The sequence below is a fragment of the Novosphingobium percolationis genome (genome assembly GCF_020179425.1).
Lineage (GTDB): Bacteria > Pseudomonadota > Alphaproteobacteria > Sphingomonadales > Sphingomonadaceae > Novosphingobium > Novosphingobium percolationis.
The window spans coordinates 163,944-219,867 of the sequence record NZ_JAILYM010000004.1 but is presented as its reverse complement, the minus strand read 5'-3'; the positions used below and the strand labels follow the sequence as shown (position 1 = coordinate 219,867).

The 55,924-nt window shown below is 67.1% G+C and carries 53 protein-coding genes and 1 tRNA gene (2 of these 54 only partly in view); 21 read left to right on the top strand and 33 right to left on the bottom strand.

Annotated elements, in window-relative coordinates; genetic code table 11:
* From K3A84_RS12385 to K3A84_RS12345, 9 genes are all read right to left on the bottom strand, one after another.
* Positions 1-490, bottom strand: partial view of a hypothetical protein gene (locus K3A84_RS12385; RefSeq protein WP_225009660.1) — the 5' portion only. 338 nt of this gene lie to the left of the window's left edge; only the first 490 of its 828 coding nucleotides appear in the window; the start codon lies at positions 488-490; the stop codon falls past the left edge of the window.
* A gap of 45 nt (positions 491-535) precedes the next feature.
* The gene (gene arsH / locus K3A84_RS12380; RefSeq protein WP_225009659.1) at positions 536-1,288 is read right to left on the bottom strand and encodes an arsenical resistance protein ArsH; all 753 of its coding nucleotides are present in this window, start codon (positions 1,286-1,288) and stop codon (positions 536-538) included.
* Complete coding sequence (gene arsC, locus K3A84_RS12375) at positions 1,285-1,722, bottom strand: arsenate reductase (glutaredoxin) (protein WP_225009658.1); 438 nt, start codon at positions 1,720-1,722, stop codon at positions 1,285-1,287. Before arsC ends, arsH begins: the two co-directional genes overlap by 4 nt.
* Entirely contained in the window at positions 1,703-2,383 is a 681-nt protein-coding gene (locus tag K3A84_RS12370) for an aquaporin (protein ID WP_225009657.1), read from the bottom strand. The genes arsC and K3A84_RS12370 overlap by 20 nt, the downstream gene beginning before the upstream one ends.
* On the bottom strand, positions 2,380-2,871 hold the full coding sequence (locus tag K3A84_RS12365) for an arsenate reductase ArsC (protein ID WP_225009656.1): 492 nt from the start codon (positions 2,869-2,871) through the stop codon (positions 2,380-2,382). Before K3A84_RS12365 ends, K3A84_RS12370 begins: the two co-directional genes overlap by 4 nt.
* 27 nt (positions 2,872-2,898) lie before the next feature.
* A complete protein-coding gene (locus K3A84_RS12360) occupies positions 2,899-3,258 on the bottom strand; it encodes an ArsR/SmtB family transcription factor (RefSeq protein ID WP_225009655.1) in 360 nt (119 codons plus the stop codon).
* 62 nt (positions 3,259-3,320) lie between these two features.
* Complete coding sequence (gene chrA / locus K3A84_RS12355) at positions 3,321-4,634, bottom strand: chromate efflux transporter (RefSeq protein WP_225009654.1); 1,314 nt, start codon at positions 4,632-4,634, stop codon at positions 3,321-3,323.
* 196 nt (positions 4,635-4,830) lie between these two features.
* Positions 4,831-6,078 (bottom strand): calcium-binding protein, encoded by a 1,248-nt coding sequence (locus K3A84_RS12350; RefSeq protein WP_225009653.1) that lies wholly within the window; start codon positions 6,076-6,078, stop codon positions 4,831-4,833.
* Between the two features lie 146 nt (positions 6,079-6,224).
* Entirely contained in the window at positions 6,225-6,506 is a 282-nt protein-coding gene (locus K3A84_RS12345; RefSeq protein ID WP_225009652.1) for a hypothetical protein, read from the bottom strand.
* Positions 6,507-6,751: 245 nt separating this feature from the next.
* Here K3A84_RS12345 and K3A84_RS12340 point away from each other — a divergent pair, with 245 nt between their 5' ends.
* Complete coding sequence (locus K3A84_RS12340) at positions 6,752-7,633, top strand: LOG family protein (protein ID WP_225009651.1); 882 nt, start codon at positions 6,752-6,754, stop codon at positions 7,631-7,633.
* Between the two features lie 12 nt (positions 7,634-7,645).
* Here K3A84_RS12340 and K3A84_RS12335 read toward each other — a convergent pair whose 3' ends face one another.
* The 4 genes from K3A84_RS12335 to glmM form a co-directional block, all read right to left on the bottom strand.
* Complete coding sequence (locus K3A84_RS12335) at positions 7,646-7,963, bottom strand: hypothetical protein (RefSeq protein WP_225009650.1); 318 nt, start codon at positions 7,961-7,963, stop codon at positions 7,646-7,648.
* 168 nt (positions 7,964-8,131) lie between these two features.
* The gene (thiD, locus tag K3A84_RS12330) at positions 8,132-8,878 is read right to left on the bottom strand and encodes a bifunctional hydroxymethylpyrimidine kinase/phosphomethylpyrimidine kinase (RefSeq protein WP_225009649.1); all 747 of its coding nucleotides are present in this window, start codon (positions 8,876-8,878) and stop codon (positions 8,132-8,134) included.
* Positions 8,875-9,105 carry a DUF1272 domain-containing protein gene (locus K3A84_RS12325; RefSeq protein WP_225009648.1) on the bottom strand — a complete coding sequence of 77 codons (231 nt, stop codon included), beginning with the start codon at positions 9,103-9,105 and terminating at the stop codon, positions 8,875-8,877. Before K3A84_RS12325 ends, thiD begins: the two co-directional genes overlap by 4 nt.
* 64 nt (positions 9,106-9,169) lie before the next feature.
* Positions 9,170-10,510 (bottom strand): phosphoglucosamine mutase, encoded by a 1,341-nt coding sequence (glmM, locus tag K3A84_RS12320; protein WP_225009647.1) that lies wholly within the window; start codon positions 10,508-10,510, stop codon positions 9,170-9,172.
* Between the two features lie 114 nt (positions 10,511-10,624).
* Here glmM and K3A84_RS12315 point away from each other — a divergent pair, with 114 nt between their 5' ends.
* Together K3A84_RS12315 and K3A84_RS12310 are read left to right on the top strand one after the other, a co-directional pair.
* Positions 10,625-11,926: a dicarboxylate/amino acid:cation symporter gene (locus tag K3A84_RS12315; protein ID WP_225009646.1), complete on the top strand. Its 1,302-nt coding sequence runs from the start codon at positions 10,625-10,627 to the stop codon at positions 11,924-11,926.
* 158 nt (positions 11,927-12,084) lie between these two features.
* The gene (locus K3A84_RS12310; RefSeq protein WP_225009645.1) at positions 12,085-12,699 is read left to right on the top strand and encodes a superoxide dismutase; all 615 of its coding nucleotides are present in this window, start codon (positions 12,085-12,087) and stop codon (positions 12,697-12,699) included.
* 6 nt (positions 12,700-12,705) lie between these two features.
* Here the strand turns inward: K3A84_RS12310 and K3A84_RS12305 are convergent, their stop codons facing one another.
* The 3 genes from K3A84_RS12305 to K3A84_RS12295 all read right to left on the bottom strand — a co-directional run bounded on the left by K3A84_RS12305 (position 12,706) and on the right by K3A84_RS12295 (position 14,799).
* Positions 12,706-13,875, bottom strand: a complete 1,170-nt coding sequence (locus K3A84_RS12305; RefSeq protein ID WP_225009644.1) for an AI-2E family transporter — start codon at positions 13,873-13,875, stop codon at positions 12,706-12,708.
* Positions 13,876-13,997: 122 nt separating this feature from the next.
* Complete coding sequence (locus K3A84_RS12300) at positions 13,998-14,645, bottom strand: sigma-70 family RNA polymerase sigma factor (RefSeq protein WP_225009643.1); 648 nt, start codon at positions 14,643-14,645, stop codon at positions 13,998-14,000.
* Positions 14,638-14,799: a NepR family anti-sigma factor gene (locus K3A84_RS12295; RefSeq protein WP_225009642.1), complete on the bottom strand. Its 162-nt coding sequence runs from the start codon at positions 14,797-14,799 to the stop codon at positions 14,638-14,640. Before K3A84_RS12295 ends, K3A84_RS12300 begins: the two co-directional genes overlap by 8 nt.
* Before the next feature lie 303 nt (positions 14,800-15,102).
* Between K3A84_RS12295 and K3A84_RS12290 the strand changes: the two genes are divergently transcribed.
* On the top strand, positions 15,103-16,764 hold the full coding sequence (locus tag K3A84_RS12290) for a CHASE domain-containing protein (RefSeq protein ID WP_225009641.1): 1,662 nt from the start codon (positions 15,103-15,105) through the stop codon (positions 16,762-16,764).
* Between the two features lie 73 nt (positions 16,765-16,837).
* Here the strand turns inward: K3A84_RS12290 and K3A84_RS12285 are convergent, their stop codons facing one another.
* The gene (locus K3A84_RS12285) at positions 16,838-17,638 is read right to left on the bottom strand and encodes a response regulator (RefSeq protein ID WP_225009640.1); all 801 of its coding nucleotides are present in this window, start codon (positions 17,636-17,638) and stop codon (positions 16,838-16,840) included.
* A 93-nt stretch (positions 17,639-17,731) separates the two neighbouring features.
* Positions 17,732-18,121: a response regulator gene (locus tag K3A84_RS12280; RefSeq protein WP_225009639.1), complete on the bottom strand. Its 390-nt coding sequence runs from the start codon at positions 18,119-18,121 to the stop codon at positions 17,732-17,734.
* Between the two features lie 147 nt (positions 18,122-18,268).
* On the opposite strand from K3A84_RS12280, the gene K3A84_RS12275 reads away from it, so the two are divergent.
* A complete protein-coding gene (locus tag K3A84_RS12275; protein WP_225009638.1) occupies positions 18,269-19,060 on the top strand; it encodes a Crp/Fnr family transcriptional regulator in 792 nt (263 codons plus the stop codon).
* Positions 19,061-19,297: 237 nt separating this feature from the next.
* On the opposite strand, the gene K3A84_RS12270 is transcribed toward K3A84_RS12275, so the two are convergent.
* Together K3A84_RS12270 and K3A84_RS12265 are read right to left on the bottom strand one after the other, a co-directional pair.
* Positions 19,298-19,732, bottom strand: a complete 435-nt coding sequence (locus tag K3A84_RS12270) for a response regulator (RefSeq protein ID WP_225009637.1) — start codon at positions 19,730-19,732, stop codon at positions 19,298-19,300.
* 94 nt (positions 19,733-19,826) lie between these two features.
* Positions 19,827-20,984, bottom strand: a complete 1,158-nt coding sequence (locus K3A84_RS12265; protein WP_225009636.1) for an N-acetyltransferase — start codon at positions 20,982-20,984, stop codon at positions 19,827-19,829.
* Between the two features lie 159 nt (positions 20,985-21,143).
* On the opposite strand from K3A84_RS12265, the gene K3A84_RS12260 reads away from it, so the two are divergent.
* Entirely contained in the window at positions 21,144-22,238 is a 1,095-nt protein-coding gene (locus tag K3A84_RS12260) for a fatty acid desaturase family protein (protein WP_225009635.1), read from the top strand.
* A 27-nt stretch (positions 22,239-22,265) separates the two neighbouring features.
* Here K3A84_RS12260 and lptG read toward each other — a convergent pair whose 3' ends face one another.
* Together lptG and lptF are read right to left on the bottom strand one after the other, a co-directional pair.
* Entirely contained in the window at positions 22,266-23,366 is a 1,101-nt protein-coding gene (gene lptG / locus K3A84_RS12255) for an LPS export ABC transporter permease LptG (protein ID WP_225009634.1), read from the bottom strand.
* Positions 23,356-24,597 (bottom strand): LPS export ABC transporter permease LptF, encoded by a 1,242-nt coding sequence (lptF, locus tag K3A84_RS12250; RefSeq protein WP_225009633.1) that lies wholly within the window; start codon positions 24,595-24,597, stop codon positions 23,356-23,358. The genes lptG and lptF overlap by 11 nt, the downstream gene beginning before the upstream one ends.
* Before the next feature lie 256 nt (positions 24,598-24,853).
* Here lptF and K3A84_RS12245 point away from each other — a divergent pair, with 256 nt between their 5' ends.
* Positions 24,854-25,321, top strand: a complete 468-nt coding sequence (locus K3A84_RS12245; RefSeq protein WP_225009632.1) for a hypothetical protein — start codon at positions 24,854-24,856, stop codon at positions 25,319-25,321.
* Positions 25,322-25,346: 25 nt separating this feature from the next.
* Here K3A84_RS12245 and clpS read toward each other — a convergent pair whose 3' ends face one another.
* From clpS to K3A84_RS12230, 3 genes are all read right to left on the bottom strand, one after another.
* Positions 25,347-25,754 (bottom strand): ATP-dependent Clp protease adapter ClpS, encoded by a 408-nt coding sequence (gene clpS, locus K3A84_RS12240; protein ID WP_225009631.1) that lies wholly within the window; start codon positions 25,752-25,754, stop codon positions 25,347-25,349.
* Positions 25,755-25,912: 158 nt separating this feature from the next.
* On the bottom strand, positions 25,913-26,842 hold the full coding sequence (phaP, locus tag K3A84_RS12235; protein WP_225009630.1) for a phasin family protein: 930 nt from the start codon (positions 26,840-26,842) through the stop codon (positions 25,913-25,915).
* 171 nt (positions 26,843-27,013) lie between these two features.
* A complete protein-coding gene (locus K3A84_RS12230) occupies positions 27,014-28,888 on the bottom strand; it encodes a PHA/PHB synthase family protein (protein WP_225009629.1) in 1,875 nt (624 codons plus the stop codon).
* A gap of 144 nt (positions 28,889-29,032) precedes the next feature.
* Here K3A84_RS12230 and K3A84_RS12225 point away from each other — a divergent pair, with 144 nt between their 5' ends.
* The 4 genes from K3A84_RS12225 to K3A84_RS12210 all read left to right on the top strand — a co-directional run bounded on the left by K3A84_RS12225 (position 29,033) and on the right by K3A84_RS12210 (position 32,744).
* Positions 29,033-30,232 carry an LL-diaminopimelate aminotransferase gene (locus tag K3A84_RS12225; RefSeq protein WP_225009628.1) on the top strand — a complete coding sequence of 400 codons (1,200 nt, stop codon included), beginning with the start codon at positions 29,033-29,035 and terminating at the stop codon, positions 30,230-30,232.
* 118 nt (positions 30,233-30,350) lie between these two features.
* Positions 30,351-31,151, top strand: a complete 801-nt coding sequence (locus K3A84_RS12220; protein WP_225009627.1) for a crotonase/enoyl-CoA hydratase family protein — start codon at positions 30,351-30,353, stop codon at positions 31,149-31,151.
* 51 nt (positions 31,152-31,202) lie between these two features.
* The gene (locus tag K3A84_RS12215; protein ID WP_225009626.1) at positions 31,203-32,588 is read left to right on the top strand and encodes an RNB domain-containing ribonuclease; all 1,386 of its coding nucleotides are present in this window, start codon (positions 31,203-31,205) and stop codon (positions 32,586-32,588) included.
* Positions 32,589-32,670: 82 nt separating this feature from the next.
* A tRNA-Cys gene (locus K3A84_RS12210) sits at positions 32,671-32,744 on the top strand.
* A gap of 21 nt (positions 32,745-32,765) precedes the next feature.
* Here K3A84_RS12210 and K3A84_RS12205 read toward each other — a convergent pair.
* A complete protein-coding gene (locus K3A84_RS12205) occupies positions 32,766-34,286 on the bottom strand; it encodes an FAD-dependent oxidoreductase (protein WP_225009625.1) in 1,521 nt (506 codons plus the stop codon).
* Positions 34,287-34,298: 12 nt separating this feature from the next.
* Positions 34,299-35,261 carry an alpha/beta fold hydrolase gene (locus tag K3A84_RS12200; protein WP_225009624.1) on the bottom strand — a complete coding sequence of 321 codons (963 nt, stop codon included), beginning with the start codon at positions 35,259-35,261 and terminating at the stop codon, positions 34,299-34,301.
* A gap of 269 nt (positions 35,262-35,530) precedes the next feature.
* Here K3A84_RS12200 and K3A84_RS12195 point away from each other — a divergent pair, with 269 nt between their 5' ends.
* Positions 35,531-37,180 (top strand): choline dehydrogenase, encoded by a 1,650-nt coding sequence (locus K3A84_RS12195; RefSeq protein WP_225009623.1) that lies wholly within the window; start codon positions 35,531-35,533, stop codon positions 37,178-37,180.
* A gap of 15 nt (positions 37,181-37,195) precedes the next feature.
* On the opposite strand, the gene K3A84_RS12190 is transcribed toward K3A84_RS12195, so the two are convergent.
* Together K3A84_RS12190 and K3A84_RS12185 are read right to left on the bottom strand one after the other, a co-directional pair.
* Entirely contained in the window at positions 37,196-38,263 is a 1,068-nt protein-coding gene (locus K3A84_RS12190; protein WP_225009622.1) for a LacI family DNA-binding transcriptional regulator, read from the bottom strand.
* Positions 38,264-38,388: 125 nt separating this feature from the next.
* Positions 38,389-39,909: a GtrA family protein gene (locus K3A84_RS12185; protein ID WP_225009621.1), complete on the bottom strand. Its 1,521-nt coding sequence runs from the start codon at positions 39,907-39,909 to the stop codon at positions 38,389-38,391.
* Positions 39,910-40,071: 162 nt separating this feature from the next.
* Between K3A84_RS12185 and K3A84_RS12180 the strand changes: the two genes are divergently transcribed.
* The 3 genes from K3A84_RS12180 to K3A84_RS12170 are packed head-to-tail and all read left to right on the top strand — an operon-like array spanning position 40,072 to position 45,858.
* The gene (locus K3A84_RS12180) at positions 40,072-43,170 is read left to right on the top strand and encodes a response regulator (RefSeq protein ID WP_225009620.1); all 3,099 of its coding nucleotides are present in this window, start codon (positions 40,072-40,074) and stop codon (positions 43,168-43,170) included.
* Positions 43,167-44,048, top strand: a complete 882-nt coding sequence (locus tag K3A84_RS12175) for a CheR family methyltransferase (protein WP_225009619.1) — start codon at positions 43,167-43,169, stop codon at positions 44,046-44,048. Before K3A84_RS12180 ends, K3A84_RS12175 begins: the two co-directional genes overlap by 4 nt.
* Positions 44,035-45,858, top strand: coding sequence for a response regulator (locus K3A84_RS12170; protein WP_225009618.1), 1,824 nt, complete (start codon positions 44,035-44,037; stop codon positions 45,856-45,858). The genes K3A84_RS12175 and K3A84_RS12170 overlap by 14 nt, the downstream gene beginning before the upstream one ends.
* 72 nt (positions 45,859-45,930) lie before the next feature.
* Here the strand turns inward: K3A84_RS12170 and K3A84_RS12165 are convergent, their stop codons facing one another.
* Positions 45,931-47,217: a nucleotide sugar dehydrogenase gene (locus tag K3A84_RS12165; RefSeq protein ID WP_225009617.1), complete on the bottom strand. Its 1,287-nt coding sequence runs from the start codon at positions 47,215-47,217 to the stop codon at positions 45,931-45,933.
* 197 nt (positions 47,218-47,414) lie between these two features.
* On the opposite strand from K3A84_RS12165, the gene bioB reads away from it, so the two are divergent.
* The 4 genes from bioB to K3A84_RS12145 are packed head-to-tail and all read left to right on the top strand — an operon-like array spanning position 47,415 to position 51,557.
* The gene (gene bioB, locus K3A84_RS12160; protein ID WP_404823149.1) at positions 47,415-48,500 is read left to right on the top strand and encodes a biotin synthase BioB; all 1,086 of its coding nucleotides are present in this window, start codon (positions 47,415-47,417) and stop codon (positions 48,498-48,500) included.
* Positions 48,497-49,660, top strand: coding sequence for an 8-amino-7-oxononanoate synthase (locus tag K3A84_RS12155; protein WP_404823148.1), 1,164 nt, complete (start codon positions 48,497-48,499; stop codon positions 49,658-49,660). Before bioB ends, K3A84_RS12155 begins: the two co-directional genes overlap by 4 nt.
* Complete coding sequence (bioD, locus tag K3A84_RS12150) at positions 49,657-50,277, top strand: dethiobiotin synthase (protein ID WP_225009615.1); 621 nt, start codon at positions 49,657-49,659, stop codon at positions 50,275-50,277. The genes K3A84_RS12155 and bioD overlap by 4 nt, the downstream gene beginning before the upstream one ends.
* Positions 50,277-51,557 carry an adenosylmethionine--8-amino-7-oxononanoate transaminase gene (locus K3A84_RS12145; RefSeq protein WP_225009614.1) on the top strand — a complete coding sequence of 427 codons (1,281 nt, stop codon included), beginning with the start codon at positions 50,277-50,279 and terminating at the stop codon, positions 51,555-51,557. The genes bioD and K3A84_RS12145 overlap by 1 nt, the downstream gene beginning before the upstream one ends.
* Here K3A84_RS12145 and K3A84_RS12140 read toward each other — a convergent pair.
* Positions 51,499-52,236, bottom strand: a complete 738-nt coding sequence (locus tag K3A84_RS12140) for a peptidylprolyl isomerase (protein ID WP_225009613.1) — start codon at positions 52,234-52,236, stop codon at positions 51,499-51,501. The genes K3A84_RS12145 and K3A84_RS12140 overlap by 59 nt on opposite strands.
* Positions 52,237-52,353: 117 nt before the next feature.
* On the opposite strand from K3A84_RS12140, the gene K3A84_RS12135 reads away from it, so the two are divergent.
* Both K3A84_RS12135 and K3A84_RS12130 read left to right on the top strand, forming a co-directional pair.
* Positions 52,354-54,258, top strand: a complete 1,905-nt coding sequence (locus K3A84_RS12135; RefSeq protein WP_225009612.1) for a HAMP domain-containing methyl-accepting chemotaxis protein — start codon at positions 52,354-52,356, stop codon at positions 54,256-54,258.
* Positions 54,259-54,413: 155 nt separating this feature from the next.
* Positions 54,414-54,776 (top strand): energy transducer TonB, encoded by a 363-nt coding sequence (locus K3A84_RS12130; protein WP_225009611.1) that lies wholly within the window; start codon positions 54,414-54,416, stop codon positions 54,774-54,776.
* 72 nt (positions 54,777-54,848) lie between these two features.
* Here K3A84_RS12130 and K3A84_RS12125 read toward each other — a convergent pair whose 3' ends face one another.
* Both K3A84_RS12125 and K3A84_RS12120 read right to left on the bottom strand, forming a co-directional pair.
* Positions 54,849-55,889, bottom strand: a complete 1,041-nt coding sequence (locus K3A84_RS12125; RefSeq protein WP_225009610.1) for an alcohol dehydrogenase family protein — start codon at positions 55,887-55,889, stop codon at positions 54,849-54,851.
* 13 nt (positions 55,890-55,902) lie between these two features.
* Positions 55,903-55,924, bottom strand: partial view of an acyl-CoA synthetase gene (locus K3A84_RS12120; protein ID WP_225009609.1) — the final stretch only. It continues 1,526 nt past the right edge of the window; only the last 22 of its 1,548 coding nucleotides appear in the window; its start codon lies off the right edge, out of view; the stop codon is at positions 55,903-55,905.

Below are 55,924 nucleotides of genomic sequence, written 5' to 3'. Positions count from 1 at the left end.
CGGCCCCCGCATGTTCGCGCGTGATGACGATCGGGTCGAGCGGCGCGCGCTCCAGCGAAAGTGCCCAGCCGTGCAGCCGCGCGGCGACGCCGGTGCCGGGCGCCAGGCCCATTGCGCCGCCCAGGCACTGCGTGTCGAACAGGCGTACCGCCACGCCGGCGATGGTGCCGCCATAGACGCGCAAGGCTTCGGAACCGGGATCGGTGAAGACCGTGTCGATCGCCACGAGGTGGCGCGTGCCCGACAGCGCAAAGGGCCACGCGCAGAGGAACTCGTTCGCGGCGCTGTCACGTCCGGGGGCGATGTACGATACGATGCCCCGGTCGCTGTCCGGGTTGCCGTCGCCCGGCCAGGCGATCAGCCAGCCATCGTCCTCGGTGCGGCGGACGACATGGCCCTGCTGCACGAAGGTGGGCAGCAGGGCTTCGAAGTGGTTGCCGCACAGCGGGAACAGCGCGGAGCCATAGGCGAAATCGGGCGAATCGGTCATGCGGCCTTGTCGGGCATCAGCACGACAGTTTCGGTCGCGAGGCCGTCAGGCCGACCCAAGGATCTCCGCCGCCGCATGAACCGGGCGGTCCTGATCGACCCGTTCGGAGTAGCGGTCCACCAGCTGGTCTGCGTGGGGGCGCATCAGCACGGTGAAGCGCACCAGTTCTTCCACTACGTCGACGATGCGGTCGTAATAGCTCGACGGCTTCATGCGGCCGGCTTCGTCGAACTCCTCGTAAGCCTTGGCGACGCTCGACTGGTTGGGGATGGTGAACATCCGCATCCAGCGCCCCAGCACGCGCAAGGAATTGACCGAGTTGAACGATTGCGACCCGGCGCTGACCTGCATCACCGCCAGCGTGCGGCCCTGCGTGGGGCGCAGGCCCTTGTAGGCCAGCGGCAGGTGATCGATCTGCGTCTTCATGATGCCGGTGATCTGGCCGTGGCGTTCGGGGCTGCACCAGACCTGGCCTTCGGACCAGAGCGAGTGTTCGCGCAATTCGTGGACGGCGGGATGATCATCGCCCGCGAACTGATCGGGCAGGGGCAGGTCGAAGGGATCGAAGATGCGCGTCTCGCAGCCGAAGTGCTGGAGCAGGCGCGCGGCCTCTTCCACCGCGAGCCGCGAGTAGGAGCGTTCGCGCAAGGAACCGTAGAGCAGCAGGATGCGCGGGGGCGGATCGAGCGGGCCAAGCCCGATCGCGGGGCTGGCGTGGACATAGGCGGGCTTGAGCGCGGGCAGGTGGGCAGGGTCTGCCAGCGGGCGCAGACGGGCGTGCTGGACGGTATCAGTCATGCCACGCGGTTTCCGGCGGCGTCGATCACCTGTTCGCCGTCTTCCTTGGCGAAGGCCGCGCGCTGGGCGGCGGGGAGAAGGTCGAGCACTTCCTCGGACGGGCGGCACAGCTTCACCCCCAGCGGCGAGACCACCAGCGGGCGGTTGATCAGGATCGGGTGCGCCATCATCGCGTCGATCAGCGCGGCATCGCTGAGGGATTCATCGCCAAGGCCAAGCTCGCCATAAGGCGTGCCCTTTTCGCGCAGCAGGGCGCGTGGGGGTATCCCGGCGCGCGCGATCAGGCTTTCTAGCAGTGCGCGGGAAGGCGGGGTCTTGAGGTATTCGACCACGTGCGGTTCGATCCCGGCGTTGCGGATCATGGCCAGCGCATTGCGCGAGGTGCCGCATTCGGGGTTGTGATAGATCACGATATCAGGCGTCACGGACGGCATCCTTGGCAAGATCGGCTTCGGGGAACAGCAGGTGCGCGGTGCCGAGCGCGAGCAGCGCGCCGACGAGCTGGCAGGCGATGAAGGCGGGCGCATCGACAGGCGCGATCCCGGCAAAGGTGTTCGACAGGCTGCGCGCCAGCGTGATCGCGGGGTTGGCGAAGCTGGTCGAGGAGGTGAACCAGTAGGCCGAGGTGATGTAGAGCGCGACCGCCGTCGGCACCGCCTGCGGGCGATGGCGCAGTGTACCGAGGATCGTCAGCAGCAGCCCGAAGGTCGCCACGACCTCGCCCGTCCACTGGCCGGGGCCGGTGCGGACCTTGGTTGAAAGCTCCAGCACGTCCAGCCCGAACATGGCGTGCGCGGTCCACACGCCCAGAATGCCGCCCGCCACTTGCGCGATGACGTGGCCGAGCGCCTGCCGGGAATCGAGCACGCCGAGCAGGCGGAACACGAGCGTCACCGCCGGATTGAAGTGCGCGCCCGAAATGGGGCCGAGCATGGTGATCAGGACATAGAGCATCGCCCCGGTGGCGATGGTGTTGCCTAGCAGGGCAACCGCGACGTTGCCGCCTGCGAGGCTGTCGCCCATCACGCCCGAACCGATCACCGTGGCGAACAGCAGGAAGCTGCCGACCGCTTCGGCGGCGATCGCGCGCCTCATGCCGCGCCCTCCATCTGGCCGATCTGGCTCAGCGCATCGAGCAGCCGGGCCTTGTCCATCGTTTCGAACGGCAGGGTCAGCAGCGCGCGCACGCGGGCTTCGAGCGCGGTCCAGGTCGCCTCGAACGCGGCGTCGACCTCGGCCTCGCTGCCTTCGACGTCGGCGGGATCGGGCAGGCCCCAGTGCGCCTTGACCGGCGCGCCCATGAACACCGGGCAGGCCTCGCCCGCCGCGTTGCCGCAAACGGTGATGGCCACGTCGATGCGCGGAGCCTCTGGGGTGGTGAACTCGTTCCAGCTCTTGGAGCGGAAGACGGACGTGTCGATGCCGCGCCGCGCCAGCAGCCGCAGCGCGCCGGGATGGGGCACGCCCTTGGGCTTGCTGCCCGCGCTGAACGCGGTGACGCGGCCCTGCCCCAGATGGTTGAGAATGGCCTCGCCCAGAATGGAGCGCGCCGAATTGCCGGTGCACAGGATCAGGATGTTCATGGTTCCCCCCACGGAAATCTCGGCGCGTCAGGCGGCGCCGCGCGCCTCTTCATCCGTTGCGCAGCACGCCGCGGCCTCGATCCCGCAGTCCGCGCCGCCGCAGCAGTTGTCGGTCAGATAGCCCATCAGCGCGTTCATCGCGGTAAAGTCGGCGGTGTAGATGATCGAGCGGCTCTGGCGGCGCTGCGTCACCAGCCCGGCGTTGGCGAGTTGCGCCAGATGAAAGCTCATCGACGAAGGTGGCACGCCGATGCGCGCGGCGAGGTCGCCCGCCGCCATGCCTTGCGCGCCTTCCTGCACCAGCAGGCGGAACACCGCGAGGCGATGCTCCTGCGCCAGCGCGCCCAGCGCGCGCACCACGTTGTCCGGGTTCGTCATCGATTCCATATTTCGATAAATACTGAAATATGGACGCGCGCGTCAACCCGCCAATGCAGGCCAAGCCCGTTTCAGCCCGGCAGGGCGCCCAGCGCGAGGCCCAGCAGCGCCGTTGCCCCCAGCGTGCGGATCACGCTCCAGCGGGCGCGAAACAGCAGCAGCGCGGCGAGCATGGCCAGCCCCAGTGTCTTCAGGTCGAGGCTTTGCGCCACTGGCACCATCACCTGCGCCGGGCCGATCGCCACCGTGCGCACTTGCGCGAACAGCACGTGCAGCGCGAACCACAGGCTGAGGTTCGCGATCACGCCCACGATCGCGGCGGTGATCGTCGCCAGCGCCGCGCGCAGTCGCTGCGCGTGTTCCAGCCGCTCGATCCACGGGGCGAGCGCGAAGATCCACAGGAAGCACGGGGTGAACGTCACCCACGTCGTCAGGGCGGCGCCCAGCAGCCCGGCGACGATCGGCGTGAACGGGGCGGGTGCGCGCAGCGCGGCGAGGTAGCCGACGAACTGCGTGACCATGATCAGCGGCCCCGGCGTGGTTTCGGCAAGGCCCAGCCCGTCGGCCATTTCGCCCGTGCTCAGCCAGCCGAAGCTCTGCACCGCCTGCTGTCCCATGTAGGCCAGCACGGCATAGGCTCCGCCGAAGGTGACGACCGCCAGCTTGGAAAAGAACAGCCCCACCTGCCACAGCACATGGTGTGGCCCCAGCGTCGCGTAGACCAGCGTCAGCGGCAAGCCCCACGCGACGCCGCCGATGGCGATGGCGGCAAGGCTCGCCCCCCACGGGCGGGGGCCATGCGCCTTTTCGGGCGAGACCGCACCCAGTCCCAGCCACGCCGGGCGCAGCTTCCACGCCAGCGCGCCTGTGAGCCCTGCCGTCAGCACCACCAGCGGAAAGGGCAGGGCGAACACCGCCAGCGCCACGAAGGCGGCAAGCGCCACCACGCGCTTGAACTGCGTCTGCAACGCGCGCCCGGCAATGCGCAGCAGCGCCTGCACCACGATTCCCAGCACCGCCGCCTTGATCCCGAGGAACAGCGCGATGACCCAGCCGAGTTGCGCTGCGAGGCCATAGAGGATCGACAGGGCAAGGATCACCAGCGCGCCGGGGATCACGAACAGCAGCCCCGCCGCGAACCCGCCCTTCACCCCGTGCAGCTTCCAGCCGATCCAGATGGCAAGCTGCTGCGCTTCGGGCCCCGGCAGCAGGTGGCAGAAGTTGAGGGCGTGGAGATACTGCTCCTCGCTGATCCAGCCGCGCTGTTCCACGATCTCGCGGTGCATCAGCGCGATCTGGCCGACCGGGCCGCCAAAGCTGAGGCACCCGATCCGCGCCGACACGCGCACCAGTTCGGAAAAGGAAGGATATTGCTGCTGCGTCACGTCAAAGCCCCACGCCCTTCGGCTCGCACGGATGCGAGCGTCGAGGCAACGCTTGGGCGAAGGACGGGCCTGACGCCTGACCGGGAGGTTGCATTGCCCCGGATGGCGTGGGCTAACCGCCCGCGCGCCATCGGGTCAATGCAAAAAGGGCAGGCGCCGGGCCCGCCCTTTTCCTTGTCGCGTCCTGTGCCGCGCCTTACAGCACGAAGTCGGCTTCGACCGGCATCAGCCCCTTGCCATCGAGACGGATGGCGAAGTCAGCCACGCCGTCGCCGTTGGTGTCGCCCTGGACCAGCACCGCGCCGCGGCTGGCGTCGATGCGCAGTTCGCCCGCGGTGTGGCTGAACGCGGCGGTGCCGACGAAGGCGAAGCCCTGGTCGCCATCGACCAGCGTGTTGGCGTCGACGCCCGACAGGTCGATCAGGTCACCCTGCGCGTGGCTGAAGTCGACGATGCGGTCGGCGGTCTTCGCGGTCAGCCCGGCGAAGTCGCCATCGACGAACACGAAGTGATCCGCGCCGAGGCCACCGCTCAGGCGATCGGCACCCGCGCCGCCATCCAGATCGTCGTCGCCCGCGCCGCCCTTGAGCGTGTCGGTGCCGAGGCCGCCCGCAAGGTCGTCTGCGCCCGCCCCGCCATCGAGGCTGTCGTTGCCGTCGTCGCCCGACAGCGTGTCGCTGCCGTCGCCGCCGCTGACCTTGTCGTTGCCCGCGCCGCCGCTGACGTGGTCGTCGCCGATGCCGCCGTTGACGTTGTCGTTGCCGTCATCGCCATTGAGCGTGTCGTTGCCGGCATCGCCCGTGATCTTGTCGTTGCCGAGGCCGCCGTTTTCAACGTCGTCGCCGTTGCCGCCGGCAAGCTTGTCGGCGCCATCATCGCCGTAGAGCTGGTCGGCATCGTCGCCGCCGTTGACCTTGTCGGCGCCATTGCCACCGTGCAGCGCGTCGAAGCCGACGCCGCCGTTCAGCGTGTCGTTGCCATCGCCGCCCAGCAGGTCGTCGTCACCCGCATCGCCGTCCAGCCGGTCGTCGCCCTGCCCGCCATCGAGGTGGTCGTCGCCGAAGCCGCCGTGGACGTTGTCCTTGCCGAACCCGCCGGTGACGTGGTCGTTGTCGTTGCCGTCGTTGTCGAGATCGTTCTTGCCGCCGTGCTGCTGGCCGTGGCCGCCATCGCCGCCGGTCAGCGGGGTGCCGTCGAGCGCGGTGAAGCTGGTGGCCGGTTCGCCATAGAGCGAGGCGTCATCGGCCAGGTCGGCGGTCTGGTGGAACACCTCGACCTTGACGAAATCCTGGAAGGTGGAGCGGATCGTCACGTCGCTGGTCAGCGCATCGAACGCGATGGTCTGGTTGAGGCGCAGGGGCTTCAGCTCGAACGAGTTGTCATCGTCCTGCTCGAACCATTGCACGGTGTCGCCGCTGACCAGAAATTTGAAGATATCCGACATTGCAGTCCTCCCTGCGTGAAGTTCCCTCGCTGTGGTTCAGGCGCATTAACAGCATATGACAGGCGCCGTTTGTTTTTACGCAGTGCCCCGGGAGCGCGGCCGTGGAAGGCCGCCCGGAAATCCCGGACGGCCAGTGCACGTTTCGCTTATCCTTCGCTGTCGTTGCGATGGTGGGCGGAGTGTTCGTTGGCGTGTTCCCATGCGTTTTCGATGCCGTGGTTGTCGGGCCAACCCTTCTTGGGGCCGACGTGATCGGGCAGGTCGCTGGCCGGACGACCACGGTTTTCCGCGTATTTCACGGGTTGGCTCTTGTGCGGCAGGCTCATTCCCGAGCGCGTGACGCCGGCGTGCGCCGGGGTCGCGAGGGCAAGGGTGGGGACGAGGGTGGCGAGTGCGATCGAAGTGCTCAGCAGCGTGTTCTTGGACATCGAGATCCTCCGTTTTTGTCTGTCTCGATTTCCCCTCCGGAAGTTGAAAAGTGTTGTTAGGACCGGGTTAGGGAACATCCTTAAAAACGTGCTAACATCGGGGTTCCGCCGGTAAGGACTTGTTATCTTTCCGTCGTTTCGCACATGCGGCAGAGCGTTAATGCAGTGCAGCACGCGCGACGAATTGTATCCGGTGTGGAGGAAAGGATTGCGTCCGCGACCGCGCGCGGCGACAGATTGCGCGCATGACAGACGACCAAAATCCCCGCGATCTGACCGATCACCGCTTCTACAAGGCCGAGCAGGAAGCCGGCTTCATCGAATCGCAGCCGCGCACCACGCCGCAACAGCAGAGCCCGTCCTACAGCCTCGCGTTTCGCGACACCGACTTCCTGCTGCGCGAGGAATTGCGCCCGGTGCGCTTCCAGCTCGAACTGCTGAAGCCCGAAATGCTGCTCGATGAGGCCGACATCGGCTCGACGCTGGTGATCTATGGCTCGGCCCGGATTCCCGCGCCCGACATGGTCGATGCCGCGCTCGCCACCGCCACCACGCCCGAAAAGAAGGCGGTGATCGAACGGCTGGTGGCCAAGGCCAAGTATTACGAGGAAGCACGCAAGCTTGCCTTCATCGCCTCGCGCTGCGCGGTCGTGGAGGAAGGGCGGCGGCAATTCGTGATCTGTTCGGGCGGCGGCCCGTCGATCATGGAAGCGGCCAACCGGGGCGCGGCCGATGCGGGCGCCGAATCGATCGGGCTCAACATCGTGCTGCCGCACGAACAGGCGCCCAACCCTTACGTCACGCCCCACCTTTCGTTCCAGTTCCACTACTTCGCGCTGCGCAAGATGCACTTCCTGCTGCGCGCCCGCGCGGTGGCGGTGTTCCCCGGCGGATTCGGCACGTTCGACGAGTTCTTCGAGCTGATCACGCTGATCCAGACCGGCAAGATGAAGCCGATCCCGATCCTGCTGTTCGGTGCGGATTACTGGAACAAGGTCGTCAACTTCCGCGCCATCGCCGAGGAAGGGGTGATCAATTTCGAGGATCTCGACCTGTTCCACATGGTCGAGAATGCCGAGGAAGCCTGGGACCGCGTGGTCCGCTTCTATGGTCTCGACGGCGACTGAAGGTCGGCATCCTCAGCAGAGACGCCGATCAGAACCCGGGGTGGGAGCCTCGTCCTCCAGCGCGTCGAGATCGGTCAGCAGGTCGAGAAACGGCACTTCGGGCCGGAGTTGGAAGGTCTTGCGCAGCATCGCGCCAAGGACAGCCGTGCGTTCGCCGAGCTGGTCCTTGCGCGTGGCGGCAGGCACGTCGACGATCGCCAATTCGCAGCGGGCCAGCCGTTCCAGATCGTCGAGATAGCCCTGTACGACCTGGATATCGTGCGGGTCGGACAGGCCGTCGGTGACGCGGCGCAATCGGTCGGCGGCTGTCATCAGGCGGGAGTGGGGCATGGGCGCCTCCGTCGTTCGCATCACCTCGAATTGATCGATCCCGCGAGCCAAGACGTCGCGCCCGGAGTGGCCGGGCGGACGTTCGGTGCGGACCGAATCGGATATATTATCGTAAAGATAGCCGTTCGGTTCTATAAGTAAGGCCCCGTAACAGCTAAGAATTTCGTGTTACCGTACCGCCTGGTGCCCCAGCGGCCCGTGGCCCTTGCCGAAGCCGGGGGCGGCCAGCAAGGCGGCGCGCACGAACTCGCGCGCGTCTTCCACCGCTTCGTCGATCGGCAGGCCCATGCCCAGCAGCGTGGCGATTGCGCTCGACAGCGTGCAGCCGGTGCCGTGGGTGTGGCGCGTGGCGATGCGCGGCGCGGTCCAGCAGCGCTCGGCTTCGCCCGGCATGACCAGCCGGTCGATGACCTCCGCACCATCGGCGTCCCCGCCCTTGGCGAGATAGGCGATGCCGCGCCGGGCCATCGCCGCATCGCCGCCCAGCGCGGCCAGTTCGGGCACGTTGGGCGTGGTCAGCGTGGCCAGCGCCATCAGCCGCTCGAACGCGGCGATCGTGGCTGCATCGGCCAGCGCCGCGCCGCTGGTGGCGATCATGACGGGATCGAACACGATCGGCACGCCAAGGCCTGCCAGCCGCTCGGCCACCACTTCGGCGATGTCGGGCGAACCCAGCATCCCGATCTTGACCGCATCCACCCCGATATCGCCCACGCAGGCATCGATCTGCGCGGCGACCATCGCAGCGCTGGAGGCCGCGACCATCGATACGCCGGTGGTGTCCTGCGCGGTCAGCGCGCAGATCGCGGTCATGGCATAGCCGCCCAGCATCGTGATGGTCTTGATGTCGGCCTGGATTCCCGCGCCGCCCGAACTGTCCGACCCCGCGATCGACAGGATGCGCGGCGGCGTCATGGCGCGTCCTTGAAGCGGCGCTCGGTCGAAGGCGGATGCTTGGCATGGAGCGCCTTGGCGCGGGTGGGGCGGTCCATCAGCTCGCCGCCGCAATTGGGGCAGCGATCATCGAGATCGTCGGCGCATTCGGCGCAGAAGGTGCATTCGAACGAGCAGATGAACGCGCCCGGCGCCTCGGCCGGGAGCAGGGTTCCGCAACGTTCGCAATCGGGCCGCATTTCCAGCATTTCGGGTCCCCTTTGGTGCGCCTCGGACGCCTCCAGGTATCGTTCAGGTCGCTTTAGGTGTCGTTCAGGACGCGGCCTTGCGCACCGCGTTGCAGATGCGATCGACCACCTCTTCCACTTCGTCGGCATCGTCGCCTTCGGCCATGACGCGGATCACCGGCTCGGTGCCAGAAGGGCGGATCACCAGCCGGCCGCGCCCGGAAAGCTGGGCCTCCGCCTCGGCGATGACCTGTTGGACGGTCTCGTTTTCCAGCGGCTTGCCGCCTGCAAAGCGCACGTTCTTGAGCAGCTGCGGGACGGCATCGAACAAGTGCAGCGTCTCGCTCGCCGGCTGGCCCGAGGCGACCAGCGCGGCCAGCACCTGCAGCGCCGCCACGGTGCCGTCGCCGGTCGTGCCGTGGTCGGTCAGGATCATGTGGCCCGACTGCTCGCCACCCACGTTGAAGCCGCCTTCACGCATCTTTTCAAGCACGTGGCGGTCACCGACGGCGGTGCGGACCAGCTCCAGTCCCTTGGACTTGAGGTAGCGTTCGAGGCCGAGGTTCGACATCACCGTCGCCACCACGCCGCCGCCGCGCAGCTGTCCCGCAGCGGCAAGGCGGGTGCCGATCAGCGCCATGATCTGGTCGCCATCGACGGTCTGGCCCTTTTCATCGACCACGATCAGCCGGTCGGCATCGCCATCCAATGCAATGCCGATGTCGGCGCGCACTTCGCGCACCTTGGCCTTGATCGCGTCGAGGTGGGTCGAGCCGACGCCGGCGTTGATGTTCTTGCCGTTGGGTTCGACGCCGATGGCGATCACTTCGGCGCCCAGCTCCCACAGCGCCGACGGCGCGACGTGGTAGGCCGCGCCATGCGCGCAATCGACGACGATGCGCAGGCCATCCAATCGGACATTGTGCGGCAGGCTGCCCTTGACCGCGTGAATGTAGCGCCCGCGCGCGTCCTCGATGCGGCGGGCGCGACCGACGTCCTCGCTCTGGGCCAGCGGCAGGTCCTGTTCGAGCATCGCCTCGATCGCCAGTTCGTCCTCGTCCGACAGCTTGAAGCCATCGGGGCCGAACAGCTTGATGCCGTTGTCCTCGAACGGGTTGTGGCTGGCCGAGATCATCACGCCGACGTCGGCGCGCATCTCGCGCGTGAGCATCGCCACCGCAGGCGTGGGCATGGGGCCCAGCAGCACCACGTCCATGCCGACGCTGGTGAATCCGGCCGTCATCGCGTTTTCGAGCATGTAGCCCGACAGGCGCGTGTCCTTGCCAATCACCACGCGGTGGCGGTGGGCGCCACGCAGGAAGTAGGTGCCGGCGGCCTGGCCGACCTTCATCGCCGTTGCCGCCGTCATCACGCCTGCGTTGGTGCGTCCGCGAATGCCGTCGGTGCCGAAGAACTTGCGTCCCATCGCAATCAGAATCCCGTCTTGCCGCCGCCCTTGTTGGCGCGCGGGCGTTGCTATGTCGCGGGCCATAGCTAATGTCACCTCAAGATGCGTTTACCTTTGGCTGAAAAGTCGTCCATGTCCCCATCCCTCGCGCTACCGCCGATTGCGCAGGTATCGGCGCTGTGGACGTTCGCGGCGCTGGCTGCCGGGTTGCTCGGCGGTCTTGCCCTGGCTTTCGCGGCGCCCAACGCGCTGCCCGCCGTGCTGGCCGTGGCCGAGCCGGTGGGGGACCTGTGGTTGCGCGCGTTGCAGGCGACGATCGTGCCGCTGGTGGCGGCGCTGCTGTTCACCGGCGTGGTCCAGACCGTTGCCACCGCCAGTGCCGGCGCGCTCGCCCGGCGCAGCCTGGGCCTGTTCCTGCTGGTGCTGGGCTTCAGCGCGGCGATGTCGCTGACGGTGACGCCGCTGCTGCTCGACCTGCTGCCCATTCCGGGCGCGGCGGGCGAGGCGCTGCGCGGCAGCCTGGGCGGCGCGGCGGCGTCTGGCCCGGTGCCGGGCATGGCCGATTACCTGAAGTCGATCGTGCCGACCAACGTGTTCGATGCGGTGGCCAACGACCGCATGTTGCCGATGATCCTGTTCGTGTCGGTGTTCGCCATGGCCAGCACCCGGCTGGCGGCGCACCAGCGCGACCTGCTGGCGACGTTCTTTGCTGCCGTCGCCTCGGCCATGCTGGTGGTGATCGGCTGGGTGCTGGCGGCGGCGCCCGTCGGCGTGCTGGCGCTGAGCCTGACGGTGTCGGCCAAGACCGGCGCGGCGGCGATCGGCGCGCTGGCGCATTACGTGCTGGTGGTGGTGCTGACCGGGTCGGTGGTGTGGCTGGCGGGCTATCCGCTGGCGGCGCTGCTGGCGCGCAAGCCGTTGGGCGCCTTTGCCCGCGCGATGGTGCCGGTGCAGGTCTTTGCGCTTTCGACGCAGTCCTCGCTCGCCTCTCTGCCCGCGATGCTGGGCGCCTGTCGCAAGCTGGGGGTGCGCGATTCGACCTCGGAGTTCGTCATGCCGCTGGCGGTCGCGCTGTTCCGCGCCACCAGCCCGGCGATGAACCTTGCCGTCGTTGTCTATGTCGCGCACTGGTACGGGGTGGAATTGAGCGCGGGCATGATCGTTTCGGGCTGGATCATGGCGGTGCTGGTGTCGCTCAGCTCGGTCAGCCTGCCTGGCACGATCAGCTATGTCGCCTCGGTGGGCCCGATCGCCATCGCCATGGGGGTGCCGGTGGGGCCGCTGGCGCTGCTCGTCGCAGTGGAAGTGCTGCCCGACCTGATGCGCACGCTGGGCAACGTGACGATGGACGTGGCGGTGACCGCCGCGGTCGATCGGGGCATGCCCGAAAGTGCGCATGCCATCGGCACCGGGGACGACGAAGCGGGCGATTGATGCGGCGGTCCGTGCCGCACTGCAATAATCGCTATTTCCTTTGATCCCTATTCAAAAAACTTGCTGGACCGCTGCGGTGCAGCGCTTAGGCGCTGGCGGCAACCGATGCCCGACAAGGGCGTTGGTCCGCCAAGCACTGACCAATGAATGGAGCTGACATGGCCATTACCCTGCTGCCGCTGCCCTATGCCGACACCGCGCTTGAACCCGTCGTGTCCGCGACCACCCTGCAGACCCACCATGGCAAGCACCACAACGCCTATGTCGTGAAGACCAACGCTGCGATCGAAGGCACCGACCTTGCCGATGCAAGCCTCGAAGCGATCGTCGACGCCGCCGTGGCCAAGGGCGACAACGGTCTGTTCAACAACGCCGCGCAGACGTGGAACCACGGTTTCTACTGGCACAGCCTGACTGCCGAGGCGTCCGCCCCCGAAGGCGACCTGGCTGCCGCGATCGACGCCTCGTTCGGCTCGCTCGATGCGCTGAAGGCCGAACTCGCCGCGCAAGGGACGGCGCACTTCGCTTCGGGCTGGGTGTGGCTGGTGGCCAAGGACGGCAAGCTGTCGGTCGAACAGACCCACGACGCAGCCAGCTACGCCGACCTGTCGGGCAACCCGCTGCTGGTAATCGACCTGTGGGAACACGCCTACTACGTCGACTACAAGAACCTGCGCCCGGACTATCTGAAGCAGGTTATCGACGGCCGCCTGAACTGGGCCTTCGCCGCCGAGAACCTTTCGCGCGGCACGCTCTGGACCTATCCGGCCTGAGCCTGATTACGGTGTCGGCGCTTCCGTTGCGGAAGCGTCGGCATCGCTCGATACCGCCACCGGCGGATCGAACAGCGGCTCGCCGAACAGGAAGCCCACGATGTTGGGCCGGCCGAGGTGTTCGACGAAGGCCGAGAGCGTGAGCAGGATCGGCACCGACAGCAGTGCGCCGAGCACACCCCAGATCCACGAGAAATAGCTGATCGCGATCAGGATCGAGACCGGGTTGAGCGTGAAGCGCGCGCCGAGGATCGAGGGCGTGACGACGTTCGATTCGACCGCGTGCAGCCCCAGAAACAGCAGCATCGGCACCAGCCCCATCGCGACCGTGCTGGCGGTGCCGAGGCCGACCAGCGCCAGCAGCCCCATTAGCACCAGCGGTCCCAGATAGGGCAGGAAATTGAGTACGAAGGCAAGGCCGCCCCACATGATCGGCGCGGCAAGGCCCCAGCCCCATGCGCCCGCCGCCACGATCACGCCGACCGCGAAATTGATCTGCGCGACGGTGAGGATATAGCTCGCCACGCGGTCCTGCACCGCGCGCATGACCCGCGCGATGCGGACCGACGCGCCGAAGTTGTGCCGATCGAGCAGCAGGCGCCGCTTCATGCGGATGCGCGATTCGATCATGAAGAACGTCATCAGGAACGTCAGCAGCGTTTCCAGCACCACGCTGGGCGTGGCGAAAGCGACCTGTTCGATCACCGAGGGGCTTGCGAGCACGACTTCGCGCGCGGAGCGGCCCGAAAGCCGCGCGAGCTGGCGGTTGATGTCCGAGATCCACGACAGGTTGCCGCGCACTTCGGCAAAACGCTGGCTGACCTGCCGCACCAGCGAGGGCACCTGATCGACCATCACGAAGGCCGGTTGCAGGATCAGCGACAGCGCCATCACGATCACCGCGATCATCGCCAGGATGGCAAGGAACGAGGCGAGCATGTTGGGCAGGCCGAGCCGCACGAGCCGGTCGGCCATCGGCGACAGCACGATGGTGAAGATCATCGCCGTCACCGGCGGCAGGAACACCACCGAGCCGATCGACAGCACGAAAGGCAGGGCAAGGAACAGGCCGATGCCCAGCACCAGCAGGATCGCCGATTGCAGGCGCGCGCGCGCATCGACCGGACCTGTCGGGGCGACGGTGCTGGGCAGGGACGGGGTGTCTTCAGGATCCACGCTGGGTCAAGGCTTTCAGGTGGGCAGGTTCGCCACCTGTGCACCTGCAAGGCGGGGCGAAGCAAGGCCTTCGAAAGTCGGAAGATGGCCGAGCGCCCGCAAGGGCAGGCCCGGCGCGGCGATCAGGATCCGGCCTGCACCGTATCGTCAAGCTCGCCCATGATTGCATCGTGGGCGATCGCATCGCCCGTGCTGCGGCGGGGGATGTGTCCGCCCTCGATCATGGCCGTCAGCGTGGCGCGCGCGCGGCCGACGCGGCTCTTGATGGTGCCGACGGCGCACTGGCAGATCTGCGCGGCCTCTTCATAACTGAAGCCGCCAGCGCCGACGAGCAGCAGCGCCTCGCGCCGTTCGGGGGGCAGCGTGAGCAGCGCGCGGTGCATGTCGGACAGGTGCAGCGGGCCTTCCTGCCCGGCGGGGGCGACGAGGATGCGTTCGGCCACGGTCTCGTCGTAGTCCGCGCGGAAGCGGTTGCGGCGCATGTCGGTGAGATAGGCGTTGCGCAGGATGACGAAGGTCCACGCGCGCATCGAGGTGCCCGGCTCGAACCGGTCCTGCGCGGCCCAGGCCTTGAGCAGCGTTTCCTGCACGAGATCGTCGGCAAGATCGGGCCTGCCGCAAAGGCCGCGGGCAAAGGCGCGCAGGTGAGGAATGACGCCGGTCAGCTCGCGCTTGAACTCGGGCCCTGCGTTGCGCGGGCGGCTCGCGGCGGCGGTGGGCTCGTCGTGCGCTGCGCCGTCGCGCGGTGTGCCGGAATGCGCATCAGTCATGCGGGGGATTGTCCAGTTGATCGAGCAGTTGGGCAAAGCTGTCCGGCAGTGGTTCCTCGACCACCGAATCGTACAGTCGCCTCAGGCCCGTCGCCCATTCGGGAGACCTGGCCTTGCCGCCGGTCCGCGCTCGTGCGCCCGTCGTCGTCTTCATCGGCTTCTTCTCGTTTGACATTCGGTCCGGCAAAGCCTCCCCCCCAAAGCGCGTCGCGATTAACAGGGCCGCATCCGCCGTCCGTAAGGCGCGCGCGACCAAAGGCTGCATACGTCATGCGCCGCCTTCCAAGCCAGCCGCCACATGTCGGTGTTGGACAAGGAACGAAAACCCTGCCCGGTGGTTCCCCGAAAAGACTCACGCGCCTGCATCTGGCGTGATTTATCCCCGCATGTCATAGCGGTATCGTCATGGGCGGCGCTTCGGGGCGGTCGTCGCGACTGGAGGGTGAAAGACGGCGACGTGGAGAAGCTGCTCTCCCAGAAGAATCTGAGCCCTCGCTGGTACGAACGGTTTCCCCGGGCTCTGCCGATCGGCATCTTCGTGCTGACCATGGCGGTGACGGCGCTCAGCGTGTTCGCGATCGAGCGGGCCGAGACCCAGCGCGAGGTCGCGCAACTGGCGCAGACGGCGCAGGCGGTCGCTTCGGGCCTGGAGCGACGCTCCAACGCGAACGCGGCCTACCTGCGTTCGAGCGCTGCACTGTTCGCCACGCAGCAGATGGTTGCGGCGCCGGTGTTCCGTACCTTCATCCACCAGCTTCAGCTCGACGGGAACTACGTGGGCTCGGACGGGATCGGGTGGGCGATGAAGGTCAATCGGGACGATATCCCGATGGTCGAGGACGTGATGCGGCGAGGGGGCGTCACCGATTTCACGGTGACCCCGGCACTGGCACAGGACACGCCCTTTGCCACCCCGATCATGTACCTGGAACCCGAAACGCCGCGCAATCGGCGGGCGCTGGGCTACGACATGTATTCCGAAGCGGTGCGGCGCGCAGCGATGAACAAGGCGGCCGAGCTGAACCGGCCCGTCGCTTCGGGACGGGTCGTGCTGCGGCAGGAGGGGGCGGGAAAAGGTCCGCCAGGCTTCCTGATCTACATGCCGGTCTATGCGCCGACCACGCGCGCCTTGCGGGGATTCGTCTACAGCCCGTTCAACGGACAGCAGTTCCTGCAGTCGGCGATCAACACCGACCGCATCGGTCCGGTGGGCATTCGCGTCTACGACGAGCGCGTGGATCAGGGCCGGCTGCTGGCCGAGTTGAAGCTGGAGGATCGCTCCGGGCGGCTGGTCCAGCGCACGGTCGATCTGGCGGGGCGGCGCTGGGTGGTGCAGGTGGAAGCGCCTGCGTCGGACATCCTGAGCATGATGTCGGTGATGACGCTGCTGTTCGGCTTGCTCGTCGCCACGCTGCTGCTGGTGCTGGCGCGCCTGTTGACGCAGCAGGCGGTGGAGGACCGCATCGCGCTTGCCTGGTTCGAGCAGCAATCCTCGATCCGCAATTCATTGACCCGCGAACTGAATCACCGCGTCAAGAACACGCTGGCCAACGTGCTGTCGATCATCGCGCTGACGCGGCGGCGCGCCACCGGGCTCGACGATTTCGCGGCGAGCCTTGAAGGACGCATCCGCGCGCTGTCGGCGACGCATGACCTACTGACGCAGTCCGAATGGGGCACGACCCCGATCCGGCTGGTGCTGGAAGCCGAACTCGCGCCTTACGCGCACGGGGCGGACCCGCATGTCGAGATGGAGGGCGCGGACGTGGAACTGGCCCCCAACGATGCGCTGTCGCTGGGCCTTGCCGTTCATGAGCTGGCGACCAACGCCGCCAAGTACGGGGCGCTGAGCGTGCCTGATGGGCGCGTGTTGGTGCGCTGGGAACGGGTGGGCGAGGATCGCGCGCGCATCCGCTGGCGCGAGACTGGCGGGCCGACGCTCGACCCGCAGGCGCGGCGCAAGCGCGGCTTCGGCACCGACCTGATCGAAAAGATCGTGGCGCACGAATTGCGCAATCCGGTGGACCTGCGCTTTGATCCAGACGGGGTGCAGTGCACGCTGGTGATCCCGGTGCGCCGCCGCGGCGACTTCGCCATCCGCGAGGGGCGCAAGGGCTGAGGCGATGCGCTGCTGATACGACAACGGCCGCCCCTTTGCAGGAGCGGCCGTCGGATGGTGTCGGCGGCGGGGTTCAGGCGAGCGGGCGGCTCGATCCGAAGAACAGCGCCTGGCTGATCGCGGCGCGTACCGTCGATTCCTGGAACGGCTTGGTGATGAGGTAGGTCGGCTCGGGCCGGTCGCCGGTCAGCAGGCGTTCGGGATAGGCGGTGATGAAGATGACCGGCACTTGCGCGATCGCGAGAATATCGTCCACCGCGTCGAGCCCCGAACTGCCATCGGCGAGCTGGATGTCGGCGAGCACTAGGCCGGGCGTTTCCTGCGCCACGATCTCGCGGGCCTGGGTGCGGGTGGCGGCCATGCCGCAAACATCGTGGCCGAGCGAGCGGACGAGGTCTTCGAGCTGCATCGAGATGAGCGGTTCGTCCTCGATGATCAACACCGAGGTGGCGCTCTCGCGGTCGATTTCCTCGATCGCTTCCTGGACGAGATCCTCCACGTCCTGTTCGCTGCGATCCATGATCGTGGCGGCTTCGTCGATCGAGAAGTCCTCAAGCGTGGTCAGCAGCAGCGCCTGGCGATTGAGCGGGGTAATGCGCGACAGGCGATCCTGCGCGGCGATCTCGTGCGCTCCGACGGGGGTGCCGCCCGAATAGTCATTGGTGTCGACGAAGGCGCTCGACCACACGGCGTTGAACGCGCGGTAGAGCGCGACGCGGCCCTCGCCGATCTGCGAGCGAAGCGTGTCGTCGGCCAGCGCGGCTTCCAGCGTGGCGCGCACGAAGGCGTCGCCGGTGGCCTGGCTGCCCGTCAGGGCGCGGGCATAGCGGCGGAGATACGGCAGATTGGCGGCGACTTTGGCACCCAGCGACATTGATACCCCTTCCCGGATACTCGATGCACGACGCAACGCTTGTAAGCCGTAAAAGGTTCCCGCACCAAGCCCGCAGGTTCCCGGTGCGGTGGATCAGCGTTCCCGCAGCGCGGCGAGCACCCATTCTGCCAGCACCCACGCCGGGACCGGCTTGTCGAAAAGGGGCAGGTGCGCGATCGCGGATGGCAGGCCCGTGGCATCGGACCCCGTCACCAGCGCGGCGCGCGTGCCGCGCGCTTCCAGCCGCAGCGCGATGTCATGGGCGTGGCCGTCGGGCAGGCGGCAATCGACCAGCGCCGCACCGAACAGGGTGCGGCCGATGCACTGTTCGGCGGCCTGCACCGTCTCGGCAATTTCGACGGTCAGACCATGGGCGAGCAGGGCGTCCTCGATCTCCATGGCAACGAGCAGGTTGTCTTCGACGACGAGCACCTTGCGCGGTTCGCCGCAACCCCCTTCGGCGGTATCGCGTTGTCGTTCCATCTCGCTCTCCGCTGTTGTCGGCGCAGGCGTAACCGGGAACCGGGAGGGGCACAGTGTCATTTGACATCGCACGCCTGGCTTGGGCGGGACAGGGGCGAATCGGGGGCTGTCGATCCGTGCCAGCCGTCGAGCAGTTCGGAAAAAGTGATGGCAGACAAGGAACATGGACTCCAATCCGCAGCCAGCGAGAGCATCCGGCTTTCCGTCCCGGATCGCATCCTGTGTCGCGAATGCCCCCTGCAGGATTGCGCCGGGCTGACCGCGCCCGTGCTCGCGCAGCGCGAATGGATCGAGGCTTACAAGGCGGGCGAGGCGCGGTTTGCCCGCGGCGAACAGGTCATGCGCCAAGGCGCGCGTGCCAACCGGCTCTATACCGTGCTGCAGGGCGTGCTGATCCGCTACCGCTTGCTCGAGGACGGTCGGCGGCAGATCCTCAACTTCCTGTTTCCCGGCGACCTGATCGGCTTGCAGGCGGCGTTCGATGCCGAACTGAGCCACGGGGTGGAGGCAATGACCGACACGCGCCTGTGTATCTTCCCGCGCGACCGCTTCTTCGACCTTGCCACCACGCACCCACGCCTGTCGTTCGACCTGACCTGGCTCGCCTCGCGCGAGGAGGCCGCGCTCGAGGAGCATATCGTGTCGCTGGGGCAGCGCAGCGCCCAGGAGCGGCTGGCCTACCTCGCGGTGTTCCTCGTCCAGCGCGGCGCGGCGACGGGCGTATCGCGCGAAGGCGTGCTGGCGCTGACCGTGACGCAAAGCCAGATCGCGGACATGCTCGGCCTGTCACTGGTCCACACCAACCGTTCGCTGCAGGCGCTGCGCCGACAGGGGCTGGTGGACTGGAGCCTGTCGACGATCATCGTTCCGGACTTGGCCGCCGCGCGCGCCTTTGCGGGAATGGAAGTCGATGTGTCGCTCAAGAGGCCATATATATAGGGTGTTTTCAAAGGGTTGAGTGGATCGAAATTTTTTTCGGAAAAATTTCTACCTTGCTGGAACCACTCATACGGGCGCTCGTTTAGGTCATGTCACCGCCGAGACCCCCCCTCCCGTCCAAGCGGCTGGTGATACGATCCCGAAAGGCCTCCGCCGGCTAGTCCGACGGAGGCCTTTTTTTGCCTTGGTGGCGGCGCTTTACAGCAGCGGCACCCGTGGGTCAGGATCGACCTGCGATCAGCCCCTGGCGCCTCGCAAACGGGCGAGCAGACCGGGGGGCGCGCGATGTTCGCGCACCAGACGGACGAGGGCTTCGGGAGGGAAGGGCTTGGCCAGCACGTGGCCAAGCGCGGCGGTTTCGGCCGGGATGCTGCCCGGCGTGGCGGTGGAGAACACGATCAGCGGTGGGACCGAGCTCAATTGCATGGCCAGTTCCGCCAGCGACCAGCCATCGTCACGGTCGGCAAGGCGCACGTCGAGCACCAGCACGTCCGGTGGCATGCGCTCCATTTCCTGCAAGGCGGCGCTGATCGATGCGCAGATGGCGACCCGTTTCGCGCCGCCGTCGGTCAGGGCGGCGGCCATGTCCATGGCGACGAGCGCGTCGTCCTCGACGATCAGCGCCCGCCCCAACGGGACCGTGTCGCCGCGCGCGGAACGCTTGCTCGTCATTGTCATATCCTAACCCGGCCCAAGGCGGCCGGACGGCCGCCCCCTCTCGCCGAACGCCGGCGGGGCAGGGGCGTTCCCGCCGCACCGTTCTGGTTCAGAGCGGCTTGGCGTAGATTTCATATTCCTTGTTGACGTGGCTGTCGATCGCATCGGCGATCGCAACCATCCCCTGGTTGTCTTCAAGGATCCAGCCGATCTCGCCACGGGTCGAGCCATAGCGCGTCACCGAATTGCGGCGGATGTATTCGATCATCATGAAGGCAAGCTGGCTGGCGAGGCGCGAGGATTGCAGCTTCTTGCGCACGCCCATCAGCGGCACGCGCATGGTGCGCGGGCGCGGCTTGCGCAGCCACAGCAGCAGCTTGGCCCAGTTGAAGGGGAACAGCTTACCGCCCATCGGCTGCAGCACTTCGTTGAGATCGGGCAGCGTCATCATGAACGCTACCGGCTCGCCCTCGTACTCGGCGATCATGATCAGGTCCTCGCGCACGATCGGCTTGAACTTCTTGCCGGCGTAGGCGATCTCGCGGTCGGTGAAGGGCACGAAGCCCCAGTTGTCCGACCAGGCATCGTTGAGAATGTCTAGGATCAGCGCCGCTTCGGAATCGAACTTGCTCTTGTCCACGTTGCGGATGCGGATCTTGGCGTTCTTTTCGCCCGAGGAAATGATCCGCTGGATCAGTGGCGGAAATTCCTTGGTGATGTCCAGCTCGTAGGTCTTGAGCGTCTTGGCCGGTTCATAGCCCGCCGCCTTGATGTAATCGTCGTAGCGCTTGGGCTGGTGGCCCATCATCACGGTCGGCGGCTGGTCGAAGCCCTTGGTCAGCTGGCCCGGTTCCTCCCACACCGACATCGACAGCGGCGCGAGCACGCGGGTCATGCCCTTGGCGCGCAGCCACTCCTCGGCCTTGGCGATCAGCCCTTGCGCCACCGTCTCGTCCTCGGCTTCGAGCAGGCCCCAGTTGCCCGTGCCCGGCCCCATGCCCTGCGACGGGTCCATCGCCGTGGCGAGATGGTCGATATGCGCCGAAATACGACCCACCACCGCGCCATTGCGGCGGGCGAGGAACAGCTGCACGTCGGCGTGGTCGAAGAACGGGTTCTTGCCCGGCGTCACCAGTTCCAGCGCTTCCATGCGCAGCGGCGGCACCCACGCGGGATCGTTCGCGTTCATGCGATAGGCGAGATCGACGAACGCGGCGCGGTCGGCCTTGCTGGCGACGGGAGTGATGACTACTTCGGCCTGTGCCACGATCTTGCCTTTGTTTGTTTCTAGGAGGCGGGTCCGGGCGAAGTGCGGTCTCGTGCGCTGGCTTGTCAAGCCGCACCGCGACTTTCACACCCCGGCAAGCGAAGACGGCCGGACCCAGAGCGGCCCCCGACAGGCCCGCTTCAGACTGGAACGATTGCGATGATTGCCTCCGATACGCTCGATTTCACCGCCTCGACGACGGCAACGCCCACGCTGTCCCGCGGACTTGCCGGCATGCCCGAGGACAAGGTCATGCTGCGCGCGGCAGCCGACCTGACGCGCGACATCGCCAGTGCCCGGCCCGAGATCTACTGGCCCGACATGCTGGCCTCCGCCGCGATCGGCTATCTGGCGCTATATGGCGCGATCACGACCACGCAGCCGCTCGCCATGGTGCTGCTGGGGGCGCTGTCCGCCGTCGCGCTCTATCGCGCGCTGCTGTTCATCCATGAACTGACGCACATCCACCGCGATGCGCTGCCCGGCTTCCGCTTCGGCTGGAATGTGCTGGTCGGCATTCCGGTGCTGATTCCGTCGTTCATGTACGAGAACGTCCACACCCTGCACCACGCGCGCACCCGCTATGGCACGTTGGAAGATCCCGAATACCTGCCGCTCGCGCTGATGAAGCCGTGGACGCTCCCCGTGTTCGCGCTGACCGCGCTGCTGCTGCCGATCGGCCTGCTGATCCGCTCGGCGGTTCTGGTGCCGCTGGGCGCGGTGATCCCCCCCTTGCGTGACCTGGTGTGGGAGCGCGCCTCGGCGCTGTCGATCAACCCGCAGTACCGCCGCCGCAAGCCCGAAGGCGACTTCGCGCGTATGGTGTTCTGGCAGGAACTGGGCTCCACCGCATGGGCGTGGTTCGTGCTCGGCTGGTCGGCCACGCACGACTGGCGCCCGCTGCTGGTGGGCATCGCGGTGCTGTCGGCCACGGCCATGCTCAACCAGATCCGCACGCTTGTCGCCCACCTGTGGGAGAACGAGGGCGAGGTCATGTCGGTGACGGGCCAGTACCTCGATTCGGTCAATGTGCCGCCGCCTGCGATGTTCACGGCGATCTGGGCGCCGGTGGGCCTGCGCTATCACGCGCTGCACCACCTGCTGCCGTCGATGCCGTATCATTCGCTGGCCGAATGCCACCGCCGCCTGCGCGCGCATCTGGGCGCGGAATCGACTTACGAGGCGGCCAACTATCCGGGGCTGTTCCCGATGCTTGCGCGGCTGGCGAAAAGCTCGATGAAGCGCGGCGCCTGAAACGGCGCCGCTATTCCCGGGTCAGCCTTATTCTTCGGTGCGGACCAGCACCGTCTCGCCGATCAGCAGGAACAGCAGGAACGGCGCCCATGCAGCCAGCATCGGCGGGTAACCGCCGAAGTTGCCCATCGCCAGCGCAGCATTATCGACCACGAAGTAGGCAAAGCCCAGCGCCATGCCGATCACCGCGCGCACGAACAGCGCGCCCGAGCGGGCGAGGCCGAAGGCCGCGATCGCGCCCAGCAGCGGCATCAGCAGCGCCGAGAGCGGGCCCGAGATCTTGTGCCACCACTTGCCTTCAAGCTCTGTGGTGCGATAGCCCGCCTCCTGGATCGCGGCGATCGAGGCGGAGAGGCGCGGCAACGATTCCGCGTCCGCATCGGCGCGGCGCAGCACCACTTGCGAAGGTTCCACCAGTGGCGCGTAGACCTTGCGGCCCTGCATCTTCGTGCGGCGCGCGCTCTGCACGTCGAACGAGGTGGGATCGGTAAAGGTCCAGCCCGGCTTGGCATAGGTCGCCTGCGCGCTGCGCACGATCTCGGTGACCATGCCGGTAGGATCGCGGCGATACCAGCTGACGTCGACCATGCGCATGGCATCGCCCCGGCCTTCGATCGACTTGGCGAACAGGATGTTCTGCCCATCCTGCAGCCAGACGTTCGCCTTCACGTCGCCATCGCGCGGGATCGGGCCATATTTGACCGCCTGCCAGGCCTTCATCGTCGCGTTTGAGCGAGTCACGACGCGTTCGTTGAACACGAAGGTCACGCCCGACACTACCAGCGCGACGAGGAACAGCGGCGCAAGGATCTGGTGCGCGGAAAGGCCCGCCGCCTTCATCGAGATGACTTCGCTGTTCTGGTTGAGCGTCATCAGCGTGATGATCGTCGACAGCAGTACCGAATAGGGCAGGAAGCGGCTGATCAGCTGCGGCATCCGCAGGCTGACGTAGGTCAGCAGCTGCGCCTGCCCGTTGCCGGGCGCGGCCAGGATGTCGCCACTCTCGCTCAGCAGGTCGAGCATCTGCAGCACCAGCACCAGCATCAGCAGCACTGCGACGATGCGCGTCGCGAACATCTTGGCGATGTAGAGCGTCATCGTGCGCGAGGGGAAGAACTCAAGCTGCACTGGCGGCTCCCGCATTGTCCTCTTCCGGCTGGTCGGGCAGTTTGCGTGGCCCGAACAGTTTGCCAAGGCGCTTGGAAATCTTGGCGAAGCCGGTTTCGAGCGCACCGATCGGCTGGCCGCCCGGGACATAGGCGATGCGCCAGTACATCCACATGATCAGCAGGGCGAACAGCGCGAACGGCCCCCACAGCGCCAGCGTGGGGTCGATCTTGCCGAGGCTGGAGACATCCTGCCCGTACTGGTTCACCTTGTGGTAGGCGACCACCATCACGATCGACAGGAACACGCCCAGCGCCGATGTCGAGCGCTTGGGCGGGACCGCCAGCGCCACCGCCAGCAGCGGTAGCAGGAACATCATCATCACTTCGGTGATGCGGAAGTTGAAGCTTGCCCGGCTCTGCGCGCGGGCGAGGTTGCTCGCCTCGTTCGACCAGCCGATGCGCAGCAGTTCGGGCAGGAAGTATTCGCGCTCCTTGTCGCCGCGCTGGCGGAACTGCTCGATCTTGGGCAGGTCGATCGGCAGGTCGTGGCTGGCAAACGAAAGCACGCGCGGGCTGGCAATGCCGGGGCCGTCCTGCACGATCTGGCCGTCGGTCAACCGCAGGATCACGGTGTCCGGATTCTCCCGATTGGCGAAGAACTGCCCCTCGCGCGCCGAAATCACCAGTGTCTGGCCCTTGTCGGACGAGATGCGCGCGAAGATGCCCTGCAGGTCACGGCCCTCGTCGCGGCTCGATTCGACGCGCAGCGCGGTGCGGTCCTGCAGCGCGTTGAACTCGCCCACCCTGATCGATGCGCCCAGCGCGCCCGAGCGCAGCTCGTAGTTGAGCTGTTCGTAGTAGTAGCGTGACAGCGGCTGTATGTAGCTGACGATCGCGAGGTTGAGCGCGGCCAGCGCCAGCGCGAAAAGGTAGGGCACGCGCAGCAGCCGGGTGTAGGACAGCCCGACCGCGCGCATCACGTCCAGCTCTGATGATGTCGCCAGCTTGCGGAACGCGAACAGGATGCCGAGCATCAGGCCGAGCGGAATGGCGAGGCTGGCATATTCGGGGAGCAGGTTGGCCAGCATCTTGAACACGACCGTCACCGGCCCGCCCTGCGTCGCCACGAAGTCGAACAGCTTGAGCATCTTGTCGAGCACGAGCAGCGAGGCAGCGATGACGAACACCGCCAGCATCGGCACGATCACAAGCCGGGCGATGTACTTGTCGGTGGCGGTGATGAACTTCACGGGCGCTCGGAGGCCTTCGGCTGCGGGCGGCGACGCAGTTCGCCGGATTGGCCGGGATGCCTAGCCCGGTTGGCGCGCGGGCGGAAGGGAAAAAACCGGAACGGCGCAGCGGATCAGGTCACAAGTCATAACCAAAGTTAATGCTTGCGGATAACTAAATGCGGGGCTAATTTCAGGTTCGGCGTCAGACAACCTGCGGCAAACGCCCGTTTCCGCAAGTGGTTCCCGCCGCGACGCAAACAATTCAGGGAGGCGAATGCCAGTGCCGTTCGGCGGACGAGAAGATGGCGAGGACGCCGGCTGGAGCGATTTTCTCCGGATGAAGGCGGTTGCGCAACCCATGGACCTCGAACTGCTGGCCGATACATGCGAGGGGCTCGAAATCGAGCGCCAGCGCTGGGGACTGGCGCAAGTGCTCCACCTGCTCGGCGGCTCGGCCCCCGGCACCGCGCCCGCCAACTGTTCAGCGCCGCAGATAAAGGCGATGTGGGCGGGGCTGCTGGCCGATTCGGGCGCCTACGAAAGTGCGGCGATGGCGCTGCTGCCCGCGCGCTCGGTCTATACCTGCGGGCGGCTGGGCGATGGCGGGCATATCGCGCAAGTCGTGCTGCCCGGCGGCGTCGGCGCGCATTCACGCGGCGCGAACACGCTCAGCATGGCGATCGTCGCGGCGCTGCTGCGCGCATTGGGACGCGAGGCGCCGCCCAACGGGGCCGCGCACTGAGCATCTGGGATTTGGCGTCAGGGAATCAGGCCTTTTCCAGCGTGCATTGCAGCGGGTGCTGGTTCTGCTTGGCGAAGTCCATCACCTGGTTCACCTTGGTTTCGGCGATTTCGTAAGGGAAGATCCCGCAGACGCCCACGCCCTTCTGGTGGACGTGGAGCATGACCCGCGTCGCCTGCTCCAGATCCATGTGGAAGAAGCGCTTGAGCACCAGCACCACGAATTCCATCGGGGTGTAATCGTCGTTCAGCATCAGCACCTTGAACATGCTGGGCTTCTTGGGCCGGGTGCGCGTCTTGGTGGCGATGCCGATCAGGTCGTCCCCGCCGGGCCCGCGCGAATCGCCATCGTCGGCAGCGTGGACGCGCAAGGGCGCGATCACGCGCGAAACGGGCGCCGCAGGGGCGAAGGGACGATGGTGGGGATCTGTCATGGTGCTGGGCTGAAATATCGCATTGCCGAGCCTCGGGTTCAAGTGCCGAGCGCCGGTCTGCGGCAAAGTCCTTACCGAAACGACAAACGGACCGGACGGGTTGCCCCGCCGGTCCGTCTATCGGTTCAGAGCCGGCGGCGTGTGCCGCCGGCCTGAAATCAGGCGGCCTGCTTGATCTTTTCGACCGCGAGGCTGACGCGGGTCGAGATCGGCTGGAACGCTTCGTTGGCGAGCTTGAGAACGGCTTCGCTGTTCTTCGAGCTGGCCGCTACGGCGGCGTCGAACTGCTTGCGCAGCAGGGCCGACTGCTTTTCGAAGAATTCGGTCGGCGACTTGGCGGTGGCGAGGCCCTTCAGCTCGGTGGTGAAGGTTTCGGCAGCCGTCTTCGTCTCGGCGACGTAGCTCTTGCCCATTTCCTGCAGGCCGGTGGCGAGGATCTTGCTCGAAGCGACGACGGCTTCGACGTTACCCTTGGTGAACTCGCCCATGTCGCCGAAAGCGGCCTTGGCCTTTTCGCTGGCGTCCTTGAACGAGGTTTGGAACTTTTCGGTGAATGCGTTGGCGGTGGTCATGGCAAAGTGTTCCTTCCTGGAAGCCGGGGCGCTGCGCTTGGGCGCGGCGGCGGCGATGGTCACGCGGGTAGTCCGGGCCGCAGGCGCCTTTTCAGGCGCGGGAGCGGCCTGCTTGCGGGCGACCGGGGCGGCCTTCGGCGCGGGCACGCGCTTCTTCCCGGCGGCAGCGCGCGGGGCGCGCTTGGCGGGAAGGGCGGGCGTGACCACATCGACGGTCGGCTCGGTCGTGAGGCTGGACTCCGCGGCCACCGGCGCTTCGACCGCCACGGGGGCGATCTCGGTTTCGATGGAGGACGGCCCCGCCTCGGCTTGCGCCTTCTCGGTCTGCGTCTTGCGTGGGCGGCCGGGCGTCCTCTTGGCGGGAACGCTGTCGACCGGAAGTGCTGCTTCGGGCTCGACGGCGGCTACTTCGAGAACCGGTTCGACCGGAGCGGTTTCGGCGACGACAGCGGTGCTGGCGTCAGCGGGGATCGCTGCGGTGGGTTCGGTCGTCGGTTCGATCGATTCGTCGGCCATTGCTGGCAACTCCTGCAATTGCAGCATGACGTGAGCCGGACGATCCGGCACGCCTCATTGCTGCACTGCACAAAATAGGCATCGCGCCTTCCGAGTCAAGGGATTTTGTGCACTGCACAATTGTATAGGTATGGACCGCAGTGCCCTTGAGCCTGTGTACCTGATGCCCGATCAGCGCGTCTTGACGTAGCGTCCGGGCGCGTCCTCGATCACCCTGTCCCCGCGCCCGCCGGGCTTGCGCTTGCCCTTCGCGGCAACCCGCCCGGGCGCGCGCGCTTCGATCCATTCGATCCAGTCGGGCCACCAGCTGCCACGGGTCTCTTGCGCGGTTGCAACAAATTCATCCAGCGTCGCCGGACTGCCCGGTGCGAGCCAGTACTGGTACTTGCCCGCCTCGGGCGGGTTGACCACCCCGGCGATGTGGCCCGATCCCGCCAGCACGAATCGCCACGGCCCGGCGAGGTGCCGCGTCAGCTTCCACACGCTTTCGGCAGGCGCGATATGGTCCTCGCGCCCGGCCTGGATGTAGCAGGGCGTGGCGATCTGCCGCAGGTCGATCGGCGTGCCGTCGATGGTGATCGCATCAGGCACCACCAGCCGGTTGTCGCGGTACAGGTCTTCGAGATAGGCCTTCTGCCACTTGAACGGCAGGTTGGTGGTGTCCCCGTTCCAGTGCAGCAGGTCGAACGCGGGGTAGTCCTGCCCCAGCAGGTAGTTGTTGACCACGTAGTTCCAGATCAGGTCCGGCCCGCGCAGCAGGTTGAAGGTCAGGGCCATGAACCGCCCGTCGAGCACGCCGTCGCTGGCCAGCCCTTCGAGCATCTTGATCTGCCCTTCGTCGATGAAGTTCTTGAGATCGCCCGCCTTCTCGAAATCGACCTGCGCGGTGAAGAACGTGGCCGAGGCGACCTTGTCGGCCTCGCCGCGCCGCGCCAGCAGCGCCAGCGTGGCGGCCAGCGTGGTGCCCGCCACGCAATAGCCGATGGTGTGGACGGCCGGCACGTCCAGCCGCGCGCGCACCACGTCGATCGCTTCGACCTGCGCCCGCACGTAATCGTCCCAGACCACCTCGGCCATGCTGGCGTCGGCCGATTTCCACGAGACCACGAACACCGTCAGACCCTGCGCCACCGCCCAGCGGATGAAGCTGTTCCTGGGGTTGAGGTCGAGGATGTAGAAGCGGTTGATCCAAGGCGGGAAGATCACCAGCGGCACTTCCAGCACCTCGTCGGTGACGGGCGAATACTGGATCAGCTGGAACAGCGGCGTTTCGTGCACCACCTTGCCGGGCGTGGCGGCGATGTTCCGCCCCAGCTCGAAGGCGTGCGGGTCGGTGTGGGTCAGCTGGCCCTTGCGCAAGTCAGCCAGCAGGTGCTCGGCACCCTTGACCAGATTCTCGCCCTTCATCTCCAGCGTGCGTTCGATCACCACCGGGTTGGTCAGCGGGAAGTTCGCCGGGCTGAGCGCGTCCGTGATCACCTTGGTCACAAAGCGCAGCTGCGCCTTCTTGTCCGCGCTCAGTCCCTCGGCCTCGGCCGCCATGGCGTTGATCCGCTCGGACAGCAGCAGGTAGGTCTGGTGCAGCAGTGCGAACACCGGCTGGTCGCGCCAGCGCGGATCCGCAAAGCGCCGGTCCTTGCGTGGCAGCTCGGCGTCGGGCTTGGGCTTGCCCCCGGCATAGTGGGCCAGCACCGAGGTCCACAGCGCGGTGCTTTCGTCCCACAGCCGGGCCTGCACTTCGGCCATGCCCAGCGGCAGCGCGCCCAGCCACTGCGAGGCGAGCGACGACCACTGATCGCCCCCGCCCAGCCGCGCCAGCATCGGTTCGAGCGCGCCGGCCTGCTCTGCCCCGAAATCGAGCCACATCTTCTGCAGCTTGGCCGCAGACATCGCCCAGTGCTGAAGGTCGGTCGGCGTGGGTGGCTTGCTGTCGTGCGTGGGCAGGAAGGGGGCGAACATCGCCTGCAGCGTCTGGCCCTGCATCCGCATCAGGTCCTCCATCACCGCGCTGTCGTCATTGGCGGGCGGGGTCTTGTCCTGGTTCATCGGCGCTCCGGTCGGGGGTCTTCGGGGGCTTGCCCTGTCTATACACGCCTTCGCTGCGGTTGTTAGCCACAAGGTTCCCTTGGCCGGACGATTGGCGTAAGGCGGCCTCGCGGCAATCCAGCCGCATCAAACGAGTAAACTGTCGTGGACGAAGAATTCTACCGCATGAAGCGCCTGCCGCCTTACGTCATCGCCGAAGTGAACGGCATGCGGGCCGCAGCACGCGCCGCCGGTCGGGATATCATCGACCTCGGCATGGGCAACCCGGACCTTCCCCCGCCTGCGCACGTGATCGACAAGCTGTGCGAAGTGGCGCGCAAGCCCGATGCGCACGGCTATTCGGCCTCGTCGGGCATTCCCGGCCTGCGCAAGGCCCAGGCCAACTACTATGGCCGCCGCTTCAACGTGGATCTCGATCCCGAAACCGAAGTGGTCATGACCATGGGGTCGAAGGAGGGCCTTGCCAGCCTCGCCACCGCGATCACCGCGCCGGGCGATGTCGTGCTCGCGCCCAACCCCAGCTACCCGATCCATACGTTCGGTTTCATCATTGCCGGCGCAACGATCCGCTCGGTGCCGACCACGCCCGACGAGCGCTACTGGGATTCGCTCGACCGCGCGATGAAGTATTCGGTGCCGCGCCCCTCGGTGCTGATCGTCAACTACCCGTCGAACCCGACGGCTGAGACGGTCGACCTTGCCTTCTACGAACGGCTTGTCGCCTGGGCGAAGGAAAACAAGGTCTGGGTGCTGTCCGACCTTGCCTATTCCGAGCTGTACTTCGACGGCAACCCGACCCGCTCGATCCTCGAAGTGCCCGGCGCCAAGGACGTGGCGGTGGAATTCACCTCGATGTCCAAGACCTTCTCGATGGCAGGCTGGCGCGTCGGCTTCGCAGTGGGCAACCCCAAGCTGATCGCCGCGCTAAAGCGGGTGAAGTCGTACCTCGACTACGGCGCGTTCACGCCGATCCAGGCTGCAGCCTGCGCCGCGCTCAACGGCCCGCAGGACATCGTCGACAAGAACCGCGAGCTGTACCAGAAGCGCCGCGACGTGATGGTCGAGGCGTTCGGTCGCGCCGGGTGGGAAATCCCCAGCCCGCCGGCCTCGATGTTCGCCTGGGCACCGCTGCCGCCTGCGCTCCAGCACCTTGGCAGCCTCGAGTTCTCAAAGCAGCTCCTTACCCACGCCGAAGTCGCGGTTGCACCGGGCGTGGGCTATGGCGAGGACGGCGAGGGCTTCGTGCGCATCGCCATGGTTGAGAACGAGCAGCGCCTCCGCCAGGCTGCGCGCAACATCAAGCGCTACCTGCAGAGCATGGGCGTCAACAGCTCGGCGGCGTAAATACCTGATTCGGGCCGGGAGCTTTGCGCTTCCGGCCCTCTTTTCCTCTCCCGGTGCTTTACGCTTGGCGGCAGATGCGCAACCATGGCGCAAAGCCATAACCGGATGAGGATTTTCCATGCGTTTCAACGATCGCGTTTCGATCACCATCGACAACCACGTCGCGCACGTCCTGTTGGACCGTGCGGACAAGATGAACGCGCTCGACGATGCGATGTTCGAAGCGCTCGTCGCGGCGGGCCATCACCTGCATGAAGAGCGCGGGGTGCGCGCGGTCGTCATTTCGGGCGCGGGGCGGGCGTTCTGCGCGGGGATCGACCTGTCGAGCCTTGGCAACACCAGTCGCTGGGACGGCGAAAATTCCCTGATCAATCGCACCCACGGCAACGCCAACCGTCCGCAGCAGGCGGCGATGGTGTGGCGCAAGTTGCCGATGCCGGTGATCGCGGCGGTGCATGGCGTGGCCTTCGGCGGCGGGCTCCAGGTGGCGAGCGGGCCGGACATCCGCATCGTCCATCCCGCGACGCGCATGGCGGTGATGGAGGTCAAGTGGGGCCTCGTGCCCGACATGGCGGGGTTCGCGCTGTGGCGCGGCAACGTGCGCGACGATGTGCTGCGCGAACTGATCTACACCCACCGCGAGTTTTCGGGCGCCGAGGCGCTGGACTTCGGCTTTGCCACCCATGTCGACGAGAATCCGCTCGACCGCGCGATGGCGCTGGCGCACGAGATTGCGGGCAAGAGCCCGACCGCGGTGCGGTCCTCCAAGTCGCTGTGCAATCGCGTGCCGGAAATGGCCACGGATCAGGTGCTGATGGCCGAAAGCCTCGCCCAGATCGAACTGATGTATTCCCAGAACCAGATGGAATCGGTGCGCGCCGGGATGGAAAAGCGGGCGCCCGAATTCGTCGATCCCTGAACGACACCCAACGGCTACAGAACGGCACCTGAAGGCTCCTGAACCGCACCGATGAAGGCCCTGCACGACCCCAAAGGCATCCTGAAGACGGGCCTTGATGCGATCCGCGCCGAGTTCTCGGTGCCGCCCTCGTTCCCGCCGCAGGTGCTCGCCGCGGCAACGCGGGCGGCGGCGAAGACACCGTCCGCGCACCGCGACCGGACCGACGTGCCGTTCGTTACGCTGGATCCTGCCACGTCGACCGATCTCGACCAGGCCTTCGCCATCGAGCAGACGGGCAGCGACCTGCTGTTGCGCTATGCTATCGCGGACGTGGCGTGGTTCGTCGAGGATGGCGATGCCGTCGATATCGAGGCGTGGCACCGGGGCGAGACGCTCTACCTGCCCGATGGCAAGGCGGGGCTTTACCCGCCGGTTCTGGCCGAAAATGCAGCGAGCCTGCTGCCCGACGGACCCCGCCCGGCGGTGGTTTTCACGGTGCGCGTCGCGCCCGATGGCGAGGTCGGCCTTGATGGCGTGGAGCGTTCGCTGGTGCGCAGCCGCGCCAAGCTGGCTTATGACCGCGTGGCGGAAAGCGATCTGCCTCAAGGGTTTGCCGAGCTGGCCCGGCGCATCGCTGCCGCCGAGGATCGGCGCGGGGCTGCGCGGGTCGATCCGCCGCAGCAGGAAGTCGTGGGCCTCGGGCAAGGGCGGTTCGCGCTCGCCTACCGCCCGATGCTGCTGTCGGAAGAGCGTAATGCAGCGCTGTCGCTGGCGACCAACCTTGCCGTCGCCAAGGCGCTGCTGGCGCATCGTACCGGGCTGTTCCGGGTGATGGCGGGCCCCGATGCGAAGGCGGTTGCGCGGCTGCGCCAGAGTGCGTCGGCGCTGGGCCTCGGCTGGCCGGATGCCATGGACCTCAAGGACTTCGAGCGCGGCCTGGATGCGGCCGACCCGGCGCAGGCGGCGTTTATGCTGGCCATCCGGCGTGCCGGCAGCGGGGCCGGCTATGCGCCCTACCATCCCGGCGCCGAACCCTGGCACGCCGCTATCGCCGCGCCCTATGTCCATGCCACGGCGCCGCTGCGGCGGCTGGCCGACCGCTACGTGATCCGGGCCGCGCTGGCGCTGGCCAATGGCGAGGCAGTGCCCGATGCGGTCACCGCTGCTTTCGACCGGCTGCCCGAGGTGATGGCGCGGGCCGACACGATCGCGGCACGGATCGAGCGGGCGGCGGTGGACCTTGCCGAAACGGTGATGCTGCACGGGCGCGAGGGCGAGACTTTTCACGCGGTCGTCACCGACAGCGATGGCGCGAGCGCGCGAATCCAGCTGGAGAGCCTGCCGATCATCGCCCGCACCAAGCTGCCCGAACCCGTCGCGCCGGGCCGGAAGCTGGCGGTGCGGCTGGACAAGGCCAGCCCCGAAAGCCGCCAGCTGACGTTCGTTGCGATTTGACGAAAGAATCCCGTTGCGGGCACGCGCGCCCTCGGCTAACCGCGCCCTTCCACACGCCTGATTTCGATCCGGCGCGCATCGAGGCCCGATGGCGGAGTGGTTACGCACCGGACTGCAAATCCGTTTACGCCGGTTCGATTCCGGCTCGGGCCTCCATCTCTTCCACTTTCCGTTCTGCTATGCCGCCAGCGTCGTTTCGCGTGTGGCGAGGTCCATGTCGGCGCGGTGGTCGAGACCCAGCGCGTGCATCATGGCCTCGCGCCCCGGGCCCGGTTCGGGCGGATAGGCCGCTGCGTTGAGGCGCTTTCCGCGCGCCCAGTAGTAGAGCACGCCGGCGAGGTTGCGGGGCTTGCGCAGCCACTGGTCGGGATGTTCCAGCATGTGGAAGCCGCGCATCGCTTCGCGCATCAGGCGGACGTCCGAGCGCAGCGCTATGCGGATGCCGTCCTCGACGAAGCTGGTCGTCATGCGGGCCTTGAACGGCGTTCGCGCATTAGGCACCAGCGCGCGGCGGGCGCGCTTGATCGCGGAGCGGTCCTGCTGGCGCTGGTTCAGGTAGTAGGGCAGCAGTTCGGTATGGATCGCCTGATGGAAGGCGAGCGCCCGCGCCGTGGGATCGGCGTCGGCGTCGAGCACCTGGCGTAGCGCCTGTGCGCTGACCGCGGCGAAGGAGCAACCCCGGCCATAGAGCGGATTGGTCCGCACCAGCGTATCGCCCAGCGCGAAGTAGCCGCGCGCGGCTGCCTTGCCATCGACCACCAGATCGCGCCAGCGGCTGACCAGATCGCCCATGCCGATGACGCGGCTGGTCGGTTCGGCCCGCGTGGCATTGGTCCACGGTTGCAGTCCTGGCAGCTGCAGGGTGACGGCGTGGAATATTTCGGGATCCGCGATCGCCTGGCGCAGCACCGATTCGACCTCGGGAATGGCGATGGTGACCGAGAAGTTGCCGTTATCGCCCGGGAAGATGCCGAACTTGAGATAGCCCAGATCGCCCGAAGCGGGAGGATTGGCGTGCCGGTCCGGCTCGCCCTGGCCGGGCAGCAGCCGGTAATGCCGGGTGAAATAGAGGATTCCGGCGCTTTCGCTTTCCTCGTGGATGCGCGCGCCTTCGTCCATGAGCTGGCGTATCGAGCTGCCGCCCTTGCCCGAGGCATCGACCACCACGTCGGCGTGGAGCGTCGCCGGCTCACCGTTCCATTCGCCCGCGACACCGCGAACGTCGATCACGCCGTCGTCGTCCTTGCGGGTCAGGAGGCGGCGGACCTTGAAGCCGCAGCGCAGTTCGACGTTGCTCAGCGTTTCGACGTAGCGCCGCATCGTCATTTCGAGCGTGGTGCGGCGGCTGGTGACGATCGTCAGTTCCTCATCGGTCGCCGCCGCGCGATAGGACTGCTGTTGCGCCTGCGTCAGCATCATCTCGAAAGGCAGTTCGCGCACGCCATTGGCCAGCAGCTGGTCGAGCAAGGCGGGATGTTCCTGCTTCATGATCGAGCGCAGCCGCGCAAGGAAGGCGTGGCTCTGCCGCACATGGGCGACGCCATTGCGCTTCCAGCTGCGGAACAGCTCGTCCGGGTCGGCTGTTTCGAGCGGGCCGTCGCGTTCGAGCAGCACGATCTCGCGGCCCGACGGGGCGAGCATCAGCGCGGTGCACAGGCCGCCGATGCCCGCACCGATCACCAGTACCTTTTCGGTCATGGGGTAAGTCCTTCAGCCGTCGATCATGTGGAGGAATTCGAGGATGGCCGCGTTCACCGCGTCGGGCGCTTCCTGCTGCGTCCAGTGGCCGATGCCCGGGATCATGCGGTTGATGCGCAGGTCGGTCACGGTCTGGGGCAGGGCCTCGATCGCGGCGGCGGCCATCATCACCACGCCGTCCGCCGTCCCGGCGACGAACATGGCCGGCTGGTGGATCTGCGTCGGCGCGCCGTGGGTGAGCCGCCAGGTGAGGTCGTGGTTGCGATAGTAGTTGATCGGACCGCGCATCCCCGAGCGGGCGAATTCGCCTGCATAGAAATCGAGATCCGCCTCGCTGAGCCAGCCGGGCAGGACGGCCGGATCGGGCAGGTTCGACAGCATGTCGTCATGCTCGGTCTTGGGTGGCAGACTGGCGAGATCGGTTTCGCCCCCGGCCATGACGAGGAACTTGCGCAGCGCGGTCCTGATGTCCTTTTCGAACTCGGCCTCGGCCACGCCCGGCTCCTGGAAGTAGAGCTGGTAGAAGAACTGGCCCTTGAACATTGCGCGCATGGCCGGCATCGGCTGCACCGGCGAGCGCGGCATGAACGGCACCGACAGGCCGCCCACCGCGCGCACCTTGTCCGGGTGGAACAGGGCCGTGGCCCATGCGGTGGGCGCGCCCCAATCGTGACCGATGACGATGGCCGTGTCGTAGCCCAGCGCCGGGATCAGGCCGATGATGTCATTGACGACCTCGACCTGGTTGTAGGCGTCGATGGCCGCGGGCTTGTCGCTCTTGCCATAGCCGCGCATGTCGGGCGCGACGACGTGATAGCCGGCCGCTGCCAGCGGGGCGAACTGGTGGCGCCACGAATACCAGCTTTCGGGAAAGCCGTGGAGCAGCAGCACAAGCGGGCCTTCACCCGCTTCGGCGATGTTGAGCGTGATGCCGTTTGTTTCGATGCGGCGCTCGGTCACTCCCTGCCAGCTCATGCCGCGATCTCCCGCAGGGCGGGGCGCGGGTTCGCATGTGGCGCAAGGCGCGCAAGGCGGATGGGGGCTGTCGGCTTCACGTCTCTCTCCATCGTTTCCTGCCTTGCGCGGGCCGGGCCGCCTGCGCCGCAGTTGTTTATCGCGTGATATATTGCGGGCGATTCGCGCGTCGTGCAATCGAAAACCTGACAGGTGATACAGAAGCTTGCGTCGACGCGCCGGATTACTTACCGCTATGTCAACAATGACGAAGAGCGGGTGAGAGAAGCATGGCCGAAGCGGCGTTCGACTATATCGTGATCGGGGCGGGCAGCGCAGGATCGGTGCTGGCGGCGCGGCTTTCCGAAGATCCGGCGGTCAGGGTGCTGCTGCTGGAGGCAGGGGGCCGCAACGGTTCGGTGCTGGTGCGGATGCCCGCGGGCGTGGGCTCGCTGATCAAGAAGAAGAGCAAGCACAACTGGGGCTTCTGGAGCGAGAGCGAGCCGCACATGGACGGGCGGCGGATGTGGCATCCGCGTGGGCGTGGGCTGGGCGGGTCTTCGGCGATCAACGGGATGCTCTATGTGCGTGGCCATGCGCGCGACTACGACCAGTGGCGGCAGATGGGGCTGGAAGGCTGGTCCTATGCCGACGTGCTGCCCTATTTCCGCCGCGCCGAGGACTTCCAGGACGGGGCGAGCGCGCACCATGGCGCGGGCGGGCCGCTGAAGGTGAGCTGGGGCGAGCGTTCGGACCATCCGCTCTATGCCGGCGTGATCGCGGCGGGCGGGCAGGCCGGCTACAAGATCACCCAGGATTTCAACGGGTTCGAGCAGGAGGGCTTTGGCCGCTACCAGTTGACCATCCATGATGGCCAGCGCTGGAGCGCGGCGCGCGGCTATCTGGCGCCGATCGCGGGCACGCGCAGGAACCTGACGATCGTGACCGGCGCGCGCACGCACCGCGTGGTGGTGGAGCAGGGCCGCGCGACCGGGGTGGAATACAGCCTGGGGCCGGGCAAGGCGGTGCAGCGCGCGCGCGCCACGCGCGAGGTGCTGGTCTGTGCGGGCGCGTTCCAATCGCCGCAGATCCTCCAGCTTTCGGGCATCGGCGATCCCGATGCGCTGGCGCGCCATGGGGTGGCGCCGGTCCATGCGCTGAAGGGCGTGGGGCAGAATTTGCAGGACCATCTGGACGTCACGCTCAACTGGGCCTGCACCCAGCCGATCACGCTCTACAACGAGATCAAGGGACTGGGGCAGCTGAAGGTAGGGCTGCAATACCTGCTGACCGGCAAGGGCACGGGGCGGCAGAACGGGCTGGAGGCGGGGGCCTTCCTGAAATCGCGGCCCGATCTCGACCGGCCCGACCTGCAGATGCACTTCGTGCTGGCGATCATGCAGGAACACGCCAAGGTTTCGGTGAAGCGCGATGGCTTCACCATGCACGTCTGCCAGTTGCGCCCGGAAAGCCGGGGAACGGTGTCGCTGGCCGCGGCCGATCCCTATGCCGACCCTGCGATCCTGTGCAACTTCATGGCCGCCGAGGAAGACCGCCGCGCGGTGCGCGAAGGCATTCGCATGGCGCGCGAGGTAGTGGGCCAGCGCGCGCTCGATCCCTATCGTGGCGAGGAGATCTGGCCGGGCGAGGCGGTCCGCAGCGACGAAGAGATCGACGCCTGGGTTCGGGCCAAGGGCGAGACGATCTATCACCCGGTAGGCACCTGCAAGATGGGGCTGGCGAGCGATCCGCTGGCGGTGGTCGATGCACAGTGCCGGGTGCACGGGCTGGAGGGCCTGCGGGTGGTCGACGCCTCGGTCATGCCGGGCCTGATCGGCGGCAATACCAATGCGCCGACGATCATGATCGCGGAGAAGATCGCCGACGTGATTCGCGGCCGCGCGCCGCTGCCGCCCGAGGAAGCGCCGATCGCGGCCTGACCGGCTGGATCGGGTTCAGCTCGATTCGCGTTCGATGAGCGCGGGTTCGAGCTGGACCGAGGCGACGTCTTCCTCGCCCGCCATCCGGCGCTGAAGCAGATCGACCAGCAGGCGCGCGCCCTCGGCGATGTCCTGCCGCACGGTGGTGAGCGGCGGGGTGGCGATCCGCGCGAGCAGGATGTCGTCGAAGCCGATCACCGACAGGTCGGCGGGCACCGACACGCCATGTTCGGCGGCGGCGGCCAGCACGCTCATGGCGATGATGTCCGATGCGGCGAACACGCCGTCGGGGCGGTTGCCCGCTTCGAAATAGGCGCTTGCCGCGGCGTAGCTTTCCTCGGGCGTGAGGTGGGCGGGCACGCTCTGCACCGCGTCGCGCAAGTCTTCGGGCAGTGCGGCGAGAAAACCCTGTTCGCGCGCGACGAATTCGGGTGCGGGGTGGTGGCCGAAGAAGGCGAGCTTGCGGCGGCCACGCCCGAGCAGGTGCCTGGCGGCGAGCGCGCCCCCCGCGACATTGTCGGACCCGACGGTGACATAGGCCTGCGCCGGATCGTGCGCGCCCCAGACCACCATGTTGCGATAGTGGCCTGCGACTTCATCGAGCACGGCGCTCTGGTCGGACTGGCCGATCACGATCACCCCGTCGGTGCGGCCCGAGCGGACGAAATCATCGAGCCAGCAATCGCGGCCGGGCAGCACACGCGACAGCAGCAGGTCAAAGCCGCGTGCGGCCAGTTCATCGGCAAGATGGCCGAGCATGGCGCTGAAGAACGGTTCGGACAGCTGCTGGCCGCGCTCGTGCCCCAACGGCAGCAGCACGCCGATCGCGCCGGTGCGGCCAAGGCGCAGGTTCTGCGCGGCGACGTTGAGGCGGAAATCATGCTCTTCGGCCAGCGCACGCACGCGTTCGCGCGTCTTGTCGTTGAGCGTGCCCTTGCCCGTGAGCGCGCGCGATACGGTCGAGACCGACACCCCCGCGATGCGGGCGAGATCGGCGATGCTGCGCACGGCTGGCTTTTCCCGCGCCGCCGCCTTGTCCTGAGATTGCCCCGTCCCTGCCAAGTTGACCGCCCCCGTTTTCATGGTGCCGTCGTGACGTGCCGCACCCCCGCGCAAGCTGCTAGCATGACAACCGGGCGGGAAAGCAAGAGTTTAGTCGATGTTGCAGGGATCGTCGAGCAATCGGGGACGATCACGGCGAGCGTTGTTCAGCGAATCCTTCGGTAGAGCGTCGAATCGCCACTGGCACGGACGAGGCCCCATCCCGCCACGGCAAGCCGAGGCGGGCCGCCGATGATCCACAGCCTGTCGATCTTGGCGGGGAGCGCTGCGATGGTCTGCGATGCGGTCGGGCGTTGGCCGCAGGCACCGAGCGGGGTGCGCACGTCGTAGCGGGCGAAGAAGCGGTTGAGCGCGGCATCGCGGATCTGCAGGAGATGGCCGCCGGGGATCGCCCATTGCCCGCTGTCGTAGGCATGTCGCCGGGCCAGCGCATAGCCGCCGAGGTGTGCGCGGCGATCGGGGTTCCACCGCTCGCAGGTATCGATGAACAGCGTGGCCAGCGCCGCGCCGCGCGGCACGGCATCCACCACCGCGAGCGCACGATCGAACTGGCGACCGAGGATGACGTAGCTGACCGTGTTGCCGGCCAGGCGCATCGCCGAAAACAGCAGTGCCGCGAGCGTGAGGTGTGCGAGCCAGCGGCCAGGTGCTTGCCGGGCGTTGTCGTCGCGGCGGGGCGCGGGGGCGATCAACGCGAAGCCGACAAGCGTTGGCAGAAGGCGCGTGTCCGTATCGGAAAAGCCCTGCAGCATGTCGGGCAGCAGCAGGTAGGCGAAGAAGAGCAGCACCGTTGCGAGCGCGAGGCCGGGGTCAAGCCGGCAGCGGGGCGACCGCCATGCCCAGGCCACCGCGCCGATCAGCGCAAGCGCACCTGCCACGTCCCACGGCTGCCAGAGATCGCGCAGGATCTTGGCGAGGGCAAAGCCCTTTTGCACGAGGGGGCGCCATAGCGTCTGTTCGTGGGGGTCGCCTTGCGTGCCAAAGGCGAAGCCCGCCGCGGGTCCGGACAGCAGCGGCAGCAGGATCGCGAGGGTGCGTGCAAGCGCGACGGGGGCTGACGGCGCGGTCGCGCGCTGGTGCATGAACGTGACGGAAAAGGCGGCGATGCCGAAAATCCCGAAGGCCGAAAGATGGCAGACCCACAGCAAGAAGGCGAGCGGCACGAAGGCGAGCACCTGCGCTGTCCGGCCTTCGGGACAATCGAGCCTGACCCACAGCGCAAGGAGCATGAGCGCGACCGCGACCCCCAGCGAGAAGTTCAGGAACCCCATCTGGTAGGGCAGCGCATAAGCGAGCGGTGCAGCCAAGAGCGCGAGCGGCGTGATCCGGCCATGCACCGATTTCGACAGTGCGAACCAAGCCGCGACCTGGAGGGGCGGGATCAGGCTGACGAGCAGCCGTACGGCTGGTTCGAGACCGAGCCACGGGGCAAGCGTCTGGACCAGCAGATCGACGCCGAGGTTGGGCACGAGCGCCCAGCTGAAGCCGTACCACCGCGCGAGTTCGGGCGAGCGCCCGCCATCGACCTGGACGGCCAGATGACCGAGATGCCCGCCGAGGTCGAGCAGCGGCAGGACGGGAGCAAACAGGACCGGGCAGGCCGAAAGCAGCACGAGGAGAAGCGGCGCCAGCGCCCGGCTTGTTCGGATGGGCATCGCCTTGGTCACGGAGCCTCCGGTCGGACGGAACGGGTATCCTATCGCAAGCCAGCAGGCTCTGCCATCACCTTCGGGAACCGCCCCGGCCACGGCGCGTTGCTTTGCGCAATACGGTCGACGTGCGCGCGGGGGGCATCGAGATCGATCGTCCGATCCCCGCAGAGTATCCCGATGTCTGAAACGCGACGTGCCGTCGCCCGCCACACGCTGCATCTGGCGCTGGCTGTCCTGCTTGCGGCGACATTTGCGGCAGACCTGATGCTGCCGCTGGGAACTGCCGTCTGGGTGATCTACCTGGTGCCGACGGTGCTCGCGTTCCTTTCGGATCGGGCGTGGGTGCCGGTTGCCTCGGCCATGGTGGCGACAGTGCTGACCATCATCGGCTTCCATTTCGCGCCCACCGGGATCGATCCCGCCGTGGCGATCGTCAACCGTTCGCTGGCGACGGTGGTGGAGATCGCGCTGGCCGGGATCGGGGCGCTGTTCATTCGCTTTCGCAACGAGGCGCAGGCCCAGCAATGGTTGCGCGAGGGCGAGGCGGGGCTCGCCAACGCCATCGCCGGTGAGCAGGGGCTGGACGACCTGGCCCACGCGGCGCTGGCCTTCATCGCGGGCTGGACCGGCGCCGAGGCGGGTGCACTTTATGTCCGTGATGGCGAAGGCTTCGCGCGCCGCGCGACCCTTGGCGTGCCCGCGGGCGAGGCCGTGCCGGAGCGTGTGGCGCGGGGCGAAGGTCTGGCAGCACGCGCGGTTGCCGAGCGGCGGACGCTGGTGCTCGACAACCTGCCGGCCGGCTATTTCACGTTCGGCTCGGCGCTGGGCCGGGCGGTGCCGCCCCGCCTGCTGATCGGGATCACCGAGGTGGACGATACGGTCAACGCGGTGATCGAACTGGCTTTGCTCGGCGAGAGCGGTGCGCTTCATACGGACCCGGTGGCCTATCTCGAGATGATCCGGCGGCAGCTTGGCCTCGCCATCCGGTCGGCGAAGTATCGTGCGCAGTTGCAGGCGCTGCTGGGCGAGACACAGCAGCAGGCCGAGGAACTACAGGCGCAGAGCGAGGAACTGCGCGCGGGCAACGACGAGCTGGAAGCGCAGGCGCGCGCGCTGCAGGCTGCGCAGGCGGAGATGGAGCAGCAGCAGGCGGAACTGGAGCGCAGCAACGTCCAGCTGGAGGAACAGACCCGTTCGCTGGAGGCGCAGCGCGACGAGCTGGCGCGGGCGCAGGCTTCGCTCAAGGCGCAGGCGGGCGAGCTGGAACTGGCCAGCCGCTACAAGAGCGAGTTCCTGGCCAACATGAGCCACGAATTGCGCACTCCGCTCAATTCCCTGCTGATCATGGCGCGATTGCTGGGTGACAATCGCGGCGGCAATCTGAACGAGGAGCAGGTGCGGTTTGCCCGCACGATCGAGACATCGGGCAACGACCTGCTGACGCTGATCAACGACATTCTCGATATCTCGAAGATCGAGGCGGGCAAGCTCGACCTGCAACCGCGCCGGGTGCGGCTGGCTCCGCTGGTGGAGAAGATCGCGCAAGGCTTCCGCGCCTCTGCCGAAACCAAGGGGCTGACCTTGCGGACCGCGATCGACGCAAGCGCGCCGCATGAGATCGAGACCGATCCGCAGCGGCTGGAGCAGGTGCTCAAGAACTTCCTGTCGAATGCGATCAAGTTCACCGACAACGGCGAAGTGGCGCTGGAAGTGCGGCGGCAGGACAGCCATCGCCTCGCCTTTGCGGTGCGCGACACCGGCCCCGGCATCCCGGCCGAGCAGCAGGACGCGATCTTCGAGGCGTTCCGGCAGGCCGACGGCACGATCAGCCGCAAGTACGGCGGCACCGGCCTTGGCCTGTCGATCTCGCGCGAATTGGCGCGGCTGCTGGGAGGCGGCATCGCGCTCGATTCGACGCCGGGGGTGGGCAGCACCTTCACGCTCGACCTGCCCGACGCCTACGAGCCTGCAGCGGTGTTGCCGCCGCCGCCGCCCGTAGCGCGCGCGGCGGCGCCCCCGAGCGCGCCCGCGCCCAGGCCGAAGCTGCATCCTGCAACCGCCGATGATCGCGAGGATCTTTCCGGCGATGCGCGGGTGATCCTGGTGGTCGAGGACGATCCGGTGTTCGCAAGCATCCTGCGGGATCTGGCGCACGAGATGGGCTTCCAGTGCCTGATTGCAGGGACAGCGGACGAAGGCGCGCTGATGGCGCGGCAATACGTGCCGCACGCGGTTATCCTCGACATGAACCTGCCCGACCATACCGGGCTGTCGGTGCTCGACCGGATCAAGCGCGATGCGCGCACGCGGCATATTCCGGTGCACGTCGTCTCGGTCGACGACGATACGCTGGCGGCCCTGTCGAACGGGGCGGTCGGCTACCTGCTCAAGCCCGTGCGGCGCGAGGCGCTGGTCGGCATGCTCGAAGGGCTGGAAGCGCGCATGGAGCAGCGCCTGCGCCGCGTGCTGGTGGTCGAGGACGACGTGGCGCAAGCCGAAAGCGTGCGCTACCTCCTCGCCTCGCGCGAGGTGGAGACGGTCGAGGCGCACAGTGCGGCGGCCTGTCTCGAGCGGCTGGGGGCGGAAACCTTCGACTGCATGGTGCTCGACCTCAACCTGCCGGACATGCCGGGGCTCGACCTGCTGGAGAAGCTTTCAACCGACGAGAGCGTCGGATTTCCGCCGGTGATCGTCTATACCGGGCGCGATTTGTCGGCCGAGGAAGAGCTGCGGCTGCGGCGCTATTCCAAGTCGATCATCGTCAAGGGTGCCAAGAGCCCCGAGCGGCTGCTCGATGAAGTGACGCTGTTCCTGCATCAGGTGGTGGCCGACCTGCCCGAGCCGCAGCGGCAGCTATTGGCCAAGGCGCTGACCCGTGATGCGGCGCTGGAAGGGCGGCAGATCCTGATCGTCGAGGACGACATCCGCAACGTCTATGCCCTGACCAGCGTGCTGGAGCCGCATGGCGCGCGGGTGCGCATCGCGCGCAACGGGCTGGAGGCGCTGGCTGAGCTGGACAAGGCGGCCAGGGGTGAGGCGCTGCCGATCGACCTGGTGCTTATGGACGTGATGATGCCCGAGATGGACGGCCTGACCGCCACGCGCGAGATCCGCAAGCAGGGGGTCTGGCGCGACCTGCCGGTGATCGCGCTGACCGCCAAGGCGATGGCGCGCGACCAGCAGGAATGCCTCGATGCCGGGGCGAACGACTATCTCGCCAAGCCGCTCGACGTGGACAAGCTGCTGTCGCTGGTGCGCGTGTGGATGCCGCGATGAGCCCCGAAGCGACGGCGCTTGCTACGCCCCAGCCGGTCGAGGACATCGAGCTGGACTTGTTGCTCGATGCGATCTGGCGTCGGCACCAGTTCGATTTCCGCAACTATTCGCGCGATTCGCTGAAGCGGCGGATGGACCGGGCGCGGGTGCATTTCGGCTGTTCCACACTGTCGCAGCTGCAGGAGCGGGTGCTGCACGATCCGGCGGTGCCGGGCACGCTGATGGGCTTCCTGACCATCCAGGTCAGCGAGATGTTTCGCGATCCCGCCTATTTCCGGGCGCTGCGCGAACACGTGGTGCCGCACTTGCGCACCTGGCCTTCGCTGAAGGTGTGGATCGCGGGCTGTGCCAATGGCGAGGAGTTCTGGTCGCTGGCGATCCTGTTTCGCGAGGAAGGGCTGGAGGAGCGGACGATCTTCTATTGCACCGACATCAACCCGGCCGCGCTCGAAAAGGCGAAGGCTGGGATCTACGATCTGGAGCGGATTCCCGACTTCACGCGAAACCATCGGGCGTCCGGGGGTAAGGGATCGTTGTCCGATTACTACACCGCCGGTTTCGGCGCGGCGCGCTTCGATCCTTCGCTGCGGCGTCGCGCGGTGTTTGCCGACCACAATCTTGCCAGTGATGCGGTGTTTTCCGAAGTCCAGCTGGTTTCGAGCCGCAATGTGCTGATCTATTTCGACAGGCAGTTGCAGGACCGCGCGCTGGGCCTGTTCGCCCGTTCCCTGACGCGCGGCGGCTTCCTGGGGTTGGGAGCCAAGGAGACCTTGCGCTTTTCCCGCCATTCCGACCTGTTCGGCGATTTCGTGGCGGACGAGAAGATCTATCGCCGCAATGCGACCGCGATCAAGGAGGCCGTCGATGGGACCGATTGACACGGTGCGCGTGCTGGTGGTCGACGATGTCGAGGAAAACCTGCGCGCGATGGAAGCCCTGCTGGGGCAGGACGGGATCGAGGTGGTCAGGGCGCGCAGCGGGTTCGAGGCGCTGGAACTGCTGCTCAAGCAGGACTTCGCACTGGCCCTGCTCGACGTGATGATGCCGGGCATGGATGGTTTCGAACTGGCCGAACTGATGCGCGGGATAGAGCGCACGCGCGGGGTGCCGATCATCTTCCTGACCGCGCTCGCCACCGATGAACAGCGCCGCTTTCGCGGGTTCGAGGCAGGTGCGGTCGACTATCTGCTCAAGCCCGTCGATCCGCAGGTGCTTTCGGGCAAGGTGGCGGTGTTTGCGCAGCTGGCGCGGCAGCGGCTGGAACTTGCGCGCCAGCGCGACGAACTGGGGCTGGTGCTGTCCCGCCTGCGCGCGCACAGCGACAATTCGCCACTGGCGATCATCGAGATCGACGCCGACCTGCGCGTCATCACCTGGACGCGATCGACCGAGCGGATGACCGGATTTTCGCGCGATGCGGTGCTCGGCGTGCATCTGTCGCAAGTTCCCTGGCTGCCCGAGGATGGCCGCGCCTGCTTCATCGGCGCGATGCAGGCATTGCTCGACCGGGGCGAGGCGAGCGAGACGCTGCATCACGGGCTGGTGCGCGCCGATGGTTCCGCGATCGATGGCGAATGGTACTGTTCGTCGCTGCCCGAGGCCGACGGGCGGGGGACGCTGGCCCTGCAGGTGCTCGACGTGACCGAGCGCCGTCGCGCCGAGGAAACGCAGGCGCTGCTGGTGGGCGAGTTGAACCACCGGGTGAAGAACTCGCTGGCGACGGTGCAGGCAATCGCGACCCAGAGCGTGCGCCATGCCGCCTCGCCCGCCGATTTCCTGAGCACCTTCACCGGGCGGTTGCAGGCATTGGCGCGGGCGCACTCGCTGTTGAGCGCGGCAACGTGGGAGGGCGCGAGCGTGGGCCAGCTGATCGGCGAACAACTGGCGCTGGGCACAGTCCCGGCCGAGCGGCTGTCTGCCAGCGGGCCGGAGGCGCAGCTTGCCCCTGAACCGGCGTTGCGGCTGGCGCTGGTGTTCCACGAGCTGGTCACCAATGCGATCAAGTACGGGGCGCTGTCGAACGGAACCGGGCGCGTGGACGTGGATTGGCACCTGGAGGGCGATATACTGGTGCTGGGCTGGCGCGAAAGCGGGGGCCCGCCGGTGCGCGCGCCCGAGCGGTCCGGCTTTGGCACGCGACTGATCGAATCGAGCCTGGGCGGAAAGGCGCATCCCGAATTCCGGCCCGAAGGCCTGTGCTGGACGCTGCGCATCCCGCTGGGGCAGGGCGCTTCGTGTGCGGTGCCGCCCGCTTCGGCAGCACGGCAGGTGGCGCAGGGCCCGACACGTTCGCTGGCCGGGCGGCGGGTGCTGATCGTGGAAGACGAGCCGCTGGTAGCGATGGAACTGGAGATGTTGCTGGAGGATGCCGGTGCCGTGCCGCTGGGCCCTGCGACCACGTGCGCCGAGGCGCTGGCGGAGATCGGGCGCGGCGGGCCGGACATTGCCCTGCTCGACGGCAATCTCCACGGCGAGCGGGTTGACGAAGTGGCGACCGCGTTCGACCAGGCGGGCGTGCCGTTCGCCTTCGTCAGCGGCTATGGGCGGGAGAACCTGCCCCCCGCCTTTGCCGACCGCCCGGTGGTGGGCAAGCCTTTCGCCGCGGCGCAACTGCTGACGGTGGTAGGGCAATTGCTGGAAGCCGGAAACGTGCGGCGCACGGGATCAAATGTCGCCGTGCCGCGTTGATGGGGCACGTGAGCGCATGATGACCTGGTGAGGGCGTCGGCCGAAAGGCTGGCGCCCTCTTTTTTGTGCGTTTCAGAGGCTCCAGTAGCGTACCGACGTGGGCAGCGTATCGGGCTGCAGCGCGGATTTGACGTCCACCAGCACGCCACCTTCGCGGACCATTCCCGCCAGCGTCCCCATCGGCAGCCCGACGAATTCGCGGTGCGACACGGCGAAGATCAGCGCGTCGAGATCGGTCAGGTCTTCGAAGGCCGAGAGTGTGACGCCGTATTCGCGCGCCGCGACGGCCGGATCGGCCAGTGGATCGTGAATCAGCGGGGTAATGCCGAATTCGGCCAGCTCGCGGATGATGTCCTCAACCTTGGAATTGCGGATGTCGGGGACGTTTTCCTTGAACGTAAGGCCAAGGATGCCGACGCGCGCCTGCGCCAGCGGACGCCCGGTGCTGGCCATCATCTTGACCGTGCGCTGCGCGATGTAGCTGCCCATGCCGTCGTTGATGCGGCGGCCCGCCAGGATCACCTGCGGGTGATAGCCGAGCTGTTCAGCCTTGGCAGTCAGGTAGTAGGGATCGACGCCGATGCAGTGCCCGCCGACCAGGCCGGGATAGAAGCGCAAGAAGTTCCACTTGGTGCCCGCCGCCGCCAGCACTTCGCTGGTGCGGATGCCGACGAGGTCGCAGATCTTCGAGATCTCGTTCATCAGCGCGATGTTGATGTCGCGCTGGGTGTTCTCGATCACCTTCGAGGCTTCCGCCACCTTGATCGAGCTGGCCTTGTGGATGCCCGCCGTCACGACCGAACCGTAGAGCGCGGCAAGCGTTTCGAGCGTGGCTTCGTCCTGCCCCGAAACGACCTTCACGATCTTTTCGAAGGGGTGTTCCTTGTCGCCCGGATTGATGCGTTCGGGGCTGTAGCCGAGCGTGAAGTCGGTGCCGCTTGTCAGCCCAGACACCTGCTCGATGATCGGCGCGCAGACTTCCTCGGTCGCGCCTGGATAGACGGTCGATTCGAACACCACGATCGCGCCCTTGCGGATGACCTTGCCGACCGTGCGGCAGGCACCGTCGAGCGCGCCGAAATCAGGGCGGCGGCTTTCATCGACCGGGGTGGGTACGGTGACGATGATCACCGGGCAATCGGCCAGCGCCTGCGGATCGTCGGTCACTTCTAGGCGGCTGGCGGCGAGTTCGGCTGCCGTGATTTCGTTGGTGTAGTCGATCCCCGCCTTCAGCGTGGCGATGCGGTGGGCGCTGATGTCGAAGCCGACCACGCGGTACTTCCGCGCGAACGCGACCGCGAGCGGCAGGCCGACGTAGCCGAGGCCGATGACACCGATGGATTCGACAGGGTTGTTCACGAGGTCTTCGTTCCGCTTCCGCTTGCAGGTCGGCCATGTGCGCCGAGGTCGGACGCGCTCATGCCACGCGAACCCTTCCATACCCGTAAACGCCGCAAGAGCGGGCGGAAATCCGTCGCTCGCCCGGGAAACGTTTTTCCACAAGCATGACGGAGCCTTTTGCATTAAGGGCGCGATGAATCGCTGATTGCAGGGAGATGACAATGTCCGACACCGCCACGCTTTCCGCTCCGGAAGCGCCCGTGCAGGCCCCTGCCGCCAAGGCTGTTCGCAACGACTGGAGCCGCGAGGAGATCGCCGCGCTGTTCGACCTGCCGTTCACCGAGCTGGTGTTCCGCGCGGCCGAGGTTCATCGCACGCACCACCGCGCGGGGGAAGTGCAGTTGTGCACGCTGCTGTCGATCAAGACCGGCGGCTGCCCCGAAGATTGCGGCTACTGCTCGCAGTCGGTGAAGGCAGACAGTGGCGTCGAAGCGACCAAGCTCATGGAAGTGCAGGCCGTGCTCCAGTCCGCCGCGCAGGCGCGCGATGCCGGCTCCAAGCGCTTCTGCATGGGCGCCGCCTGGCGCAACCCCAAGGCGCGCGACATGCCCGCGATCATCGAGATGGTGAAGGGCGTGCGCCAGATGGGCATGGAAACCTGCATGACGCTGGGCATGCTGGACGAGGCGCAGGCTGCGCAGCTCGCCGAGGCGGGCCTCGATTACTACAACCACAACATCGACACGTCGCCCGAACGCTATGGCGAGGTGATCACCACGCGCAGCTTCGCCGACCGCCTCAAGACGCTCGACAACGTGCGCGGCGCCGGGATCAACGTCTGCTCGGGTGGCATCGTCGGCATGGGTGAGACCCGCGCTGACCGTGTCGGGTTCGTCCACGCGCTGGCGACGCTGGAGCATCACCCCGAAAGCGTGCCGGTCAACGCGCTGGTGCCGATCAAGGGCACCGTGCTGGGCGATATGCTGGCCGACACGCCGCTCGCCAAGATCGACGACATCGAGTTCGTGCGCACCGTCGCGGTCGCCCGCATCACCATGCCGCTGTCGATGGTGCGCCTTTCGGCTGGCCGCGAGAGCATGAGCGAGGCGACGCAGGCGCTGTGCTTCATGGCCGGGGCCAATTCGATCTTCACCGGCGACAAGCTGCTGACCGCCGCCAACGCGGGCGACGATGCCGACGCCGCGATGTTCGCGCGCCTTGGCCTCAAGCCGATGGAAGGCGAGGAGCCGCTGCGCGCGATGAAGGCGGTCGGCGGTTGCTCCGGCGGGTGCGCGGCGTGAGCGCGGTGGAGGCAGGGGCGGTGACGCTTTCCGCCTCCGGCCTGTGGCAGGTGCACAAGGCCGATCTGGCGGCGCTGGGCGAACGCGCGCGCTTGCGCGCGCTCACCCCCCGCCGGGGTATCGACTTTGCCTCCAACGACTACCTGGCGATGTCGTCTTCGGCGCGTCTGGCGCAGGCGGTGCGCGATGCGATCGCGCGCGGGGTGCCGCTGGGCTCGGGCGGATCACGGCTGTTGCGCGGCAACGATCCCGAGCACGAAGTGCTGGAGGCAGAAGCCGCCGCCTTCTTCGGCAGCGAATCGGCGCTTTTCTTTTCGGCGGGTTATGCCGCCAATGCCGCGCTGCTTTCTACCCTGCCGCAGCGTGGCGACCTGATCATTCATGATGAGCTGGTCCACGCCTCGATGCACGAAGGCTTGCGGCTGACGCGCGCGACGGCGGTGTCCGCAGCGCACAACGATCCGCAAGCCTTCGAGGATGCGGCGCGCGAATGGCGCGCGCGCGGCAATACCGGGCGGATCTGGCTGGCGTTCGAAACGCTCTATTCGATGGATGGCGACATTGCGCCCGTCGATGCCTTTGCTGAAGTGGCACAGCGCCACGATGCAATCATGTTCATCGACGAAGCCCACGCCACCGGCGTGTTCGGGCGCGACGGGCGCGGGGTTGCGGGCCACCTCGATGGCCGTCCCGACACGGTGATCCTGCGCACCTGCGGCAAGGCGCTGGGCTGCGAAGGCGCGCTGGTGCTGGGGCCGCGCGTGGTGCGCGATTTCCTCGTCAACCGGGGGCGGGCGTTCATCTTTTCCACCGCGCCGTCGCCGCTGGTCTGCGCCGCCGTGCGCGAGGCGATCCGGATGCTGGCCGATGAGCCGGAACGCCGCGACCGCCTGTCCGCGCTGGTGCGCCACGCAGAGGCACGGCTGGCCCCGCTGGGCGCTCTGCCGAGCGGATCGCAAATCCTGCCGCTGATCCTGCACGACGATGCGCGCACGATGGCGGTGGCCGACAAGTTGCAAAAGGCCGGATTCGACGTGCGCGGCATTCGCCCGCCGACGGTGCCGCAGGGCACCAGCCGCCTGCGCATCTCGCTGACGCTGAACGCCACGGCCGACGATGTCGACGCGCTGGCGTCGACACTGGAGGAGGCCCTGAAGTGAGTCGCTTCGTCGTTACCGGAACCGACACCGGAATTGGCAAGACGGTGTTTTCGGCAGCCCTGACCGGGGCGATGGGTGCACATTACTGGAAGCCGATCCAGTCGGGCCGCGACGATGGAGCCGATCACGACGTGGTCATCCAGATGGGCGGCGTGCCCGAAAGCCGCGTGTTGCCCGAGGCCTATTTCCTCGAAACGCCCTGTTCTCCGCATCGCGCGGCAGAAATCGACGGCGTGGCCATCGACTTGTCGCGACTGGCATTGCCCGACCTGTCGCCGCTGGTGGTCGAAGGCGCGGGCGGGGCGCTGGTGCCGATCACGCGCAATACGACATATGCCGATGTGTTCGCGTGGTGGAACGTGCCCGCAATCGTGGTCGCGCGCACCAGCCTTGGCACGATCAACCATACGCTGCTGACGATCGAGGCGCTGCGCGCGCGCGCGGTACCGATCCACGGGGTGGCCTTCGTGGGCGACGAGGTGGCCGACAGCCAGATGACGATCTGCGCAATGGGTGGGGTGAAGCAGCTGGGCCGCCTGCCCCGGCTCGACGTGCTGACCCGCGCGAGCCTGACTGCTGCCTTTGCCGATAACTTTCGTATCGAGGACTTCGCCTGATGGCCTCGCCCGTCTGGCATCCCTTCACACAGCACGGACTTCAGGAGCCGGTCCCGCTCGTCACCCATGCCGAGGGGGCGGCGCTCTACACCGCCGATGGGCGCCGCGTGCTCGATGCGATCTCGAGCTGGTGGGTGACCACGCACGGCCATTGCCACCCGCGCATCATGGATGCGATCCGCGCGCAGGCGGGCAAGCTCGACCAGTTGATCTTTGCCGGCTGGACGCACGAACCCGCAGAGCAGGTCGCCGCCGGACTGGTCGAGATCATGCCGCGTGACCTGACGCGGGTGTTCTTTTCGGACAGCGGATCGACCTGCGTCGAAGTGGCGCTGAAGATGGCGTTGGGCTTCTGGGCGCACCGGGGCTCGGACCGGCATCGCATCCTCGTGCTCGAACACAGCTACCACGGTGACACCATCGGCGCGATGTCGGTGGGCGAGCGCGGGGTGTTCAACCAGCCTTATGCCCCGCTGCTGTTCGACGTGGGCACGATCCCGTTCCCGACCGGCGATGGCGCGGCCACGCTGGAGGCGCTGGAAGTGGCCTGTCGCGCGGGCGCAGCGGCGTTCATCGTCGAGCCGCTGCTGCTCGGTGCGGGCGGGATGCTGGTCTATTCGCCCGAAATGCTGCGCAGCATGGCGGCGATCTGCCGCGCGCACGACGTGCTGTTCATTGCCGACGAGGTGATGACCGGCTGGGGCCGCACCGGCACCCTGCTGGCCTGCGAACAGGCTGGCGTGGTGCCGGATATCCTGTGCCTAGCCAAAGGCTTGACCGGCGGATCGATGCCGCTCGCCGTCACCATGGCGCGCGAGGAGATCTTCATGGCGCACTGGTCCACCGACCGGGCGAAGATGTTCTACCATTCATCGAGCTACACCGCGAACCCGATCGCCTGCGCCGCCGCCGCGGCGAACCTGGCGATCTGGCGCGAAGAGCCGGTCCGCGCACGCATCGCCGCGCTTGGCGAACGCCAGCAGGCGATGCTGGACCGGCTTGCCAGAGTGCCGGGCGTTACCAACCCGCGTCGCTGTGGCACAGTTGCGGCGATCGACGTGGAAGTTCCGGACGGCGGCTATCTCTCGACGCTCGCACCGCGGCTGATGGCGCTGTTCCGCGAAGCCGACGTGCTGCTGCGGCCGCTGGGCAACACGATCTACGTCATGCCGCCCTATTGCCTTGATGAAGCCGACCACGGCCTGATCGAGGCGGCGATCGTCAAGGGCGTGGAGGCTGTGGTGCGTTCGACAGGGGCGGGTTCGGCAGGGGCGGGCTGATCGGCGCGGTGGCGACAGCCACGGGCGCGCGGCGTACGGTCAGTACCTTGACCGGCTTTTCGAGCATCTGTCCTTTCAGCCCGCCTTCGCCTGCCGTGGGCGAGAGCGGCGCGTCCCAGATCCGGCGCACCACGTCCATGCCTTCCACGACCTGCCCGAACGCGGCGTAGCCTGCCTGCACGTCGGGATCGGTCGCTTCGGGATTGGCGTCGAGGCCAGGCATGTCCGACAGCATGATCGAGAAATCCGCCGTGGCGGTGCCGGGGGCAAAGCGCGCCATCGAGATCGTGCCCGCCTTGTGCAGCACGCCGGTCTGGCTGGTGGGTTCGTGCGCGATAGGCTTGAGGCTCTTGCGCACGTCGCCGCGCAAGCCCGCCTGGACAAGGCCATTGGGCGGCGTACCCCAATCGAGATGCATAGCGCGATAGAAGACGATGCCGTCGAACCGCTTGAGATCGACGTAGCGCAGGAAATTGGCGGTGGTGATCGGCGCATGCTTACCGTCGAGATCGAGCACGATCGGGCCGAGTTCTGTGGTCATCGTGACGCGCACGCTGTCGGCCAGCGGGATTTCGGGCGGCGGGGGCGGAGCGCGATGGGGCAGCGCCTTGCGCGGCGCGGCGGCGGTGAGCGCCAGGAGCAAGGGCAGGGCGGCGGCAAGGACGAATCGGCGGTTCATGGGGAGCATGGTTAACCCATCCCCACGGGCAGATACACAAGGCAGCACTTACTCTTCACTGAGCGCGGCGGGCCTATCCGGAACACTGCCAGAAGCAGGATGCCGCCCGGAGACCCCATGATTCGCTTCAATATTTCCGCCAAGCTAGTTTCAGCTTTCGCCTTCCTTCTTGCGGTAATGACCGCGATGGGGCTGTTCGCGATGTCGCAGATGGGCGAGGTCAACACTCTTTCTGCAGAGATGCGGGCGCGCTGGCTGCCGGCGTCGCAGAACCTGGGCGATATTCATGCCTACATCTCGCAGTACCGGATCAAGGAAGACGACATGGTCGACGGCCATTCGCCCCGGACCGAGAAGCTGCTCCGCAACGCGGGTGCGGTGATCGACGGACTGATCGGCGACTACGAGAAGCTGGGGATCACCGGCCCGCAGAAGGCGGTGTTCGACGATTTCAAGACCAAGTGGCAGGCCTACCTCTCCGACACCGAGAGCCTGATCCAGCTCGCCCAGACCGACAATGCTGCGGCCAAGGCGCGCTTCGATGGCGAAACGCTCGACCTGTTCTATGCGACCGAGGACAGCGTGCTGACGCTGATCGACCTCAACACCAAGAACACCGCGCAGATCTCGGCGGGCACCGACAAGCTCTATGCACAGTCCCGCACGTTCCTGCTGGCGGCGATCGGCGCAGGGCTGGCCAGCGCGGTGGTGCTGATGTTCCTGTTGATGCAGAACATCGCCCGACCGATCAACCGCATGAGCGAGATCGTCGGTCGTCTCATCAATGGCGATCATGGCGTTGAGATTCCGGCGCTGGGTCGCAGCGACGAGCTGGGCAGCCTTGCCCGTGCGCTCGACCGTTTCAAGGAACTGTTCGCCGCCGATCATGCGCGTGCCGAGGCAGAAAAAGCCCGCGCCGCCGAGACGAAGGCGACGATCGAGGCCATCGGCGGGGGCCTGGCCGCACTGGCCGAGGGCAACCTGACGCATCGCGTGCCCGAAACCGGCAGCGGCGAATTTGCCAAGCTTCATGCCGACTACAATGCCTCGGTGGCGGCGCTTTCGGGCGTGCTCGGGCAGATTGCCGATGGCTGCAACACGATCAAGCTGGGGGCGAACGAGATCGCTTCGGCGGCGTCGGACCTGTCGGACCGCAGCGAGCAGCAGGCGACGTCGCTGGCCGAAACGGCGCGTACGCTCGCCGAGTTTACCGGCACCGTGAAGATCACCGCCGACAATGCGCGCCAGACCAGCAGTCGCCTGACCGTGGCGCGCGATACCGCGGGCCGGGTGGAGGACATCGCGCGCCGCGCGGTCGACGCCATGCGCAGCATCGAAGGCTCGTCGCGCGAAATGGCCGACATCGTCAACGTGATCGATGGCATTGCCTTCCAGACCAACCTGCTCGCGCTCAACGCGGGCGTCGAAGCGGCGCGTGCGGGTGAATCGGGCAAGGGGTTCGCGGTCGTCGCCAACGAAGTTCGCGCGCTCGCCCAGCGCAGCGCCGATGCGGCCAAGGACATCAAGGCGCTGATTGGCACCAGCACCGAGCAGGTCGGCGGCGGTGTGTCGCTGGTGGAAAGCAGTGGCGATGCCTTGCGTCAGATCGTGGGCGAAGTGGCCGCCGTGTCGAACCTCGTCGAGGAGATCGCCGAGGCGGCGGAGCGGCAGGCGAGCGGCATCTCGGACATTTCGGCGATGGTCGCGGCGATGGATTCGTTCACGCAACAGAACGCGGCTATGGTCGAGGAGACATCCGCCGGAACGCGAAACCTGTCGGTGGAGACCGAGGCGCTGGTGCAGCAGGTCGGGCGCTTCCAGGTGGGGCGAAACCTCGGCAGCGGCGGATCGAGCTGGGCGTCGGCGCCGGCCATGGCGGCGCTCAATCCGGTCGAGGTGGCGCCGTTCGTGCCCGAGCCAGGTCCGCCATCGGTTGCGCCCGCGCCCCGACCGCTGCCTGCTACGGCGTTCGAAGGCGGCGCGGCCCGCCGCGTCGAAGAGGAAGACTGGTCGGAGTTCTGAGGCGGCAGGGCACGCCGCATCAGGGGAATCCCCGAGGATGCGCTTGGCTTCATCCTAACCAGATCCGCGTATTTCCAAGGAGTTGGATTGGCTTTCAGCGATCGAGTCGCCTCGCCAATCACCGCCATTTCTCAGGAACCTCCAAGGAGCGATCGATGTCGAAAATCATCCGCAAGACCGCCTGTGCAGCGCTGGCCGCTCTCGCCCTTTCCACATCTGTGGCGCCCACCGCCGCCTTTGCCCAGCCCGCTGCCTGGATTGCGCAAGTGGCGCGCGCGATCGCGTCGAAGCAGACCTACCCGCGGACCGCGCAGATGCGCGGCGAGGAGGGCACTGCCAAGGTCAAGGTCTACATTTCCGCCACGGGCGCGGTCGAGCGCACCGAGCTGATCGCACCATCCGGGTCGGCCACGCTTGACAAGGAAGCGTTGGCGCTTCCCGCGCGCGCCGGAATGTTGCCTGCCCCGCCCGCGGGCGCGACGGCGGTGACCGTGCCGATCACCTGGAAACTGCTGTAAGTCGTCCCTCCCCGGGCCCTGGAGGGCGGCAGGTCCGTCGGACCTTGCCGCCCTTCCTCTTGGGGGGCGGCCTCAGTCGGGCGTCAGCACCATCTTGAGCGCGCCTGCTTCGCGCGCTTCGAACATGCGATAGGCTTCGGCGCCCTGCGACAGCGGCAGACGGTGGCTGATGTAGCGTTCGGGGCGCAGGCGGCCCGACTGCACCAGCGGGAACAGGGCGGGCAGTTCTTCCGGCACCGAGCAGGTGCCGGTACGGAAGGTGAGGCCCGCCGCAAACGCGCGTTCGAGCGGGAAGGGGAAGCGGCGCGATTGCTGCACGCCGATCACCGAGACGGTGCCGCGCGGGCGCACCAGCCGCAGCGCGAAATCGACGGTCTTGTCATGGCCCACGACTTCGACCGCGCTGTCGAGCTTGCGCCCGTGGGTGTCGGCCTTGATCCGGTCCATGGCCTCGTCCGGGTGGAGCGCGATCGCGCCCGACTCCTCGGCCAGCTTGCGCCGTTCGGGGATGGGGTCGATGGCATAGACCACGTGCGCGCCCATGATGAAGGCACTGTCCACCACCATCAGGCCGATGGGGCCCAGGCCCACCACAGCAACGCTCGATCCCGGCGCAATATCGGCCATGCGCGCGCCGTACCAGGCGGTGGCCATGGCATCGGTCATCATGAGGGCCTGTTCGGCGTCTATGCCTTCGGGGATCTTCACCGCGTTCATGTCGGCGGCGGGCACACGCACGGCTTCGGCCTGCGAGCCTTGCAGCTTGGCCGACAGGCCGTAGCAGCCCGAGCCGTTGTTCTCGCACAAGTTGACCACGCCCGCGAGGCAGGCGCGGCAGGCCCCACAGCCGACGGCGGCGGGGATCATGACCTTGTCGCCGGTCTTGAGCCTGTGGACCCCCCGGCCTACCTCGACCACTTCGCCCACCGCTTCGTGGCCGACGCAGAAGCCCACGTCCTCGGAAAAGCCGTGGCCGTGATAGATGTGCAGGTCCGATCCGCAGATCGAGCAGGCATCGACCTTGACGATCACGTCACGGTCGGACTGGAGCACGGGATCATCCATGCTTTCGTGGCGGATGTCCCGTTCGCCGTAGTAGCGCAGCGCCTTCATCGTCTCTCTTCCCTCAGATCGCGCGGTCGCGGCCG

What these genes read in the sequence shown, in the direction of transcription:
- K3A84_RS12205 (WP_225009625.1), bottom strand. Translation starts at nt 34,286, where the DNA reads ATGACCGAAAAGGTACTGGTGATCGGTGCGGGCATCGGCGGCCTGTGC.
- K3A84_RS12180 (WP_225009620.1), top strand. Translation starts at nt 40,072, where the DNA reads ATGTCTGAAACGCGACGTGCCGTCGCCCGCCACACGCTGCATCTGGCG.
- K3A84_RS12270 (WP_225009637.1), bottom strand. Translation starts at nt 19,732, where the DNA reads ATGACGAGCAAGCGTTCCGCGCGCGGCGACACGGTCCCGTTGGGGCGG.
- K3A84_RS12285 (WP_225009640.1), bottom strand. Translation starts at nt 17,638, where the DNA reads ATGTCGCTGGGTGCCAAAGTCGCCGCCAATCTGCCGTATCTCCGCCGC.
- K3A84_RS12190 (WP_225009622.1), bottom strand. Translation starts at nt 38,263, where the DNA reads ATGAAAACGGGGGCGGTCAACTTGGCAGGGACGGGGCAATCTCAGGAC.
- K3A84_RS12135 (WP_225009612.1), top strand. Translation starts at nt 52,354, where the DNA reads ATGATTCGCTTCAATATTTCCGCCAAGCTAGTTTCAGCTTTCGCCTTC.
- K3A84_RS12130 (WP_225009611.1), top strand. Translation starts at nt 54,414, where the DNA reads ATGTCGAAAATCATCCGCAAGACCGCCTGTGCAGCGCTGGCCGCTCTC.
- K3A84_RS12350 (WP_225009653.1), bottom strand. Translation starts at nt 6,078, where the DNA reads ATGTCGGATATCTTCAAATTTCTGGTCAGCGGCGACACCGTGCAATGG.
- K3A84_RS12275 (WP_225009638.1), top strand. Translation starts at nt 18,269, where the DNA reads ATGGCAGACAAGGAACATGGACTCCAATCCGCAGCCAGCGAGAGCATC.
- K3A84_RS12195 (WP_225009623.1), top strand. Translation starts at nt 35,531, where the DNA reads ATGGCCGAAGCGGCGTTCGACTATATCGTGATCGGGGCGGGCAGCGCA.
- K3A84_RS12175 (WP_225009619.1), top strand. Translation starts at nt 43,167, where the DNA reads ATGAGCCCCGAAGCGACGGCGCTTGCTACGCCCCAGCCGGTCGAGGAC.
- K3A84_RS12370 (WP_225009657.1), bottom strand. Translation starts at nt 2,383, where the DNA reads ATGAGGCGCGCGATCGCCGCCGAAGCGGTCGGCAGCTTCCTGCTGTTC.
- glmM (WP_225009647.1), bottom strand. Translation starts at nt 10,510, where the DNA reads ATGGGACGCAAGTTCTTCGGCACCGACGGCATTCGCGGACGCACCAAC.
- K3A84_RS12280 (WP_225009639.1), bottom strand. Translation starts at nt 18,121, where the DNA reads ATGGAACGACAACGCGATACCGCCGAAGGGGGTTGCGGCGAACCGCGC.
- K3A84_RS12215 (WP_225009626.1), top strand. Translation starts at nt 31,203, where the DNA reads ATGAAGGCCCTGCACGACCCCAAAGGCATCCTGAAGACGGGCCTTGAT.
- bioB (WP_404823149.1), top strand. Translation starts at nt 47,415, where the DNA reads ATGACAATGTCCGACACCGCCACGCTTTCCGCTCCGGAAGCGCCCGTG.
- K3A84_RS12125 (WP_225009610.1), bottom strand. Translation starts at nt 55,889, where the DNA reads ATGAAGGCGCTGCGCTACTACGGCGAACGGGACATCCGCCACGAAAGC.
- K3A84_RS12345 (WP_225009652.1), bottom strand. Translation starts at nt 6,506, where the DNA reads ATGTCCAAGAACACGCTGCTGAGCACTTCGATCGCACTCGCCACCCTC.
- K3A84_RS12340 (WP_225009651.1), top strand. Translation starts at nt 6,752, where the DNA reads ATGACAGACGACCAAAATCCCCGCGATCTGACCGATCACCGCTTCTAC.
- K3A84_RS12170 (WP_225009618.1), top strand. Translation starts at nt 44,035, where the DNA reads ATGGGACCGATTGACACGGTGCGCGTGCTGGTGGTCGACGATGTCGAG.
- K3A84_RS12365 (WP_225009656.1), bottom strand. Translation starts at nt 2,871, where the DNA reads ATGAACATCCTGATCCTGTGCACCGGCAATTCGGCGCGCTCCATTCTG.
- K3A84_RS12300 (WP_225009643.1), bottom strand. Translation starts at nt 14,645, where the DNA reads ATGACTGATGCGCATTCCGGCACACCGCGCGACGGCGCAGCGCACGAC.
- arsC (WP_225009658.1), bottom strand. Translation starts at nt 1,722, where the DNA reads ATGCCGTCCGTGACGCCTGATATCGTGATCTATCACAACCCCGAATGC.
- K3A84_RS12260 (WP_225009635.1), top strand. Translation starts at nt 21,144, where the DNA reads ATGATTGCCTCCGATACGCTCGATTTCACCGCCTCGACGACGGCAACG.
- K3A84_RS12360 (WP_225009655.1), bottom strand. Translation starts at nt 3,258, where the DNA reads ATGGAATCGATGACGAACCCGGACAACGTGGTGCGCGCGCTGGGCGCG.
- K3A84_RS12145 (WP_225009614.1), top strand. Translation starts at nt 50,277, where the DNA reads ATGGCCTCGCCCGTCTGGCATCCCTTCACACAGCACGGACTTCAGGAG.
- K3A84_RS12325 (WP_225009648.1), bottom strand. Translation starts at nt 9,105, where the DNA reads ATGCTGGAAATGCGGCCCGATTGCGAACGTTGCGGAACCCTGCTCCCG.
- K3A84_RS12245 (WP_225009632.1), top strand. Translation starts at nt 24,854, where the DNA reads ATGCCAGTGCCGTTCGGCGGACGAGAAGATGGCGAGGACGCCGGCTGG.
- K3A84_RS12230 (WP_225009629.1), bottom strand. Translation starts at nt 28,888, where the DNA reads ATGAACCAGGACAAGACCCCGCCCGCCAATGACGACAGCGCGGTGATG.
- K3A84_RS12335 (WP_225009650.1), bottom strand. Translation starts at nt 7,963, where the DNA reads ATGCCCCACTCCCGCCTGATGACAGCCGCCGACCGATTGCGCCGCGTC.
- phaP (WP_225009630.1), bottom strand. Translation starts at nt 26,842, where the DNA reads ATGGCCGACGAATCGATCGAACCGACGACCGAACCCACCGCAGCGATC.
- K3A84_RS12140 (WP_225009613.1), bottom strand. Translation starts at nt 52,236, where the DNA reads ATGAACCGCCGATTCGTCCTTGCCGCCGCCCTGCCCTTGCTCCTGGCG.
- K3A84_RS12200 (WP_225009624.1), bottom strand. Translation starts at nt 35,261, where the DNA reads ATGAGCTGGCAGGGAGTGACCGAGCGCCGCATCGAAACAAACGGCATC.
- K3A84_RS12220 (WP_225009627.1), top strand. Translation starts at nt 30,351, where the DNA reads ATGCGTTTCAACGATCGCGTTTCGATCACCATCGACAACCACGTCGCG.
- K3A84_RS12295 (WP_225009642.1), bottom strand. Translation starts at nt 14,799, where the DNA reads ATGAAGACGACGACGGGCGCACGAGCGCGGACCGGCGGCAAGGCCAGG.
- clpS (WP_225009631.1), bottom strand. Translation starts at nt 25,754, where the DNA reads ATGACAGATCCCCACCATCGTCCCTTCGCCCCTGCGGCGCCCGTTTCG.
- thiD (WP_225009649.1), bottom strand. Translation starts at nt 8,878, where the DNA reads ATGACGCCGCCGCGCATCCTGTCGATCGCGGGGTCGGACAGTTCGGGC.
- K3A84_RS12310 (WP_225009645.1), top strand. Translation starts at nt 12,085, where the DNA reads ATGGCCATTACCCTGCTGCCGCTGCCCTATGCCGACACCGCGCTTGAA.
- arsH (WP_225009659.1), bottom strand. Translation starts at nt 1,288, where the DNA reads ATGACTGATACCGTCCAGCACGCCCGTCTGCGCCCGCTGGCAGACCCT.
- K3A84_RS12315 (WP_225009646.1), top strand. Translation starts at nt 10,625, where the DNA reads ATGTCCCCATCCCTCGCGCTACCGCCGATTGCGCAGGTATCGGCGCTG.